The sequence below is a fragment of the Pseudomonas sp. S3_B11 genome, from assembly GCF_054667715.1.
This window is the reverse complement of sequence record NZ_CP162749.1, coordinates 4,524,664-4,580,415: the sequence shown is the minus strand read 5'-3', so window position 1 is coordinate 4,580,415 and position 55,752 is coordinate 4,524,664. Positions and strand designations below refer to the sequence as shown.

Sequence of the window (55,752 nt, the reverse complement as noted above, 5' to 3'; positions counted from 1 at the left end):
AGGCGCAGCATGAAACTCTCCTGGTTCAGTGACTGGTGGTTCGACCGATCACATGACTGTGCGTTCAGTGGCGGGGAATTATAGGGGAGCCCGGGCGGACGGTACAGGCTCGTGCGCTCTGGTAGACTGCCGGCCTTTATTGCCCTGCCGAGTGTTGTTCGTGTCGAGTTTTCCTGCCTGCCGGCGTTGCCCATGATGAATCACGCCCCTAACGCCGTAGCCCGCTTGCGCGACCAGCGCATCGATGAAGGGATCAGGCCGATCCAGGCCCGTGGCTGGCGCGCGCCCCGTTGCAGCGCCTGCCGAGTGATCGAGAGCCATTGCCTGTGCGCCTGGCGTCCGAGTGTCGAGACCCGCTCCGGGGTCTGCCTGATCATGACCAACAAGGAAGTGTTCAAGCCGAGCAACACCGGTTGGCTGATTGCCGATGTGGTGCGCGACAATCACGCGTTCATCTGGTCGCGCACCGACGTCGACGAGCAACTGCTGGCGCTGCTGAACGATCCGCAATGGCAACCGTACCTGGTGTTTCCGGGCGAATACGTCGAGCCATCGCGAGTTACCCACACGGTTGACCTCGATCATTCCAAGCGCCCGCTGTTCATTCTGCTGGATGCGACCTGGACCGAGGCGCGGAAGATTTTTCGTAAAAGCCCGTATTTCGACCGACTGCCGATCCTGAGCCTGCTGCCCGACAGACTGTCGCGTTACCGTCTGCGCCGTTCGACCCGCAGCGAGCACCTGTGCACCGCCGAAGTGGCGGCATTGTGTCTGGAGCTGGCGGGGGACAGCGATGCCGCTTCGGCCCTGGACGCCTATTTCGATGTGTTCAGCCAGCATTACCTGGGCGCCAAGGGCCAGCAGGAGGTGAACGTGTCTACCCCGGCCCACGCCGAGTTGCAACCCTTTATCCGTACCCCGCAAGCAGTATTGGCCCAATAGTGGCCCATACTGGACACTGTGGCGGCCGTGCTGCTTGACCACCCCGGCTTCGCTGGGCATGCTTGGCGCCGACCAGGGCGCCGCCAATGTTTGAAACGCCGTGTTTGGCGTTGAATGTGCCCCTGTGGATGCCGCTGAACGGCGGTGTCTTGAGTTGTCTTGGCGAGGTGCGAATGCTTCGGGCCTGCCATTAAAAACAGGATCATTTGAAAAATGGCCACATACGAAATCCTGATTGCCGATGACCACCCGCTCTTTCGCAGCGCGTTGCATCAGGCTGTGACCCTGGGCCTCGGCCCGGCTGTCCGGTTGACGGAGGTGGCCAGTATCGCGGAACTGGAGGTCCAGTTGACGGCGAAGGCCGATTGGGACCTGGTGCTGCTGGACCTGAACATGCCCGGCGCTTATGGCTTTTCAGGGCTGGTGCTGTTACGGGGCCAATACCCGCAGATCCCCGTGGTCATGGTCTCGGCCCAGGAAGAAGCTTCGGTGATGGTCAAGGCCCGCGAGTTCGGCGCCAGTGGATTCATACCCAAGTCCAGTTCCCTTGAGATGATTCAGAAGGCCGTGAAGGCCGTCCTGGACGGCGATGTCTGCTGGCCGCCCCAGGCGTTCGAAGCGGTGAGCGTGTCCGAGGAAGCCAAGGCCGCCAGCGAAGGGCTGGCCAGCCTCACGCCGCAGCAGTTCCGGGTGTTGACCATGGTCTGCGAAGGCTTGCTGAACAAGCAGATTGCCTACGAACTGAACGTGTCGGAGGCCACCATCAAGGCTCACGTCACGGCGATTTTTCGTAAACTGAACGTGCGTACCCGGACCCAGGCGGCCTTGCTGTTGCAACAACTTGAGTCAATTTCGCCGCAGGTTTAGTGTTCCGGTTCACGCTTTTTTGACCGGGTTTGCATTAGCTTCTCCACTCCTTTTCGATCAGTTGCCCACTCTATGTCACCTTTTAAAGGCCAGACCGGCCTGAAACGCATCCTCAACGCCTCCGGCTATTCCTTGGACGGGCTGCGTGCAGCTTTTGTCGGCGAAGCGGCTTTCCGTCAGTTGGTGCTGCTCAACGTCGTGCTGATTCCGTTGTCATTCTTCCTGAACGTCAGTCGCGTCGAGCAGGCACTGCTGATTGCCGTGTGCCTGTTGGCATTGATCGTGGAATTGCTCAACTCGGCGGTGGAGGCGGCTATCGACCGCATCTCCCTGGAGCTGCACCCATTGTCAAAAAACGCCAAGGACATGGGCAGCGCCGCCCAGTTCGTCGCCCTGACGATGATCGCGTTGGTGTGGGGCGTGGTGCTGTTGTAACGGCTCAGGCAATGGTCGGCAGCACGATTTCGTCGCTGCGCTGGGCCCCGGCGGTGAAAGCCCGGCACAGCTCGAGGAATTCGCGCATGGCCGAGGTCTGATACTTCTGTTTATGCCAGATGAAATAAAACTGCCGCGCCAGGTCCATGTCCGGTGTTTCCACTGCGACGAGGCTGCCGCGGCGGAAAGCGTCGCGCAGGGCCAGGCGTGAGATGCAGCCAATGCCCAAGCCGGATTCCACGGCGCGCTTGATCGCTTCGGTGTGTTCCAGCTCCAGGCGGATATTCAGCGCGCTGCGGTGGTGGCGCATGGCCTGGTCGAAGGTCAGGCGCGTGCCGGAACCCTGTTCCCGCAGGATCCACGCCTCATGGGTCAGCTCCTCCATGGTCGCCTGGCCGCGCTTGGCCAGCGGGTGTTGAGGGGCGCAGAACACCACCAGTTCGTCCTCGACCCAGCTCTGTACCTCGATGTCCGGATGGCTGCAGTCACCTTCGATTAGACCCAGATCAATTTCATAGTGGGCAACCTGGTGCACGATATTGGCAGTGTTCTGCACGTGCAGCTTCACCTGGCTTTCTGGATGGCGCTGCATGAAACCGCCAATCAACAAGGTCGCCAGGTAATTGCCGATGGTCAGGGTGGCACCGACCGCCAGTGAGCCGAAACCGGACTTGCCATTGAGCAGGTCTTCGATTTCCTTGGCCTGGTCCAGCAGCGCCACTGCCTGGGGCAGCAGTTGTTTGCCCAGGGCGTTGAGGCTCAGGCGCTTGCCGGCACGGTCGAACAATTGGCAGCTCGATTGCCGCTCCAGTTCGGTGATGGAGGTGCTGGCCGCCGACTGCGACAGATTGAGTTGGCCCGCAGCGCGAGACACGCTTTCCTGCTGGGCGACGGCGACAAAGACTTGAAGTTGACGGAGAGTAAATCGCATATCGATATAACCGATAACCCTTATCTTAATAATCCATTTAACAGATATTGTCGCCGCCATTAGAATGCGATGCAATTGCGCAGATTATCGGCGCAGGCATTATTCCCAGGAGTCCCCGTACATGAGCAACATGAACCACGAGCGTGTCCTCAGTGTTCATCACTGGAACGACACTCTGTTCAGCTTCAAGTGCACCCGCGATCCGGGCCTGCGCTTCGAGAACGGTCAGTTCGTGATGATCGGCCTGCAACAGCCCAATGGCCGCCCGCTTATGCGCGCTTACTCGATTGCCAGCCCGAACTGGGAAGAGCATCTCGAATTCTTCAGCATCAAGGTGCCTGATGGTCCGCTGACTTCCCAGCTGCAACACCTGAAGGAAGGCGACGAGATCATCATCAGCAAGAAACCCACCGGCACCCTCGTGCTGGACGATCTCAAGCCTGGCAAGCATTTGTACCTGCTCAGCACCGGTACTGGCCTGGCGCCGTTCATGAGCGTCATCCAGGATCCGGAAACCTATGAGCGTTTCGAAAAAGTGATCCTGTGCCACGGCGTGCGTTACGTCAATGAAGTCGCTTACCGCGAGTTCATCACCGAACACTTGCCGCAGAACGAGTTCTTCGGCGAAGCGCTGCGTGAAAAGCTGATCTACTACCCCACCGTGACGCGCGAGCCGTTCGAGAACGAAGGCCGCCTGACCGACCTGATGCGCAGCGGCAAGCTGTTCCGCGACATCGGCCTGCCACCGATCAACCCGCAGGACGACCGCGCCATGTTGTGCGGCAGCCCGAGCATGCTCGACGAGACCAGCGAGGTGCTCAACAGCTTCGGCCTGACCGTTTCGCCACGTATGCGCGAGCCGGGTGATTACCTGATCGAGCGGGCGTTTGTAGAGAAGTAAGCCTCGGTTTATGCGGTGGCTGACCGAAAGCTATCGCGAGCAGGCTCGCTCCCACAATGGAGCATGTGTGACCACACACTCTTGTAGTCACTGCAGATCAAATGTGGGAGCGAGCCTGCTCGCGATGGTAGCGACTCGGTCCAAATGACAGACTAAAAAAAGCCCGCGCCGCCTGATAAAGGCCGCGCGGGCTTTTTCGTTTCTGGTGTCTACGGTTTCGCCGGAATCACTTCCAACACCCGAATCAACCCCGCCTGCGGGTAATGCCAACGAACGTCCAGGTCCCAGAACTGCGCGCCATATTCCCGTTCGGCGGTAGGAACCTGGTACGCCGGGCGCGGGTCCTGGGCCAGGCATTGTTCAATCAGCTCCACCAGGGGCTCTCCCAGGCGCGTGGCGTGCTCGCGGGCTTGAAGCAGGGCAGTGTCCGCCCATTGCACCGGAATCAATTCAGGCGCTGCGCTGGCGATGCTGTTGGAAGCCGAGCCGATGATGTCGGCGTAGGGCACGTAGGGCTTGATGTCCAGCACCGGTGTGCCGTCCAGCAAGTCGATACCCGAGATCCACAGCCGCCCGGCTTCGATCCGCTCCAGCTTAACTACCGACTGGCCGATGCCGTTGGGGCGGTGGGTGGCGCGGGTGGCGAACACGCCCATGGACTTGTTGCCGCCCAGGCGCGGCGGGCGCACTTTCAACCGCGGCTTGTCTTCCAGCGCCTGGTGGAACAGGAACAGCAGCCAGACATGGCTGACCTGCTCCAACCCCTGCACTGCCTCGCCCTGATCAAACGGCGCCACCAGCTCCAGCACACCACGTGCGGCCGGCGCCAACTGCGGTTGGCGGGGGATGGCGAACTTCTCCTTGAAGCAGGAGCGGACGAAGCCGATGGGAGAGACGCTGTAAGTCATGGGTTGGGATCGATGCGGTAGTCGGGAAGATAGTAGATCGATCGTTCCCACGCTCTGCGTGGGAACGCCTCTAGTGACGCTCCGCGTTACGCTTTTGGGGACGCGGAGCGTTCCCGGGCTGCGTTCCCCACGCAGAGCGTGGGAACGATCAGGTTCAGCAGCCCTTCAAGGTCAGCCGCGCACGCGCAGCGTCAGGCCCTTGAGGAAATTGCGCAGCAACTGGTCGCCACACGGGCGGTAGTTGGTGTGGCCGAACTTGCGGAACAGCGCGCTCAGTTCCGGCTTGGACACCGGGAACTCGGCGGCCTTGAGGATGGCGTGCATGTCGTCTTCCTTCAGCTCGAAGGCCACTCGCAGTTTCTTGAGGATGATGTTGTTGGTCACCGGCACTTCGATCGGCTGCGGCGGACGGCTTTCGTCCTTGCCACGCTTGAAGATCACCAGGCCATCGAGAAAATGCGCCATGACCTCGTCAGGGCAGAACACGAAGCCTTCTTCCTCGTCTTTCTTGAGGTAGCCCGTCAGGTCCGCCAGGGAGACTTCCAGGCCGCCCAGCTTGATGATCTCGATGACTTTCTTGTCGCTGATGTCGAGCATGTAGCGCACGCTGCGCAGTACGTCGTTGTGAATCATGTGTGCAGTCCTGATCAATCGGCAGTGGGCGCCCCGGTTCGGTGCGGCGCCGGAAAATTAGAATTTCTCTTTGGCAGAGAGGTAGCGCCACTGGCCCAGCGGCACCTTGCCGATGGACACGCCGCCGATGCGAATTCGGCGAATGACGACGACCTTGAGCCCGACCGCCTGGCAAAACAGAGCGATCACGCCGGGCTGTGGGTTTTTCATGGCAAAGCGCAGGCGGTTCTCGTTCTGCCAGCTGGCCTTGACCGCCGGCAGCTCCTTGCCCTTGTAGGTCAAGCCATGGTTCAGGCGATTGAGGCCATGGGCGACCATCTCGCCTTCGACTTCAACCACGTATTCCTGCTCGATCTTGGCGGCGTCGGCGGTGAGCTTGCGCAAGATTTTCCAGTCCTGGGTGAACACCAGCAGCCCGCTGGCGTTGGCCTGCAGGTCGGCGCTGGCGGTCAGGCGCAGGAAGTGGCCCTTGAGCGGCCGTTTGCCGAAGCGATGTTCTTCGCTCAGGGTCTGCGGTCCGAGGGAGGCCATGGCAGTGTCCACATCCGTGCCGGCCGGGACGTTGAGCAGGAGGGTCACCGGTTCCGGCGCGGTGGCCTTGGCCTCGGGGTCGAGTTCGACCTTCTGGGTGGTGACCTTGAACTGCGGCTCATCGATCACTTCGCCATCCACGGTGACCCAGCCGCCCTCGATGAACAGCTCAGCCTCCCGACGGGAACAGCCGACGAGTTCGATGAGGCGTTTGGAGAGACGAATCGGGTCAGTCATGACGGGGGCCGTAACAAAAAGAGGGTGGGCATTGTACCTGCCTGGCGCCGGTTAATCGCGGGTCCATTTGCCTCATGCCGCTTTTAGCCGCGCCCAGCCTTCAGGTCGGGCTGCTTGTAGCGCATGTGCAGCAGCGGGTAGGGTTGGTTCATGCCATCTTTTGCCGAACGCCCGACCACTTCGAAGCCTTGCTTGAGGTAAAAGCCCAGGGCTTGCGGGTTCTGCTCGTTGACGTCCAGTTGATCGGCGTTCAGGTGTTCCATGGCGTAGCGCAGCAGTTGCTTGCCCAGGCCCTGGCCACGGTGCTGCGGGTCGATGAAGAGCATCTCGATCTTGCCGGCCGCGACGCCGGCGAAACCGGTGATCCGCTGGCGCGCGTCCCGGGTGCAGATGAGCATCACCGCATCCAGGTAACGGGTGAGCACCAGGTTTTTCAGCAGCTCGATGTAGCTGTCCGGCAGGAAGTCGTGAGTGGCTCGTACCGATGCCTCCCACACCTGGGTCAGTTCCTGGTAATCGCTCGGTTTCGGTGTGTGGATGACCGAATGCTGACGCATGCCCGCCTGTTCCTTGTGCTGGATATCTCCATACGATAGCTGCAAAAAAGCCCCGCATCTTGTGATGATGACGGGGCTTTTCAATTTTTCGGCTTGTGAAAACACCTGTGGGAGCCGAGCTTGCTCGCGATGGCGTCGTGTCAGCCAATGTTGATGTTGGCTGATGCACCGCTATCGCGAGCAAGCTCGGCTCCCACAGGTGTCACATTGAGTCTGTGAAGCCGCGGATCAACCGATCTGCTCAGCCCACAAATCGTACTCATCGGCGTCGGTCACCTTGCACCAGACTTTGTCGCCCGGCTTGAGGTTGCTGCCATTGTCGATGAAGACGTTGCCGTCGATTTCCGGAGCGTCGAAGAAGCAGCGGCCCACCGCGCCTTGCTCGTCCACTTCATCCACCAGCACTTCGATTTCACGGCCGATGCGCATTTGCAGGCGCGCCGAGCTGATGGCCTGCTGGTGCGCCATGAAACGCTCCCAACGGTCCTGCTTGACGTCGTCCGGCACCACGTCCAGGTCAAGGTCGTTGGCCGGTGCGCCTTCGACAGGGGAGTACTGGAAGCAGCCGACGCGGTCGAGCTGGGCTTCGGTCAGCCAGTCCAGCAGGTACTGGAAGTCTTCCTCGGTTTCACCGGGGAAGCCGACGATGAAGGTCGAACGGATAATCAGGTCCGGGCAGATCTCGCGCCAGTTCTTGATGCGGGCCAGGGTCTTGTCTTCGAACGCCGGGCGCTTCATGGCCTTGAGGACTTTCGGGCTGGCGTGCTGGAACGGGATGTCCAGGTACGGCAGGATCTTGCCGGCGGCCATCAGAGGGATCAGTTCGTCGACGTGCGGGTATGGGTAGACGTAATGCAGGCGAACCCAGACGCCGAGGGTGCTGAGGGCTTCGCACAGTTCGGTCATGCGGGTTTTCACCGGCGCGCCGTTCCAGAAACCGGTGCGGTATTTCACGTCGACGCCGTAGGCGCTGGTGTCCTGGGAGATTACCAGCAGTTCCTTGACGCCGGCCTTGACCAGGCGCTGGGCCTCGTCGAGCACATCGCCCACCGGGCGGCTCACCAGCTTGCCGCGCATCGACGGGATGATGCAGAAGCTGCAGCTGTGGTTGCAGCCTTCGGAAATCTTCAGGTAGGCATAGTGGCGCGGGGTCAGCTTGATGCCTTGTGGCGGCACCAGGTCGATCAGCGGGTTATGGTCCTGGCGTGGCGGCACCACGTCGTGCACGGCGTTGACCACCTGCTCGTACTGCTGCGGACCGGTCACGGACAACACGCTCGGGTGCACGTTGCGGATGTTGCCTTCTTCCACACCCATGCAGCCGGTGACGATGACCTTGCCGTTTTCCTTGATGGCTTCGCCGATCACCTCCAGGGATTCGGCCTTGGCCGAGTCGATGAAGCCGCAGGTGTTGACCACGACCACGTCGGCGTCCTGATAGGTGGACACAACGTCATAGCCTTCCATGCGCAACTGGGTCAGGATGCGCTCGGAGTCGACCAGAGCCTTCGGGCAACCCAGGGATACGAAGCCAACCTTCGGATTGGCTGGCGCGGTAGTGGTGGACATGTCTAACCTCGGTGTAGGGGGATCGTCTCTTGCCGAGACAGGGCGCCTGGCGCGCCTCTGATCAAAAAGTGCGCAATTCTATCTGTGGCCGGGCTGCTTGACCAGCTTTATACCGGGAAATGCGACGAGTGCTGCGCTATGCTTCGCGCCTTTGCGTTCTGACGATTGCTACAGTCAACAAAACGTCTGTAACAATACGTAAAACAGCGCATGCTGCCTCAACAAAGCATAGTGCTTCGTTCAAGAAGCCAGGTCTGGAATCAGGAGTGTTGGATGGGTCATGCAAGTAGTCAGGCGGTGGGTGCCGAGCATTCGGCAGCGAAACCGCTGAGCATGCTGGTCGCGGCGGTCGGAGTGGTTTATGGCGACATCGGCACGAGCCCGCTGTACACCCTCAAGGAAGTGTTTTCCGGTGCCTACGGCGTACCTGTCAACCACGATGGGGTGCTGGGGATCCTCTCGCTGATTTTCTGGTCGCTGATCTGGGTCGTGTCGATCAAGTACATGATGTTCGTCCTGCGCGCCGACAACCAGGGTGAGGGCGGGATCATGGCGCTCACCGCCCTGGCGCGGCGGGCAGCGGCGGGGCGGGCGCGGTTGCGCAAATTGCTGGTGGTCTGCGGCTTGATCGGGGCGGCGTTGTTCTATGGCGACAGCATGATCACCCCGGCGATTTCCGTGCTCTCGGCGATCGAAGGCGTTGGCCTGGCGTTCGAGGGCATCGATCATTGGGTCGTGCCACTGTCCTTGGTCGTGCTGGTAGGGCTCTTTATCATCCAGCGCCACGGTACCGCACGGATCGGCATCCTGTTCGGCCCGATCATGGTCACCTGGTTCCTGGTGCTCGGCGCGCTCGGTGTCTACGGCATCAGCCAACACCCGGAAGTGTTGCAGGCGTTGAACCCAGTCTGGGCCGTGCGTTTCTTCGTCGTCCATTCGGGCATGGGCGTGGCGATCCTCGGCGCCGTGGTGCTGGCGCTGACCGGTGCCGAAGCGCTGTACGCCGACATGGGCCACTTCGGGCGCAAACCCATTGCACGGGCCTGGTTCATCCTGGTGCTGCCGGCGCTGGTACTCAATTATTTCGGTCAGGGCGCGTTGTTGCTGGGTGACCCGGAAGCGGCGCGCAACCCGTTCTATCTGTTGGCACCGAGCTGGGCGCTGATTCCGCTGGTGGGTCTGTCGACCCTGGCCACGGTGATCGCTTCGCAAGCGGTGATTTCCGGCGCATTCTCCCTGACGCGCCAGGCGATCCAGCTCGGCTACATCCCGCGCATGTATATCCAGCACACCTCCAGCGCCGAGCAGGGCCAGATCTACATCGGTGCGGTGAACTGGTCACTGATGGTTGGCGTGGTGCTGCTGGTGCTGGGTTTCGAATCTTCCGGCGCATTGGCTTCGGCCTATGGCGTGGCCGTGACCGGTACCATGCTGATGACCACGATCCTGGTCTCGGCGGTCATGCTGTTGTTGTGGAAATGGCCGCCGCTGCTGGCGGTGCCGGTATTGATCGGTTTCCTGCTGGTCGATGGCCTGTACTTTGCCGCTAACGTGCCGAAAATCGTTCAGGGCGGCGCTTTCCCGGTGATCGCCGGTATCGCCTTGTTTGTGTTGATGACCACCTGGAAGCGCGGCAAGCAATTGCTGGTGGAGCGCCTGGACGAAGGCGCGCTGCCGCTGCCGATCTTCATCAGCAGTATTCGCGTGCAACCGCCCCATCGCGTACAGGGCACCGCCGTGTTCCTGACCGCACGTTCGGACGCCGTGCCCCATGCGCTGTTGCACAACCTGCTGCACAACCAGGTGCTGCATGAGCAAGTGGTGCTGCTGACGGTGGTGTACGAAGACATCCCCCGGGTACCGCCGCAGCGGCGCTTCGAGGTCGATGCCTATGGCGAAGGCTTCTTCCGGGTGATCCTGCATTTTGGCTTCACCGACGAGCCGGACGTCCCGCAGGCACTCAAGCTCTGCCATCTGGATGACCTGGACTTCAGCCCGATGCGCACCACCTACTTCCTCAGCCGCGAAACGGTCATCGCGTCGAAACTCGAAGGTATGGCGCGCTGGCGCGAGGCGTTGTTCGCCTTCATGTTGAAGAACGCCAACGGCAATCTGCGCTTCTTCAATCTTCCGTTGAACCGGGTGATTGAACTGGGGACGCAGGTGGAGATGTAGCGACCAGAAAACAAAAAGCCCTCGTTGCCTTGCGGCGGCGGGGGCTTTTCTCTGTTCTGCGTCAGATCACTGTTCGGTTGTCTTGTTCTGCCGCTTGTTGATCTCATCGATCAGGCGCTTGGCCAGGGCCGGGTAGTTTTCATCGAAGTGGTGGCCGCCAGGCAGCTTGATGGCCTCGCCCACGGCGGTCCTGTCGGTACAGCCGCTTTCGTCGGCTTCTTCACCGCCGTAGATGCACACCACTTTCTCGGCTGGCAGCTTGGCCATTTCCGGGCCGGTGGCGGCTTCCGTGCCGGCGTTACCGAGCCAGCCTTCGACTTCGATCTCGAAGCTGCCGGTGCGGGCGAAAGCCAGCAGGATGATCGCATCGACCCGCTGTTGTTCGGTGGCTGGCAGGCGATTGTAGATGGCTGGCAACACGTCGGCACCGAAGGAGTAGCCGGTCAGGACGAAGCGCTTGGTGCCCCAGACCTGACGGTAGTGCTGCATCAGTTCGGTCAGATCCGCCGCGCTTTGCTCCGGGCTCTTGTGTTGCCAGTAGTAGCGCAGGGTGTCGATGCCGACCACTGGGTAGCCAATCTTGGCCATTTCATCGGCCACGTCGCGGTCCAGGTCACGCCAGCCGCCGTCTCCGGAGAGAAACAGGGTCACGGTATCCCGCGTCTGGCTGGCTGGGACTTCCACCACCGGGATGCTCAGGCCACCCTTGGCCTTGTCTGTGCCGACCAGGATCTTGCGCAGCTCGTTGTTCAGTACTTGTGGCAGGTTGATGTCGTAGTCGCTGATGCTGGTCTCGGCATTCCGCTGATCGCGTACGAAGCCGGCGCTGGTGTCGTCGGGGTTATCGTTCCAGGCCACCAGCCAGTGGCCGTGGGCTGCGCTTTTGGGCAGCAAGTGTGTGCAGCCGGGTTTTTCCAGGGCCAGGTCCACCGACACGGCCTTGGCCTTGTCATCCTTCTGCTCGGCCAGCCAGCGCCAGGCCAGCACGGCGCCAGGGCCGATGCCGCTGACCAGCGTGGCTGGCCCTTGGAGCTGCCGCAGGCCCGTCTGCAGGGCGCGACCTTGCAACATGCAGTCCTTGGGCAGGATCACTTGGACGATCTGCGCCGAGCCGCTGCGGCTGAGGGTCGTCAACTGCGTGTCGCTGAGCTTCTGGTCTTCATTGACCGCCACCAGCACCTGGGCGCGCGGCTTGGTGCCGGGGATGACCCGCGTCATCGCCACGCCATCGGTGGGCGCCAGCTGTTCCAGGGTTGGTTGCGGGGCCGGGCGTTTCAAGTACCAGTAACCGCCACCGAGAATTACCGCCAGCACCAGCAGGGCGGCCACTACGTATCGCCAGGAGCGTTGCATCATCAGCGTTTCACCAATCCAGTCAGGCCGCCTGCAATCAGGGCGGCGGTATCAGCCAGCGCCACCAGCGGATCGAGTCCGGCGGGCACGGCCATGTAGCGAGGTTCCCAGTCAGGCTGGAATTTGTCTTTGAAGCGGCGCAGCCCCTGGAAGTTATAGAGCTGCTCGCCACGGCGGAACACCATCGAACCCAGGCGTTGGGTCAACGGTGCGCCGCGACGCGGTTGCAGGCCCGACAGCGGGACCATGCCGAGGCTGAAGCGGGCGTAGTCATGGTTTTTGTAATGCTGGATGAGGCCGACCATCATGAATTCCATGGTCAGTTTCGGGGCTTCGGGGTGGGCGCGCATCAGGTCGAGGCTGGCCAGTTCGTGACTGTGGGTTTCCAGCAGGTTGGCGAACGCCACCGGCCGGCCCTCGAAACGAATTACCGCGATGCGGAAATGCTTGAGGTAGTCATCGCTGAAACGGCCCAGGGAGAAACCTTTCTCACGCACGTTCTTGCCGGTCAGCCAGGCATCGGAAATGACCTTGAGCTCATCCATCGGCGCCTGGCCCGGTTCATGGATCTCCAGCGACAGGCCGTCACGTGTGCCGCGGTTCCAGGTGTAGCGCAGGTCCTTCATCTCCTTGCCCTTGGCTTCGAGATCGAAACGCTTGAGGTCGACCCGTGCTTCCTCGCCCAGCTTGATGGCTGTCAGGCCGATGTCCATGTAGTACGGCAGGTTCTCTGCACGTACCTGATAGAACACGGGGCGGGCATGGTGGATGTCACACAGGTCGCGGAACTGCCAGATCATTTCAGCCCGTTGCTGGGTAGGACCGATCGGGTCGTACAACGCCACCAGGCTGCGACCACGGCGGGCGTACATCAGGAACGCTTCGTCATTGGGGTGAAACAGCAACGCCTTGTCGCCGGTCAGGGCCAGGCCGCCGTCGGGTTGCGAAGACGTCATGAGAATCGTCTTGGCCCGCTCCAGTTCTTCTGCCGTCGGCAAATGGATCACCGGTCGCGCGGTGCGCAGCAACCAGGTCAGGGACACCACCACCAGCAGCACCGCGGCGCCCAGCAGGGAGCGCAGGCCGCGAGGGGCGTCGGCGTCGAGAGTGAACTGCCACCAGAGTTGATGGCTGTAGGGCACATCCTGGTAAGCAAACAGCAGCAGCCAGATCGACGCGCCGAGCACGCAGATACTGGCGATCAGGAACAGCGGGGAAAAGGGCAGTTCAGTCAGGCGACTCGGACGATAGAAGGAGCGCCGGAACACCGCCAGCAGGGTGGCCGTCAGCGTCAGTAGCGTGGCTTCTTCCCAGTCAAAACCCTTGAGCAGCGAGAGCAGGGCGCCGACCAGGAGCAAGACCGTGGTCAGCATCCAGGCGGCCGACAGGCGACGGCGCAGGCCTTGGGCGAGCAACAGGCACAACACGCCCACCAGGCTGGCGCCGAAGTGCGAAGCGTCGACCAGCCGATGAGGGATAAGGAAGCCGATGTGCTCCAGGCGGGTGTCGATTTCCGGCGTTACCCCGGAAAACAACAGCACGACACCTGAGAGGAACACCAGCACCGCCAGGATTGGCGCCGCGAAACCCGATGCCGCCCGCAGGGTCTGGCGCGTCTGGAACAGCCGTTGCGCCTCATTGATCAGCAACAGTACGCAGGCCACCAGCATCGGCAGCAGCACGTAGATCAAGCGATACAGCAACAGCGCGGCGGCCAGTGGCGCGGCCCCGAGTTTGTCGGCGAACGCGGCCAGCAGGATCGCTTCGAACACCCCGACACCGCCCGGTACGTGGCTGAGCACCCCGGCAGCCAGCGCCAGCAGGTACACCAGCAGGAAGGCGCCGAACGGCGGCGCTTCGGGCAGCAACAGATACAACACTGTGGCGGCGGCGGCGACATCCAGCGCGGTGATTACCAACTGCAGGAAGGTCAGGCGTCGGCCCGGCAGGCGCAGCGTGCGGCGCCCGGCTTTTACCAGCAGGCTGTCGCGATGAGGCTGTTCCGGCAGGCGTCGACGATAGATGCCGACGGCCAACACGCTGGTGAGCAGCAGCACCGCGACGGAAATGGTCCCCAGCAAAGCCGCAGGCAGGTGCAGCGCGGTGGACGCGGCGGGCAGGTTGCTGAGCGTCGCCAGGGCCGCCAGCGGCGGCAACGCGCAGCCCAGGGACAGGCTGGCGAACAGCGTCATGTGGGCGACATCCGAGGCCCCCAGGCCATGACGCGCATACAGACGGTAGCGAACCGAGCCGCCCGACAGCAGTGACAGGCCAATGGCATTGCCGATGGCGAACGCGGTGAATCCACCCAGGACCATGGTTTGTGGCGGCAGTGTCACCCCGGCATAACGGCTGGCGGACCACTCGTAGCCTAAAAGAATGATGAAGCCGGCTACCGTGGCGGCGATCGCGCCCAGCAGGGCCGGTCGTGGCACTTCCAGAATTGAATCATGCAGGGCGTAAAGATCGAGCTCGCTCAGCAAGTGGCGACAGGCAATCAAGGCAATCGCAAACAGCAGCAACGTTACCGCGAGACCAATAGGCTGGCGGTATTGACTGATCCGATCCAGCCAGCGCAATCGTTCGGCCTTGATCGGTTGTGTCGCAGTAACAGGGTCTTGCGGGTCAGACGAGTGGGCGCGCATCAATCACCTCTTGAGCTATGCGCGACAGGATGGGGGTATCCAGCCAAGTTACCAATCCCCGCGGAGGAAAATAATTACAAAATCTTTGTAATGTAGGGCTTTTTTCGCCAGACACAAAAAAGGCCACTCTTTCGAGCAGCCTTTCTTGATATTTGGTTGCGGGAGCCGGATTTGAACCGACGACCTTCGGGTTATGAGCCCGACGAGCTACCAGACTGCTCCATCCCGCGTCTGTGTGGCGGCATTCTACAGGCGAACGCCCGAGTGTCAACCGTTAAAAGGTAATGGGCTCAAATAAACCCTCGATCCGCCCCTTGTCTTCCTAAACGCTCGGAATTTAAAGGAAATTGTCCTACAACTGGTTGTGGGTAGGATGGCGTAGGCGGCGACTCTCTGATCAGGCAGTCAAAAACGGGCACGCACAAAAAAGGCCACTCTTTCGAGTAGCCTTTCTTGATGTTTGGTTGCGGGAGCCGGATTTGAACCGACGACCTTCGGGTTATGAGCCCGACGAGCTACCAGACTGCTCCATCCCGCGTCTGTGTGGTGGCATTCTACAGAGAATCGCGCGGCTGTCAACCCTGGCTATATAAAAAACTGTTCCGCTTCAAGTGCTTAGCCTTGGAGAAAGGCATTGTGACAGCGCTGTGACGCAAGCCTGGCAAGGGCTGAAGCTCTATTGGAGGCTTCATTGCGATTGAAGAAGTAAATTTGTGTAGGCACTTTCGGGTCTCGACGAAGGATCTTTTAAACTACTGGTGCTATATACAGGTGCCGGTGCGATACTGGTGGCCCCGATTCGTCGCACACTCTGCTGCTTTATTTATGACGCAACGTAAGATCATCCATGTCGACTGTGACTGTTTCTATGCCGCCATCGAGATGCGCGATGACCCGCGGCTGGCCGGCAAAGCCTTGGCGGTGGGAGGCTCGGCGGATCGGCGGGGCGTGATTGCCACCTGTAACTACGAAGCGCGGGCCTACGGAGTGCGCTCGGCCATGTCTTCCGGCCACGCCTTGAAGCTTTGCCCGGACCTCACCATCGTCAAGCCACGAATGGATGCCTATCGGGAAGCGTCGAAGGAAATTCATACGATTTTCAGCGATTACACTGACCTGATCGAGCCGCTGTCGCTGGACGAGGCCTACCTGGACGTCTCTGCCAGTGCCCATTTCGGTGGCAGCGCCACGCGCATCGCCCAGGATATTCGCCGGCGGGTTTCCAACCAGTTGCACATCACCGTGTCCGCAGGCGTCGCGCCGAACAAGTTCCTGGCCAAGATCGCCAGTGACTGGAAAAAGCCCAACGGGTTGTTCGTCATCACCCCCGACCAGGTCGATGACTTTGTTTCGGCCCTGCCGGTCAGCAAGCTCCACGGTGTTGGAAAGGTCACCGCCGATAAGCTGAACCGGCTCGGCATCGTCGATTGCCTGCAGTTGCGCCAATGGGACAAGTTGGCGCTGGTGCGCGAATTTGGCAGTTTCGGTGAGCGGCTCTGGAGCCTGGCTCGTGGGATCGATGAGCGGCTGGTGCACAACGACAGCCGACGTCAGTCCATCAGTGTGGAAAACACCTACGATGTCGACCTGCCCGACCTGGTGAGTTGCCTCGCCAAGCTGCCGGAATTGATGGAAACCCTCAACGGACGCATGGCGCGGATCGACAGCAGTTATCGACCGGGCAAACCATTCGTCAAAGTGAAATTCCACGACTTCACCCAAACCACACTGGAACAGGCCGGGGCAGGGCGGGACCTGGGCAGCTACCAGCTGCTGTTGACCCAGGCGTTCAACCGGGGCGGCAAGCCGGTGCGGTTATTGGGGATAGGGGTGCGGCTGGAGGATTTGCGCGGTGGGTTTGAGCAGTTGGAGTTGTTTGAGCGGTGAGGCTGACGATGAGCCCCTGCTTGGCGCGGTCCTGGTGGCAAGGGAATCCTGGGGAGCAAAGCTTGCTCGCGATGGCATCCTTGAGGCCGCCATCGCGGGCAAGCCTTGCTCCCACAGGTCTTGCCCTCACAAAACCCCTTGCCACAGGCGGATTTCAGTTAACGCCAGGATCCGCCACCAACCGCCCGCCATCCTTGGTCAGTGCTTTCATGAATTCGGCCTGCAACTCCGGATCATTGCGGGTCAGTTCGATCAGGCTCTGCTCCAGTTCGCTGGCCTCTTCTTCAAGTCCCAGCTCCGACAGGCGCTTGACTCGATGCACCCATTGGCTCACCTCGTCATCTTCCAGGTCGTCGTAGATCAACGCGTGGGCTTCCAGCAGCTTGCTGCGCAAGGTGCTGCTGATGCTCAGGGATGAGTCGGTGTGCACTTCGTCCTGGGCATCTGTCACGCTGATCTGCAATTTGCCGAACTGGCTCAGGTCCTGCTCGGCGAACGGGCTTTCCAGCAGGTTCAAGCGCAGCACGCCGTTACGGTCGGTGCTCAGCTCGAAGGTCTGTCGGGCGGCCTTGACCTCCACCGGGCGTTCGCTCCAAGGCAGACTCGAGTGTTCCGTACGCTTGTCGCGCTGGACTTCGTCGATGCCCGCCAGGTTCTGCTGGGCACGGCCATGGGAAGGGACGTTCATGAACGGGTTGAGCCCGGCGAAACCGTAGCTGATCCAGTCACGGGTCACGGTGTCCGGCAGATTGCCGAGGGCGAACACATTGACCACGTTTGCGCCGACACCCGCTACTACCGCCACCGCGCCCAGGGGGACCTCGTAAATTTCCCGCCAGGGTTGGTACGGCGTGTAGCGATCGTAATGGCGAGTGACCTCGAATTCAGTGACTTCGAAGGTCTTCTGCTCATTGATTCGCACCCGACGCTGCGGCAGGTCGAGCACCTTGGGTTCGCCCACGTCGATCTGCAGGCTGTGGTCGAGCAATTTGCGCTCGACCCGCTCTTCGTGCTCGCTGCGTTGTGACATTTGGTTGGCACAGCCGCTGACCAGCAGGGCGCCGCACAGGGCGGCGCCACCGAGGCCTAAGGTGTTTCGCTTGAACATGACGTCTCTATCTGGTGTCAGCGGCGGATACGGGCCTGGAGGAACGACAGCACGTCGGCGACCGGCAGCGCTTGCGGCTCGGCCTCGGTGCGGCTCTTGTATTCCAGGTTGCCTTCGGCCAGGCCACGATCACTGACGACGATCCGATGCGGGATGCCGATCAGTTCCATGTCCGCGAACTTGATGCCGGGGCTGGTTTTCTTGTCGCGGTCGTCGAGCAGCACTTCGAAGCCGGCGGCCGTCAGTTCGGCGTAGAGCTTGTCGGTGGCTTCACGCACCAGGTCGGTTTCATAGCGCAGCGGCACCAGGGCAATCTGGAAAGGCGCCAGCGTGTCGCTCCAGATGATGCCTTTCTCGTCGTTGTTCTGCTCGATGGCGGCAGCCACCACGCGGGAAACGCCGATGCCGTAGCAACCCATTTCCAGGGTGACCGGCTTGCCGTTTTCGCCCAGCACTTCGCACTTCATCGCCTTGCTGTACTTGTTGCCCAGCTGGAAGATGTGCCCGACTTCGATGCCTCGCTTGATTTCCAGGGTGCCCTTGCCGTCCGGGCTCGGGTCGCCGGCCACGACGTTGCGCAGGTCCGCGACGGTTGGAACCGGCAGGTCGCGTTCCCAGTTCACGCCGAAATAGTGCTTGTCGTCGACGTTGGCGCCGATGGCGAAGTCGCTCATCAGTTCCACCGAGCGGTCGATGATGATCGGCAGTGGCAGGTTCAACGGGCCGAGAGAACCGGCACCGGCACCGATGGCGTCGCGCAGGTCGGCTTCGGTAGCCATGACCAGCGGGCTGGCGACGCCTGGCTGGTTGGCGGCCTTGATTTCATTGAGCTCGTGGTCGCCACGGACGATCAGGGCAATCAGCTTGCCTTCCTCTTCGGCCCGCACGATCAGGGTCTTGATGGTGCGCTCGATTGGCAGGTTGTAGCCTTCCACCAGTTGGGCAATGGTCTTGGCGTTCGGCGTGTCCACCAGGCGCAACTCTTCGGTCGGCGCGGCGCGGGAGGTTTCCCGTGGCACGGCTTCGGCTTTCTCGATGTTGGCGGCGTAGTCGGAGCCATTGCTGAAGACGATGTCGTCTTCGCCGGACTCGGCCAGTACATGGAATTCGTGGGAGCCGGCGCCGCCGATGGAGCCGTTGTCGGCTTCAACCGGACGGAATTTCAGGCCCAGGCGGGTGAAAATGTTGCAGTACGCCTGGTGCATGCGGTCGTAGGTGATCTGTAGCGAAGCCAGGTCGGCGTGGAAGGAGTAGGAATCCTTCATGATGAATTCGCGACCGCGCATCAGGCCGAAGCGTGGACGGATTTCGTCACGGAATTTGGTCTGGATCTGATACAGGTTGATCGGCAGCTGCTTGTAGCTGCTCAACTCGTTGCGCATCAGGTCGGTGATCACTTCTTCGTGAGTCGGGCCTGCACAGAAGTCGCGACCGTGACGGTCTTTGATGCGCAGCAGCTCAGGGCCGTATTCTTCCCAGCGCCCCGATTCCTGCCACAGCTCGGCCGGTTGGGTGCCCGGCATCAACACTTCCAGAGAACCGGCAGCGTCCATCTCTTCGCGAACGATGGCTTCCACCTTGCGCATGACCCGCAGGCCCATCGGCAGCCAGGTGTACAGGCCCGAGGCGAGTTTGCGGATCATGCCGGCACGCAGCATCAACTGATGGCTGATCACGACGGCGTCGGAAGGCGTTTCTTTCTGTGTGGCGAGCAAATATTGACTGGTGCGCATGGTTGGCCGTTGTCGGTTGCTGATGACGAGAAGTGACGGAGCATTGTACGGGCGAGATGCCTTGGCGTACAGGCGCGTGGGCGGTCGCCCGATGCGAACGCCGGTTTCCCCGGCGTTTTCTGAAGTTTCCTACGACTCTTCCGCAGGCCGGGTGGGCGTCGGTTCCGCAGTGGGTGTCGAGCCCTGGCGACGGTTCTCCTGGAACCAGTGCAAGGCGATCAGCAACAGGGTCGGAACGCCCAGCAACGCGGTGATCAGGAAGAAGTTGTGATAGCCGAACTTCTCCACCATCACGCCTGAATAACCACCGATCAGGCGTGGCAGCAACAGCATGATCGAGCTGAGCAGGGCGTATTGGGTGGCGGAGAATTTCAGGTTGGTCAGGCTCGACAGGTAGGCGACGAACGCCGAAGTGGCCAGGCCGGAGCTGAAGTTGTCCAGGGAGATGGTGACAATCAACATCTTCAGGTCGGCGCCCATGTCGGTGAGCATCAGGAAGAGGATGTTGGTGCCGGCCGAGGCGACACCGCCGATGAACAGGATGGGCAGGATACCGAAACGTACGATCAGCAGGCCGCCCATGCCGGCACCGACGAGGGTCATGATCAACCCGAAAATCTTGCTGACGCTGGCGATCTGGTCCTTGGTGAACCCCTGGTCGATGTAGAACACGTTGGCCATGACGCCCATGACGGTGTCAGACATCCGATAGGTCGCGATCAGCCCGAGCAGCAGCAGGGCCTGCCAGCGGTAACGCAGGATGAAATCGTTGACCGGCGTCAGCACCGGTGCCAATCCGCGGCGGCCCACAGCCGAGAGGCATAGGGCGGTCAGGATGATATAGAGGATGGCTCGCAGGAATGCGCGGTCTTCGAGCAGCAGGTCGAGCAGGCTGACGCCCTCGAACAGCACGCTGGCGAAGTCGGTGTTGTAGAGCTGGGTGAACATCGCCGGGACAGACACCAGCAGCACGATCAGCACGAACACCGACGCCAGTTGATGGGCGAACGAGTAGCGTCCGGCCTGCAGTTGAGTGCGCAGCGGCACCGGCGGTTCGCGCATGAACAGCGAGGTGAGCAGCGCCGGGACCATCAATACGCCGAACAGCAGGTAGGTGCCGGCCCAGGCCGAGTGTTTGTAGCTGAAGCCGGTGGAGCCAAACCCTTCGGCGAAGAACAGGGCGCCGGCGGTGGCCAGCAGTGCCGCGATGCGGTAGCCGGACATGTAGCTGGCGGCGAGGGCGGCCTGGCGGGTGTCGTCGGCGATCTCCAGGCGATAGGCGTCGACGGCGATGTCCTGCGTCGCAGAGGCGAAAGCCACGATAACGGCGATGGCGATCAACCATGACAGGTGTTTCTGTGGGTCGCAGAAACCCATGCCGATCAGGCCGAGGATCACCAGGCCTTGGGAGAGCACCAGCCATGAACGCCGACGCCCGAGTTTACCCAGCAGCGGCAGGCGCCATTGGTCGAGCAGCGGCGACCAGACCCACTTAAAGGCGTATGCCAGGCCGATCAGGCTCGCGTAGCCAATGGTTTCGCGGGCCACACCGGCTTCGCGCAACCAGACCGAAAGCGTGGAAAACACCAGCATGTACGGCAAGCCGGCGGCGAAGCCAAGCAGCAACAGCACGAGCGTCGAGGGACTGGCATAGGCGGCGAGGGCGGCGCGCCAGGTTTTACGGGGCATGGGCTGGAGTCTGCCTCAAAAATTGCGAAAACAAAGCGCGCACTCTAACCGCTGTGCTCTACCGGGCGCCAGCCATGGCGCTGAATATCAACACGATTGTTCAGGACGCTGATCCCTTCCATGCGCAGGCGTGCGCGCTGTTCATCCCCTGAGGCGCTGCCCACCGGCAGGCTGATCCGACCGCCGGCACCCAATACCCGATGCCAGGGCAGTTTCGTGTCGTTCGGCAATTGGCTGAGGGTCCGCCCGACCCAACGCGCCGCGCGCCCCAGGCCGGCCATTTCAGCCAGTTGGCCATAGGTGACTACCTTGCCCGCTGGCACCTGTGCCAGGGTCAGGTAAAGGGTGGTGCGGCGGATTTGGGCGGCGTTCTCGGTGTCCGCTGGGGTATCGGTCACGTAAAGGGTTCCTGAAATGGGGATGTCCGTCTGTAGATTAATTCCTACTGGGCTGATTGAGAAATGAACTCATCACCCTTACGCGGGTCAGTCCTTGCTGAGGTGTCATCCTGGGGGATAATGCCGCCTTTTCACCGCAAACTTGAGCCCTTTATCGCTTATGTTGTCTAGAACCCTGCTTTGCCTGGCTGTTGCCAGTGCCTCCATGCCCTTGCTTGCCGACACAGTCTGGTTGAAGAATGGGGACAAACTCAGTGGCAAGATTACCGTTTTTGATGGCGGCAAGTTGCTGATCCAGACCGATTACGCCGGCGCGATTCCCATCGACTGGAAACAGGTCAAGACGCTGGAAAGTGATCAGCAACTCTTGGTCAAGCAGGATGCTTATACCGGCGAGAAAGCCAAGGCGCTGCATGCGGCCGAGGATGGCAAGGTCACCTTGGCCAACGGTGATGCGCCCAAGACTGTCGATCTGGCCAGTATCCAGCAGATCCTCAAGCCCAAGCCGGTGGTCGAGGATCTGGTGTGGAAGGGCAACATCGATGCCGCGCTGGATTACCAGCGTGCGGAAAAAGATACCGACGACTACGACATCGACTTCAAGACTTCGGCGCGCCACGGCAGATGGCGGCACACCGCCGAGGGTGAATACAACCGTGAGTTCCAGGACGATGTGGTTTCCGCCGATAACTGGCGCCTGGAATATTCCCTCGACCGGTTCCTGACGGACAAATGGTTCTGGCAAGGCCGCCTGAACTACAAGCGCGACAAAGTCGAAGACCTGGCGCGTCAGCGCGTGGTGGGTACCGGTCCGGGTTATCAGTTCTGGGATGACGAGCTGGGCGCGTTCTCGCTGGGCTCGCTGTTGAACCGCACCGACTATGAATACCGCGACGGCGGCAAGGACAACTTCTATTCCGTCGCCATGAAGTGGGACTACAACCGCTACCTGATTGGCAAGCGCGTCGAGTTCTTCACCAACGGCGAAGTGGGCAAGCCACTGTCCGACGTGGCGGATTACGCCTATGACGCTGAAGTGGGGCTGCGCTACAAGGTTACCGATTGGGCGTCGCTCAACCTCAAGGCTGAGAAGGATGTCATTGAAGGCACCGAAGACAGCGACTTGAGCAAGACGCGCTACACGGCTGGGTTTGGCGTGACCTGGTAAACCCAGGCGAGTAACAAATCCTGTGGGAGCGAGCTTGCTCGCGATAGCGGTATGTCAGCAATATGAATGTTGACTGAAGCGCCGCTATCGCGAGCAAGCTCGCTCCCACATTATTTTTTGTGCCTGCAAAACAGACAGGCACAAAAAAGCCCCGCTTTTGAGGGCGGGGCCTTTTACTAAAGCAAGGACAAGTTAGATAACTTGAACTTCTTCAGCTTGCATGCCTTTCTGACCGCGGGTAGCGATGAAAGAAACCTGTTGGCCTTCTTTCAGGCTTTTGAAGCCGTCGGATTGGATAGCTTTGAAGTGAACGAACAGGTCGTCACCGGATTGTGGGGTGATGAAGCCGAAGCCTTTTTCATCGTTGAACCACTTAACGGTACCGGTTTGGCGATTAGACATGGTGTAACTCCTTGAACAAAGATAACTGCGACTCAGGAAGAACCCTGGCCGAGACTGAGTGCAAAGAGCAGGAAAAATTCTTGTAGATGGTTGGATCGAAATTCAACATATCGTGTAGAGATTCTCAGTGACACAAGCAGCACAGTGGCGCCACCTTAACCCTTTTTCCAGAATGTGCCAATGGTCTTTGCGAAGGTTTCTCTTATTTGGTGACTGACGGCGCGGGCGATGGCCGGCAGGACCCGGAAATCAAGGCGGATCGGCGAGATTTGCGTACCGCGCTTTGAACTCGGACCCGCGCCCCAGTAAGATGCCGGACGTATTTTTTCCACCTCGCTATTTCAGGAAACCGCCATGAGCATCAAATCGGACAAGTGGATTCGCCGCATGGCGCAAGAGCACGGCATGATCGAGCCCTTCGTCGAACGCCAGATGCGTGGCGAAGGCGCCGACCGGCTGATCTCCTTCGGTGTCTCCAGCTACGGCTACGACGTGCGCTGCGCCGACGAATTCAAGGTGTTCACCAATATCAATTCGGCCACCGTCGACCCGAAGAACTTCGATGAGAAGAGCTTCGTCGACGTCAAGAGCGACGTTTGCATCATCCCGCCGAACTCCTTCGCCCTGGCGCGCACCGTCGAGTACTTCCGCATTCCGCGCAACGTGCTGACCATCTGCCTGGGCAAGAGTACCTACGCCCGTTGCGGCATCATCGTCAACGTCACGCCGCTGGAACCCGAGTGGGAAGGCCACGTGACCCTGGAATTCTCCAACACCACGACCCTGCCAGCGAAAATCTACGCCAACGAGGGTGTGGCGCAGATGCTGTTCCTGGAATCCGATGAAGAATGTGAAGTTTCCTACAAGGATCGTGGCGGCAAGTACCAGGGCCAGCGCGGTGTGACACTGCCGCGTACCTGAATCTGACGAGCTGTTGGAATTCCTGGGCGGGCAGACACTCTATTGCGTGTACTGCCCGTTTTTGTGCGTCAGCGCAGCGGGCCTTCGCTCAGGAGTTGCTCTATGAAGATCGATCCGCGAATCAGTGCCGAACTGGCAAGGCTTGAGCCCAATCAGATCGGCGTCATGGCCTGGTCATTGCTGGCCCATCCTGTCGAAGCGGCGGGCGGCATCCCTGGCCAGCCCGATCCCGATACCCCCAACGAACAACCTACCGAACCCGGCGAGCCTACCCTGCCGGACGAGCCGCCTCCTGCGCCTGTTGCCTGATGAGACGATGGCCCGCCAGCGATAGCACAGAGTGCTTCAGTTGACGGGCCATATTTCGTTATCGCCGATGACAAAAATTCTGCAATCGCTGTCTTGCTCGACTCGATAACCGCCCGTGAACGCACCGAAGGCCGGCAGCAGGCTGATTTCGCTGCCCAGCCGAAAGCAGGCCAGGCGCAGGCGTTGCCGGCCCTTGCCGCTCAGGTGGTGGACCGGGTGCACGTGACCGGCCAGCACGTGGCGGCTGGGGTGTGGGGCAGGCTCGTGTTGCACGGCGAAAGGGCCCAGAAGCAACGGCTCCGGTACGACGCGAATGTTCAGCGCTTGCGGCGGGTCACCGGCGCGTTTGTCGTGGTTGCCACGAATCAGCGTCATGGCCAGGTGCGGATGTCGCTCACGCCAGTCGGCAAGTGCCTTCAAGGTGCCGGGCGCATGAGAGCCGGGACCGTGGAGAAAATCCCCGAGAAAAATCAACTGTCGGCACGGCAGGCTGGCCAGCAATGCATCCAGTACTGCGATGTTGCTGGCGGTGGTGCCGTGGGGCACCGGTTGCCCGAGGCTGCGATAGGCGGCGGCCTTGCCGAAATGAACATCGGCCACCATCAGGGTTTCCTGGGCGGGCCAGTACACGGCTTTTTCCGGGAGCAACCAGAGTTCTTCGCCGGCCAGGCTGATGGGGTAAGGCGCTGGCATCAGGCGTCACCGCGATCGGCAGTCTTTTCCAGTTCGCTGACCATCCGCCGGATGCGGTCGGCGAGCTTTTCCGAACTCATGCTTTCCCGGAATCGCTCCACCTGCAGCGCAAACCCGAGCGGGGTGGGGCGCTTGATCACGTGCAGGTCCAGCTTCAAGGTATTGAGGCGTTGCAAGGTCTGCTCCAGTCGATGGATATCCAATTCTTCGCGCAAGACTTCCTCCCCAGCCTGGGCCAGCAAGAGATTGTTGGCGTCGTATTGCTTGAACACCTGGAAGAACAACCCGCTGGACGCCTGGACTTGCCGGGTGCTTTTCGGCGCACCGGGGTAACCGGCGAAGACCAGCCCGGCGATCCGGGCGATTTCGCGAAAGCGCCTGAGGGCCAATTCCCCGGCATTCAGGCTCGCGAGCACGTCGGTCAGCAGATGATCGACGCTCAGCAGGCCCGGGGTCAGGTATTGCGACCAATCCACTGCCGTGGCACTGAGCAGTTCCAGGCCGTAGTCGTTGACCGCAATGGAAAATGTCAGCGGCTGTTGCCGGCTGACACGCCAGGCCAGCAGGCTGGCCAGGCCCAGATGAACCTGGCGTCCGGCAAACGGGTAGAGGAATAGGTGCCAGCCTTCCCGGGACTTGAGGGCTTCGGCCAGCAATGTGCTTTGCGTGGGCAAACCGGACCAGCGTTGTTGGGTCAAGAGCAGGGGCTGTACGGCGTGCATCTCCGGGCCCTCGAAGCGGCCCGCGGCGGCTTCGCTCAGACGGGCCACGACGGCGGCGGCCAGTTCGCTGGAGAGCGGCATGCGCCCGCCGTTCCAGCGCGGCACAGCGGCCTTCCTGGCCTGGCTGCGTCGCACGTAGGCGGTCATGTCCTCGACCCGGACCAATTCCAGCAACCGCCCGGCGAACAGGAAACCGTCACCAGGGCGCAGGCGGGCGATGAAGCCTTCCTCTACGCTACCCAGGATCTTGCCGCCTCCGCCCTTGCTCCAGAACTTCAATTGCAGGCTGGCATCGCTGACGATGGTGCCGATGCTCATGCGGTGACGCCGGGCCAGGCGTGCGTCAGGCACTCGCCAGATCCCGTGTTCGTCCGGTTCGACGCGTCGGTAATCGGGGTAGGCGGTCAATGACAGGCCGCCATGGCGCACAAACGCCAGGGCCCAGGCCCATTCGGCCGGGTTGAGGTCGCGGTAGGCCCAGGCACCTCGCACTTCCTCGAACAATTCGTCGGGAACGAAGCCGCCACCCAGGGCCATGCTCACCAAGTGCTGCACCAGGACATCCAGCGGCTTGTGGGGCGATTCGCGCGGTTCGATGCGCCGTTGGGCCACGGCGTCCTGCGCGGCGGCGGCCTCGATCAATTCCAGGCTGTGGGTCGGCACCAGCGTCACCCGCGAGGTCCGGCCCGGTGCGTGGCCGGAGCGCCCGGCCCGTTGCATCAGTCGGGCTACGCCCTTGGCCGAGCCGATCTGCAGCACCCGTTCCACTGGCAGGAAGTCCACCCCCAGGTCCAGGCTGGACGTGCAGACCACCGCTTTGAGCTGGCCGTCCTTCAATGCCTGTTCCACCCAATCCCGGGTGTCACGCGACAGCGAGCCATGGTGCAGGGCGATCAGCCCGGCCCAATCGGGTCGCGCCTCAAGAAGCGCCTGATACCAGATTTCCGATTGTGCCCGGGTGTTGGTGAAGACCAGGCAACTGCTGCTGGCGTCGATTTCGGCTACGACCTGAGGCCGCATCTTCAGGCCGATATGCCCGGCCCACGGGAAGCGTTCGAGGGTCGGGGGTAACAGCGTGTCGACCCGCAGCGCCTTGCCATCGGCCCCCCGCACGCTGATCCCGTTGCCTTGCGGGATCAATACCTGTTCGGCGTGGGCCTGGTTGCCCAGGGTCGCGGAGACGCCCCAGACGATGAGTTCGGGGTGCCAGCGCCGCAAGCGCGCCAGGGCCAGTTGCAATTGCACACCACGTTTGTTGCCGAGCAACTCGTGCCATTCATCCACCACGACCATGCGCAGGGTCGAGACGGCGGCGTGCGCATCGGCCCGGGCGAGGATCAGGGTCAGGCTTTCGGGGGTGGTGATCAGCGTGGTGGGCAGGCGCCGGCCCTGGCGGGCGCGTTCGTTGGCGCTGGTATCGCCGGTGCGCAGGCCGACGCTCCATGGCAGGTGCAGGTCTGCCAGGGGGGCTTCGAGGGCTTTGCCGGTGTCGGCCGCCAATGCGCGCATCGGCGTGATCCACAGGACAGTCAGTGGTTCGGCCGGCGGTTTACGTTTGCGCGGTTTATCCAGCGGCGGTGCCGGCCGTGCGAAACGGTTGAGGGCGGCAAACCAGACGGCGTAGGTCTTGCCGGCACCGGTATTGGCATGCAGCAGCCCGGATTCCCCCCGCTTGACCGCGGCCCATACCTGCCTCTGAAAGGCGAACGGCTTCCAGCCGCGGGCATCGAACCACTGTTTCGCGAAATTGTTGGATGTCGCCATGCCTGCCGTGTGCGCCCTGAATGTCTTCTTTCAGTGACCACGGCGGGATGCGAAAGGTTTTATGCAGGATATCGTGGTGAGCGTCCCTGGCGACATTCCCACGCAGGAGCGTGGGAACGATCGAACCCGAGGTTTATTTCAGGTTGCCACTGAGAAACTGCTTGAGTCGTTCGCTGGTGGGATTGCCCAGCACGTCTTCCGGCCTGCCTTCTTCTTCCACCAGGCCCTGGTGCAGGAACAGCACCTGGTTCGAGACTTTGCGGGCGAAGCTCATTTCGTGGGTCACCATGATCATGGTCCGGCCTTCCTCAGCCAGGCCCTGGATCACCTTCAGTACTTCACCCACCAGCTCCGGGTCCAGGGCCGAGGTGGGTTCGTCGAACAGCATCACCTCCGGCTCCATCGCCAGGGCGCGGGCAATGGCCACGCGCTGTTGCTGGCCGCCGGAGAGGAACGCCGGGTATTGCTCGGCGACCCGTGCCGGCAGGCCGACCTTGTCGAGATAACGACGGGCGCGGTCGTCGGCTTCCTGCTTGCTGACCCCCAGCACCCGGCGTGGCGCCATGGTGATGTTTTCCAGCACGGTCATGTGGCTCCACAGGTTGAAGTGTTGGAACACCATGGCCAGGCGCGTGCGGATGCGTTGCAGTTCGTCGGCGTCGGCCACGTGCATGCCGTGGCGGTCCTTGATCATCTGGATCGGCTGGCCGTCCAGGCTCATGGCGCCGTCGTTGGGTTGTTCGAGGAAGTTGATGCAGCGCAAAAAGGTACTTTTGCCTGAGCCGCTGGCGCCAATGAGGCTGATGACGTCGCCGGTCTTGGCCTTGAGCGAAACGCCCTTGAGCACTTCATGTTCGCCATAGCTTTTATGCAGGCCTTCGATGGTCAGTTTGTACATGGAGCATGCATCCTCAAGGCGAAAGTAGGTAGCCGCTGCGGTAGGCTTCGGTGCCGGCGACATGGGCGATCACCATGCCGGCCGTGGCCATGCGGCGTAGCGAACGGGCGTATAGCAGCCCGGCGTTACGGCAATGAACGGGGGTGACGGTGTCGTTGACCGGGTCGATGACTTCCGCGATCAACTGTCCCGCCTCCAGGTATTCGCCAGGCAGGGCGCTGTAGACCAGCAATCCACCCACGGGCGTTGCCACTGGCTCGACAGCGGCCAGCGGCGTGGCCGGGTAAGGCAGCTCGGGCATGGGCATCGGTTCGCCGTCGATGGCGCCGAAACGGATCAGGTATTCGATCAAGGCCTGGCAGTCCAGGCTCGCCAGCCCGTGGTTGACGTCACCCTGGCCACGCAATTCCACGGTGACCGAAAAGCTGCCCAGGGGAATCTCGAAGCGTTCGCCGAAGCGTTCCTTGAGTTGCCACCAGAGCAGGGTGAAGCATTCGTCGAACGACTGGCCGCCCGAATCGGTCGCCAGCAGGCAGGCTTCGGCGCCGATGTAGCGGGCCAGCGGTTCGACCTGTGGCCAGGCTTCGGGTGTGGTGTAGAGGTGGGCCACGGCTTCGAAGTCGCAATGCAGGTCCAGCACCATGTCGGCGTCGCAGGCCAGCCGTTGCAGGGCCAGGCGCAGGGATTGTAATTGCGTGCCTGGGGTCTGCCGGGCGAGGGCGTCGCGCAGGCTGGTGCGGATCAGCATCAGGTTGTGCTGCGGATCGTCGGTGAGCAGGTCCTGGATTTCGTTGCCGATCTCTTCGCTCAGGTCGATGAAGCGGCGGTTGAAATTCTGCCCGCTCTCGATTTCGTAGCGGCCCAGGGGCACGTCCATCAGCACTTGTTCGAGGCCGATAGGGTTGGCGACGGGCACCAGCACGATCTCGTGCCGCAGGTGGCCCGACGCTTCGAGTTCGGCCAGGCGCTGCTTGAGGTGCCAGGCGACCAGCATGCCCGGCAGCTCATCGGCGTGCAGGGACGACTGGATATAGATTTTGCCGACGGCTTTTTCCGGGCCGAAGTGAAAGCTGTGGATCTTGCGTGCGGTCCCCGGTACCGGGGCCAGCAGGTCATGGATCTGGTGGCGCATTTGCGTGTGTGTCCTGGAACAAAAGCCCTAGTGGGTCGGCCCGAGAAAGGCCAGCCAGCGGCGTTCGGCGAGGCGGAAGAGGCCCACCAGTGCAAAGGTGACGGTCAGGTAGATCAACGCGGCGATCCCGAACGACTGGAACGTCAGGAACGTCGCCGAGTTGGCGTCCCGGGCCACTTTCAGCACGTCTGGAACGGTAGCGGTGAACGCCACGGTCGTCGAGTGCAGCATCAAGATGACTTCGTTGCTGTAATACGGCAGCGAGCGGCGCAACGCCGACGGCATGATCACGTAGGTGTACAGCTTCCAACCGGTCAGGCCGTAGGCCTTGGCCGCCTCGACTTCGCCATGGTTCATGCTGCGAATCGCCCCGGCGAAAATTTCCGTGGTGTAGGCGCAGGTGTTCAAGGCGAAGGCCAGGATCGTGCAGTTCATCGCGTCGCGAAAGAAACTGTCGAGCATGGGCTGGGCGCGCACCGCCGCGATGCTGTAGATGCCGGTGTAGCAGATCAGCAGTTGGATATAGAGCGGCGTACCACGGAACAGGTAGGTGTAGAACTGCACCGGCCAGCGGACGTAGAACTTGGGTGAAACCCGGGCGATGGACAGCGGTATCGACACCAGGAAACCGATCAGCAGCGAGGCGCTGAGCAGCCATAGGGTCATGGCCAGGCCCGTGACGTTGACGCCATCGCTGTAAAGGAATGGCCGCCAGTATTCTTGCAGAAGTTCGATCATCGCACCGCCTCCCGGGCTCCGGCGGCGTAGCGGCGTTCAAGCCAGCGCAGGATGAAGTTGGACGCGCTGGTGATCAGCAGATAGATCAATGCCGCCAGTACCAGGAAGTAGAACAGCTGGTAGGTGCTCTTGCCCGCATCCTGGGCGGCCTTGACCAGGTCGGCCAGGCCGATGATCGACACCAGCGCGGTGGCCTTGAGCATCACCATCCAGTTGTTGCCGATACCCGGCAGGGCAAAGCGCATCATTTGTGGAAACACCACGAAGCGAAAGCGCTGGCCACGTTTGAGGCCATACGCGGTGGCGGCTTCGACCTGGCCTCGGGGGACCGCGAGGATCGCGCCGCGAAAGGTTTCGGTGAAGTACGCGCCATAGATGAAGCCCAGGGTGATCACCCCGGCGCCGAATGGGTCGATCTCGATGTATTCCCATTCCATGAAGTCGGTAAGCGAGGTCAGCCAGGTTTGCAGGCTGTAGAAGATCAGCAGCATCAGCACCAGGTCCGGCACGCCGCGGATCAGCGTGGTGTAGAGCTGGGCAGGGATTCGCAGCAGTTTGACGCTGGACAGCTTGGCACTGGCGCCCAGGAGGCCGAGCAAGACGCTCAGCAACAGGGACAGGGCCGACAGCTTGATGGTCATCCAGGTGCCTTGCATCAGCAACGGGCCAAAGCCCTGCAGGCTGAAGGCGGAGAGCCCCAGATTTTGTAGGAGTTGTTCAAACATGGAAGAAAGCCTTTGGCAGGAGAAAAGCGCCCATCCGAGACCGGATGGGCGCAGCGCATTATTTGCCGCTGTACAGATTCAGATCGCCAAAGTGTTTTTTCTGGATCTCGGCGTATTTGCCGTCGTCGTGTAACGCTTTGATACCTTTATCCAAAAGTGCCTTCAGCTCACTGTTACCTTTCTTGATACCGATCGCGGTCTTGGCGGGCAACAGCTCGCTGTCCACCGGCTTGCTGATTTCATAGCCTTCGCCTTTTGGCGATTTCAGGAAGCCCAATTCGGCCTGCAGCATGTCCTGGATCGCTGCATCGAGGCGGCCGGAGGTCAGGTCGGAATAAACCTGGTCCTGGTTCTGGTAGGCCTGGGTCTTGACGCCGGCCTTGTCCAGCACGGCCTTGGCGTAGGCTTCCTGGATGGTGCCTTGCTCGTAGCCGACGGTCTTGCCTTTGAGCGAGGCAACGTCTTCGCTCAGGCCCGAGCCCTTCTTGAAGACATAGGCCGTTGGGCCGGAGAACAGCTCGCTGGAGAAGTCGATGGCTTTTTCGCGAGCCGGGGTAACGGTCATGGAGGAGATCACGCCGTCGAATTTATTGGCCTTGAGGCCTGGGATCATGCCGTCGAAATCGCTTTCGACCCATTTGCATTTGACCTTCAGCTCTGCGCAGATCGCGTTGCCCAGATCGATGTCGAAACCGACCAGGCTGCCGTCGGCGGCTTTGGACTCAAACGGGGCGTAGGAAGGATCGACACCAAAACGCAGTTCCTTGTATTCCTTGGCCGTGGCGACGCCAGCAGCCATGCACAACGCCAGTGCAGAAAGGGTCAGCAGTGCTTTTTTCATTATTCAATCCCTAAAACCAATATGAGCGCTTGTGGCGCGTAAGTATTGTTACCGGTGAAGGCGAGAACGGTATGACGGCATAAAGGTAGCAATTTCCGAACCAGAGTGCCGAACAAGTGTTTTAAAAGCTTCGACGGCTGGCAACGGAATGCGATGGTGCGCGGGGATGAGCGTACATCAAAAGATGCACCGGGATGGAGCGTGCGTTGTTTGGGAAACACTATGGGGTGAGCAATTATTTGTGGCGAGGGGATTTATCCCCGTTGGGCTGCGCAGCAGCCCCAACAGTCAGTCGCCTCGGAGTGTCAGGTTGTTCATCTCAGGCTTTTTGGGGGCCGCTTCGCAGCCCAGCGGGGATAAATCCCCTCGCCACAAAGAGCGTACCGCGCTATTTCAGCAGGTCCTGAAGCGTTGCCAAGGTATCTGCCTCTTCGACGGTTTTATCCTGGCGCCAGCGCAACATCCGTGGAAAACGCACCGCGATCCCGCTCTTGTGGCGATTGGACAGGGCGATGCCTTCGAAACCCAGTTCGAACACCAGGGTGGGCGTGACGCTGCTCACCGGGCCGAACTTCTCCACGGTGGTCTTGCGCACGATGCTGTCGACCTGGCGCATTTCTGCATCGGTCAGCCCTGAATAAGCCTTGGCAAACGGCACCAGCGTGCGCTCGCGACTGTCCGGCGGGTTGTCCCATACGGCGAAGGTGTAGTCGCTGTACAGGCTGGCGCGCCGGCCGTGGCCGCGCTGGGCGTAGATCAGCACCGCGTCGACGCTGAAGGGGTCGATCTTCCATTTCCACCACACGCCCATGTCCTTGGTGCGACCGACGCCGTATAGCGCGTTGCGAGCCTTGAGCATCATGCCCTCGACACCGAGGCAGCGAGAGGCTTCACGTTGCCGGGCGAGGTCGAACCAGTCCTGGCCGGTGACCGTCGGCGATGGCAACAACACCGGGCTGTGAACACGGGCGATCAGCGCTTCCAGCCGTTCGCGGCGCTCGGCCTGGGGGCGGCTGCGCCAGTCCTCGCCTTGCCATTCCAGCAGGTCGTAGGCCATCACCACTACCGGGGCATCCTCGAGGATTTTCTTGCCCAGGGTCTTGCGACCGATGCGCTGTTGCAACAGGGCGAAGGGTTGCACCGCCGGCTGCAACGGCGCGTCCGGGTCGAAGGCGTCCCCGGTCACCGGCCGGGCGGTTTTCCACACCACGATTTCGCCATCAATCACGGTACCGTCGGGCAGTACCTGCGCCAGGGCGTGCAGTTCGGGGAAGCGCTCGGTCACCAGTTCTTCGCCTCGAGACCAGACCCATAAATGGCCATCGCGCTTGATCACCTGGGAACGGATGCCGTCCCATTTCCATTCCACCTGCCAGTCGTTGGCCGGTCCCAGCAGGGTGTCGAAATGCTCCACCGGGGCAGACAGGGCATGGGCCAGGAAAAACGGATAAGGCTGGCCGCCGCGCTGGGCATGTTCATCGGCGGATTCGGCCGCGATCAGCTTGAGGTAACTGGCGGCCGTCGGACGATGGGACAGGTCGGTGTAGCCCACCAGGCGTTGGGCCACCCGCTTGCTGTCCAGGTTGGCCATGCCGGCCAGGGCCCGGGTTACCAGCAGTTTTGACACGCCGACGCGAAAGCTGCCGGTAATGAGCTTGATGCACAGCATCAGGCTCGGCCGATCGAGTTGCGCCCACAGCGCCGGGAGCTGTTCAGCCAGGATTTCGGGCGACTCACCGCGCAACGGCAGCAGTTTCTCTTCGATCCACAGCGCCAGGCCTTCATCGGAGCTGTGGGGCGATTCGGGTAATACCAGCGAAATGGTTTCGGCCAGGTCGCCCACGGCCTGATAACTTTCCTCGAACAGCCAGAGCGACAATCCGGATACCTGGACCGCCAACTCCCGCAGGATTTTTACCGGCACCAGTTGCCGTGGTCGCCCGCCGGACAGGAAGTACACGGCCCACGCCGCGTCCTGCGGCGAGGCCTTGGTGAAATAGGCTTGCATGGCGGCAAGCTTGGCATTGCTGGAGGTGGTGGCGTCCAGTTCGGCGTACAGCTCGGCGAAGGCTTTCATGACGCCTCCTCACCGCTGTCGGTGGCCGTGGCGAGGTCTTCTTCATCGTCACCGTATTCGGTGCTGAACCCCTGGGCGTCGAGACCTTGCTCGCAGAGATGGCGCACCAGCACGCTTACCGAGCCGTGGGTGACCATCACCCGCTCGGCGCCGGTCTGTTCGATGGCCCAGAGCAGGCCAGGCCAGTCGGCGTGGTCGGACAGCACAAAACCCCGGTCCACGCCGCGCCGCCGTCGCGTACCGCGCAGGCGCATCCAGCCGCTGGCGAAGGCGTCGCTGTAGTCGCCGAAGCGGCGCATCCAGCTGCTGCCACCGGCAGAGGGCGGGGCGATGACCAGCGCCCGGCCCATGATCGGGTCGTTCTTGTTGATGTCGCTGGCATAAATTGTCGGCGGCAGGTGAACACCGGCCTCGCGGTAGACCCGGTTCAGTGGCTCCACCGCCCCATGGGCCAGGATCGGGCCGAGGCTTTCATCGATGGCGTGAAGAATCCGCTGGGCCTTGCCGAAGGAATAGCAGAACAACACGCTGGCTCGGCCGGCGGCGATGTTCCCGCGCCACCACTGGTTGATCTCTTCGAAGATCTGCGCCTGGGGCTGCCAGCGGTAGATTGGCAGGCCGAAGGTCGATTCAGTGATGAAGGTATGGCATTTCACCGGCTCGAACGGGGTGCAGGTGCCGTCAGGCTCGACTTTGTAATCCCCCGACGCCACCCAGACCTCGCCTTGATATTCCAGCCGCACCTGGGCCGAGCCCAGCACATGGCCGGCGGGGTGAAAGCTCAAGGTCACGCCATGATGCGACAGGCGTTCGCCGTAGGGCAGGGTTTGCAGGTTGATGTCCTGGCCCAGGCGTGAACGCAGAATGCCTTCGCCGGGTGCCGCTGCCAGGTAGTGTTGGTTGCCGCTGCGGGCATGGTCGCCGTGGGCGTGGGTGATGACCGAACGTTCCACCGCACGCCACGGGTCGATGTAGAAATCCCCGGGCGGACAGTACAAGCCTTCGGGGCGGGCAATGACAAGATCCATGCGGTCACCGGAGCGATGGGCTTGTCAGGTAGAGGCGAGGGTAAGGGGAGAAGTTCTATCGGATTTTCGGGGGGCAGGATCGGGTGATGGGATGGACAAATGTGGCGAGGAAATCTAGCAAAACGTCGCCCCGCCCCGCTGGCCTGTGGGACTGTAGGAGCTGACGAGTGCAACGAGGCTGCGATCTTTCCCCTGATGCTTGAATCTCAAGCGAAAGATCAAAAGATCGTCCGAACGCGGCCCGAGCCTTCGGCAGCTCCTACAGGGCAATGAACAGCCTGCTGTTATTTGCCAGGCACCAGGGTCAACCGCGACTTGCCATAGCCCCGATCGAAATTCTGCGATTGCAACGGCAGGCTCTGGTACTGCCCCTTGATCCATGGATCGATGCCATTGGCGTAGTTCGGGCTGACCGGGTTGCCGGACTGTCCGGCACCATCCTGGATCATCAACGGTTCAGGCTGGCCGAAGTCGATGATAAAGCGCATGGCTGGCGCCAGGGTGGTGTTGAAGTCCTGCCCCTCAGCGAACGCTGCGGTGTTGAGCGTGCTGGCGTCGCCACCGGCCGGCAGCGGGCCGCGTACGATCTGGCTGTTGCTGTTCTTCCACGCGTAGCGATGCAACTGGCCCCACTGCCAAGCCTTGCGATCACCGCCCAACTGGCTTTCACCGGCGCTGATGGTGGCGGCCAGGCTGCGGGCGAGGATGACGGCCTTGTCTTCTTTCTGAGGTGTGCGCACATCGTCCCAGAACGGGCTGTCTTCACGCCCCAGCAGATGATCGGCCTGGGCCGAGTAGGACAATTGGCCGTTGGCGACCAGCGCCTTCCACGCCGGGCTGCTGTCCGGGCCCAGTTCGTCGAGGAAAATCTGCTTCATGCTTTCCTGCAGGAACAGCTCATAGATCGCCGCGTCGGCGGAGGTCGGGCTGAGCCGGCCATCAAATGCCATCAAGCGAGTGTAGGCCTCGCGGGCCTTGGCCCGGTCAGCCACCGGCAGGGCTTCGATCGCCTGTTTGAGCGGCTGGGCCATGCCCGGTGCTTCGAAGACTTTCTTGAGCTTGGCCGCGAACGTCGTGCCTTGGTCATATTGCATGGCGGTCAGGCTGCGAGTGTCGTGCTTGCCCGCGCCGGCCAGCTCGGCCATGCGTTCGCCACGCTCCGGTGCGGCCCACGAGTTGGACAGCTGCATGCCATAGCCGTGTGGGATGACCCGTTGGTTGGCCGTGCCAAGCCAGCCCTGGGCCGGGTCCTGATCATAAGGGTGCAGCATCGGGTCGGCGTAACCGTCCCAATCGTAGCGACCGTCCCAACCCGGCGACGGCAACAGACCTTCGCCTTCACGGCGGTTTGGATAGCGACCGGTGACTTGCCAGCCGATATGGCTGGCGTCGGCAAATACCAGGTTCACCGCCATGGCGCGGATTTCCCGGCTGGCGTCGGAGGCTTTCTCGACGGTCTGCGCCCGGGACAGGTCGAAGAAGGCATCCAAAGTCTTGTCGTCGCTCAAGCTCGGCGTCTGCAAGGCCAGGCCAAAGCCGTTGGCCATGGCCGGGCCCTGGGCGCTGTTGAGCAGCGGGCCGTGACGGGTCTCGAACACCGCTTCACGAATCGGCCGCTGGCCTTTGATGAAATAGGTTTCGTTGCGCACGATCGCTGGCTGCCATTTGCCGTTGACCTCATAGGACAGGCTGTTGCCCTGGCGGCGGATTTTTTCCAGGAACAGATCCTGGTTGTCCCCCAGTACGCTGGTCATGCTCCAGGCCACTTTGCCGTTGAACCCGGCCAGGATCATCGGGATCCCCGCCACGGAAATCCCGGCCGCCTGGTACTTGGGTGCGCGGATCTGTACGGGGCTCCACAGCCCCGGCATGCCCAGCGGCCCATGGCTGTCGCTGGCCAACAGGCTCTTGCCGCTGCGGCTGCGTTGCGGTGCGATGGCCCAGTTACTCGAAGACGCAGCGCTCAAAAGGTTCAGCTCGGCCAACTGGCTGGTGGCCTTGCTGATCTCGTTCAGGCCCGGAATCTGGCCATTGAGTCGCAAGCCCTGGAGTTTGTCGGCCTCGGCCATGGGCAGTGGTTCGTCTGGATAGGACGGGCTCAGCCAGGCGAGTTTGTCATTGGTGACGGTCTGGGCCAGTACCAGGCTGGCGATTTCTTCCGGCAGGTTGGCTGACTGGCTGAAATTCAGCAGGCAGAACATCAGCGCCGAGTCTTCCGGTTTCCAGTATTCGGGTTTGTAGCCGGTGGCGGCCAGGTCCGACGGCAACTTGTCGCGGTAGCGGAACAGGTAGGCGTTGACGCCGCGGGCATAGACTTCGAAGAAGCGCTTGAGCCGTGGCGAAGATGCCTTGTACAGCTCGTCGGCGTTTTTCTTCAGGTTGACGGCGCGCATGTAGCGGTCGACGTCCAGCCGTTCGGCGCCGGACATCTCTGCCAGCCGCCCCTGGGCCAGTAGGCGCAGGGTCACCATCTGGGTGATGCGATCGCTGGCGTGGACGTAGCCGAGGGTGAACAGGGCGTCATGGAAGCTGTTGCTTTCGATCAGCGGCATGCCCGTGGCATTGCGCCGGACCGAGACGTTCTGCGCCAGCCCCTTGAGCGGTTGCACACCGGAAGTCGGTGGGACAGTGTCCTGGGCATTCCAGGTCTGGCATCCGCTCAAGCCGAGCACACTGGCCACTGCGGCGGCAACGCCGAGCCGGGGGATAAGGGAAATAGAGGCTGGCGAGGCCATGGCAAAGCTCCTGCGGGAGGGGGGTGGCACCAATAAAGGCGCTACGTTAGTGAGCAGGAGGGGGCCGCGCAAGCGGGGCGAGGGTTATTTGTTGGTTTGGCGATGAAACTCCGGGGCTGGGGCATCGCTTTTGCTCGAAGGCTTGCCTGTAGGAAGAGGTGATGCTCAAGTGTGGAAGATTCAGTGATCGAGAAGAGAAAACCGGCATGGAGCTACAACACAACGCAGCGCTGATCCTCATCGATCAACAAAAAGGCATCCTTCATCCCAGGCTCGGCCCTCGCAACAATCCCGAGGCAGAGCTGCGCATGCTCGAGCTACTGGCTTTATGGCGACACACGGCACGACCGGTGATTCACGTCCACCACTTGTCCCGCTCGCCGGACTCGGTGTTCTGGCCGGGGCAGTCGGGCGTGGAGGTCCAGCCACGGTTCGAACCGCTGGCGGGGGAAGGGCTGGTGCAGAAACAAGTACCGGATGCGTTCAGTGGCACGCGCCTGGAGGAAGACCTGCGCAGGGCGGGCATCGGGCAACTGGTGATCGTCGGCGTGGCGACGCACAACTCGGTGGAGTCCACGGCGCGTACGGCCGGCAACCTGGGATTCGACACGTGGGTGGTCGAGGATGCCTGCTTTACCTTCGACAAGAGCGATTACCTCGGCAACGCCCGTTCGGCGGCCGACGTGCATGCCATGTCCCTGGGCAACTTGCATGGCGAGTATGCGACGGTGGTTGCTGTGAAGCGGATTTTGCAGGCGGTCTGACAGACAGGTGCTGAATGTGCCGGCCTCATCGCGAGCAGGCTCGCTCCCACATTGATTCTTCGCAAATCTCCTGTGGGAGCGAGCTTGCTCGCGATGACGGTCTAGCAGGCGAAAAGGTTTTTCGCCCGGACCCTCAAGCCCCGTGGCACTTCTTGAATTTCTTGCCATTGCCGCACGGGCAAGGGTCGTTGCGGCCGACATCCTTCAGGGCGTTGCGCACCGGTTCCTGGTGGGCGTGGCCGCAGTTCGGACCGTGGACATGGCCGTGGTCATGATCGTGATGATGGTCATGATCGTGGTTGCAATCAGGGCCATGGACGTGGGGTTGTTGGGTCATCGGGGTTACTCCGCAATAAAATCGGCGGCGATTATCACGCCATTGCGTTCCAGGTGCACGTAGTGAGCGATGAATAATCCGGTTTCCAGCTCACCTTCCAGACGATAGGGGATCTGTTCCCGGGGTTTCTCCAGCAACTTCACCACCTGCCGCACCTGCGGCCACAGGTTGGTGCGGATCGGCACCTTGAAGTAGGCGCTGTGCCGGGGGCTCACGGTGAACCAGTGTTCATGCTCACCTTCGGTCAGCAACAGGTCGCCCAGGTGGATGCGGTATGTCAGGCCGCGAACGGTCAGGTCGCTGTCGCTGGGGTTATCGACGCGAAAGTGCAGCATGAACTTCTGTTCCAGCAGCCGGGCCCGCACCACCTCGACCTTGACCAGGTGCACCTGTGGTTCAGGGGCTTCTTCACCTTGCCAGGACGCGCAACCGCCGAGCCCGACGAACAGCAGCAGGCAGGTGATGCGCAGCAGGAGTGATGTGGCGGTCATGTCCGAGCCTCTGGTTTACCCCCAGTCTAGCCCCATGGGCCGATGGATGAGTGCCGGACATTTGCGAGATCAACGATTGAAGTAGCCGGCGCAGCACTTTTTGAATTTATGCCCGCTACCGCAAGGGCAGCCGTCGTTGCGGCCGGTCTTGACCGGTACGGTCGGGTCGATGAAGTACCAGCGCCCGCTGTTCTGTACGAAGGAGGACTGCTCGCGGTGGCTGTGCTCGCCCTGGCCGTCGTGCCAGCGTGCCGTGAACGTGACAAAGGCGTGTTCCGGTTGACCACCGAGCACTTCGCTGCTTTCCACTTCCAGCCCCAACCAGGTGCTGTTGGCGCTCCACTCGCTGATCGACTGGCGATCGAGGCCAGGCTGCTGGGCGGGCAGGGTGGTGGCGACCAGGTAATCAACCAGCCCCAGCACATAGGCGCTGTAGCGCGAGCGCATCAAGGCTTCGGCGCAGGGCGCCGGGTGACCGTCGTGGTAGTGGCCGCAGCAGGCGTCCAGTGGGTTTCCACTGCCGCAGGGGCAAATGGGTGTGTGCGGGCTTGTGTTCACGGTTACCACCAGTATTTTCCAAAATTTTCCGGGTTGGCCCAAAAGCGCGAGTTGAGCCAGTCGGGGACCTGTTTGTATTCAAGCAGATCGTAGGTAAACAGGGTCAGGACCTGATCTTCGCGCTGGAATCGCTCGCTGGCTTGCAGGGCCAGGGAAAAAAAGTCCGTCTCTTGCCAGCCGCAGGCGTTGAGGTCTGCCAGCACGGCGATGCGGCTGGCATTGAGATTGCGGATGCCACCCAACAGGTTCAGACCCTCGCGCTTGGGCAAATGCTCCAGGCAATCGAGCGCCAGGGCCAGGTCAAAACGCCGCGCCGCCACCTCCGCCGGCAGTGCGCCGGGGCTGGCGTGGACCACTTCGGTGTCGGGATGGGCCTGCTGGAATGCTTCGAGCGCGGGAAAGCCGCTGGCACCGATCAATAGCAGTTTTTGCGGGGCATAACGGTCAAGCACGGCCGCCAAGGCTTGCTGGGGCGTACGCGCAGAAATGGCAACGGTCATCGAAGTTCCTCAGTCAGAACCACCACGATAGCCTGCCCGGACATCGTGGCCTAGAGCGGTTTGTCCCTGAACGTGCGGAATCTTCGCAAACACGGGGCGAAAACCCGCGATTACTCAGGCTGGCGCAGATTCGAAGACGGGTCTTTACTCCCCTGAATCGGCGACAAGCCGATCCCTCAAGGAGAAAACCGATGAGCATAGTTCGGACAGCGTTACCCCTGGTTCTGCTAACCAGTGTGTTGACTGGTTGCGCAGGTTTGCAGAAAACCGACTGGCCGACCTGTGCCGCCGTCGGCGGTGTGATCGGCGCAGGCTTGGGCGCCACCGAAAGTAGTTCCTGGGCTGGCGGCGGCGCGTTGTTCGTCGGTGGCATGGCGGCGGCTTATTGCTGGGTACACGGCGATGGCGATGAAGACGGCGATGGCGTGCCGGACAGCCGCGACAAGTGCCCGGGCACACCGAAGGGCGTGCAGGTCGATGCCGACGGTTGCCCACCTCCCGCACCACCGCCAATGGCTGAAGAGCCTCCAGTGGTCAAGGAAGAAACCATCGTGATCCGCGACGTGCACTTTGAGTTCAACAAAGCCACGCTGACCCCGGCCGACAAAGATGTCCTGAGCGGCGTTGCGACCCGGCTGAAACAGGAAACGTCCACCACGCAACTGCGGGTCACCGGCCATACCGACAGTGTCGGCAGCGATGCCTACAACCAACGGTTGTCGGAGAAACGGGCCAACTCGGTGGTGCAGTACCTGGTCGACAACGGCGTACCGCGTGCCAGTTTTGTCTCGGTGTCCGGCGCCGGTGAGAGCCAGCCGGTGGCCGATAACAAGACCGCCGACGGCCGCGCAATGAACCGTCGCACGGAAATCAAGATAAACCGTTGAAACCCTTGCCATCCGCGGCTTGTGGAGTTGCGGATGCGGGTCTTTACTCCTGTGTGACCGGTATGGGCCGGTGACACAGGAGCCTTCATCATGAACGTTCTAATCAGGGCCGCCTTACCGGTACTGCTGGCGAGCAGTCTGTTGTCCGGTTGCGCCACTCACAGCGACGGCAGCGCACCTCTCAATCAACGCACCTGGCCAATCTGTAGCCTGATCGGCGGCCTGGTCGGTGGCGGGTTGGGGGCCATTGAAAGCAGCGGTTGGGCCGCCGGTGGCGCCGCGTTGGGGCTGCTGGGCGGTGGTTTGATCTGCTACGCCCAGGATGGCGATGAAGACGACGACGGGGTGTTCGACCGCCGCGACCGTTGCCCTGATACACCGGCCAGTACCCCTGTCGAACATCACGGTTGCCCGGTGCCGCAATACCCGGCCAGTGCCCCACCTGTGGAGCCTGAAGCACCGGCTAGCGAGGTCATCACCCTCAACGATGCCGGCAAGGTACTGTTCGATTTCGACAAATCCGACCTCACCGCAGAAGCTCGAAGCCAGCTCGATGGGCTGATGGGCAAGCTCAGCCATGCCAATGTCGCTAGCATCCGGGTCGTGGGTCACACCGACAGTGTCGGCAGTGATGCCTATAACCAGGGGCTGTCTGAACGTCGGGCCAGCAGCGTCGTGGAGTATTTGCTGACCCAGGGGCTGGCCCCCGACAAACTCACCAGCGAAGGCAAAGGCGAAAGCGAGCCGGTGGCCGACAATGAGACCGACGAAGGACGGGCGCAGAACCGTCGGGTCGAGCTGCATATCCAGCGTTGAAGCGCGGGCCAGGGCTACCGGGTCGTCGGGAAGGCGAGCCGGGGCTCAGGTTAGATTAAATTTGCCTGACCCTCTGGCTTATCCTGCGCGCAAGCCGTTACTGTGCGCGCAAAGAATAATTCCCGATCAGGGGGGCATATGAAGGTGTTTTGGGGGCTGGGGCGCTTGCTGACCCTGTTGTTCTGGCTGGTGGTGCTGGTCAATCTGGTCGTGCCGTTCGTCCATCCGCTGCATCTGCTGGTCAACGTCGCCGGCGCGTTTTTGCTGGTGCTCCATGTGCTGGAACTGCTGTTGTTCAGGGCCAGTTTCCGTGGCCGCCCCGCGCCAGGTCGTGATCGCCTCAGAGTGCTGCTGTTCGGTATCTTCCATTTGCAAACCCTCCCGACCGCGCCAGAGGCTTCCCATGCGTAAATTGTGTCTGCTCGCCGCACTCGTATGCCCGTGGGCTTCGGCCCAGGTGGTCCAGGTCGAAAGCCATTCGTTGATGCGCCTGCCCAACACCACCAGCACCCTGGCCCTCGAGCGACTGGACGTGGCCGACTACGGCACGCTGCTGGTGCCTTCCAATGTCACTGAACTGACCATCGATCAATTGCACCTGGGACGTGAGGCGCGGATCGCCATCGTGCCGGCGCAGCAGGTATTGGAAATGAAAGTGGCCCAGGCTGAGCTGGCCGAGGGCAGCCAGATCACTTCACGCGGCGCACCGGGTACCTATACCAAGGCCGCGCGGCCTGGGCGCGATCTCAACCTGCGTTTCAATGCCTTGAATGCGCCGCTGTTGTCGGTGGATGCCCGCGGTGGTACCGGTGCGCCGGGTTTCGTCGGTCTTGACGGCGCCAATGGCCAGGCGCCGGGTTGCACCTGGGGTTCGGCCGGTCGCGGGGCCGACGGCAGCAATGGCAGCGATGGCCAGCCGGGTGCGGCCGGTGCGCTGGTACGCCTTGAACTGCCCCGCGCCTATCCTGCCGAGCAGATCAAAGTGACGGTGGACGGCGGTGCCGGTGGCGCGGCGGGGCACGGCGGCAAACCCGGGGCGGGAGGCAAGGCCAAGGGCTGCCTGGTCTATACCGCTGACGGCGGCAAAAGCGGTCGTCCTGGCGCTGACGGTCAGCCTGGGCCTGCCGGAGCGGCTGGGGTGGTAACGGTGCAGCGGTTCTGAAGAAAAACCTGATCTGAACCTGTGGGAGCGAGCTTGCTCGCGATAGTGGTATGTCCAGTCACATAAGGCTGACTGATCCACCGCTATCGCGAGCAAGCTCGCTCCCACAGGGTCTTGTACAATCTTTTCAGAACATCGGTCGCGCCGCGCCAATCGCCACCACCAGCAAGCCGATCAACAGGTTGATCCCCACCAACCGCCGAATCTTCCCCAGCACCGCCGCACCCGCCGGCCAGTCCTGCGCCGTCACGGCGCTACGCAATGCCGGCAGCTGCAGGCCTTGGATGCGGATAAACAGCGCTGTCATCACCACGTACAACCCCATCATCACCTGCACGTACCGCGGCGCGGTTTCGAAACCGGCGAAGCGCACATGGATCAGGCCTACACCGCTGATCGGCAAAAGCACCACCGCCACCCAGACCCAGACGAAAAAACGCTGAAACACTTCTACCCACAGCTTGAGCCGGGCAGGGCCCTCAAGCGCCGTCATTGCGGCGGGGCGCAGGATCATCCAGGCGAAAAACATGCCGCCGACCCAGACCAGGGCCGCCAGTAAATGCAGGGTGTAGACGAGGGCAAAGGGTGTCATTGGGTTACTCCGTTCTGCGCAGGATTCATTAGCGGGGTATGATAGCCGCCGATCCGAACCACTGAAAATTTATCCAGCGTTTTTAGCGTCCGACCATACATGATCAGCACCGAACTCAAAACCACGATCCAGGGCGCCTATTCGCGTTTTCTCGAAGCCAAGAGCCTCAAGCCGCGATATGGTCAGCGCCTGATGATTGCCGAAGTGGCAAAAGTCCTGGGTGACATCGACACCGACGACGAAGGCCGGCGCAGTGGCGAGCCCGCTATCGTGGCGGTGGAGGCCGGCACCGGTACCGGCAAGACCGTGGCCTACAGCCTGGCGGCGATTCCCACTGCCAAGGCCGCCGGCAAACGCCTGGTGATCGCCACGGCCACCGTCGCCCTGCAGGAGCAGATCGTCTACAAGGACCTGCCCGACCTGATGCGCAACAGCGGGCTGAACTTCACGTTCGCGCTGGCCAAGGGCCGTGGGCGCTACATGTGCCTGTCCAAGCTCGACATGTTGCTCCAGGAAGGCCACGCGCAGACCGCCACGGCCCAGTTGTTCGAAGAAGAAGGCTTCAAGATCGAAGTCGATGAGGCCAGCCAGAAGCTGTTCACCAGCATGATCGAGAAGCTGGCCGGCAATAAATGGGACGGCGACCGCGACAGCTGGTCCACGGCCCTGGAAGACGCCGACTGGTCCCGCCTGACCACCGATCATAGCCAGTGCACCAACCGGCATTGCCCGAACTTCGGCCAGTGCGCCTTCTACAAGGCTCGCGAAGGCATGGGCAAGGTCGACGTCATCGTCACCAACCACGACATGGTGCTGGCCGACCTGGCCCTGGGCGGTGGTGCGGTGCTGCCGGACCCGCGCGACACGATCTACGTGTTCGACGAAGGTCACCACCTGCCGGACAAGGCCATCGGCCATTTCGCCCATTACACCCGGCTGCGCTCCACCGCCGACTGGCTGGAAACCACTGCCAAGAACCTCACCAAACTGTTGGCCCAGCATCCATTGCCGGGCGACCTGGGCAAGTTCATCGAGCAAGTGCCGGAGCTGGCGCGGGAAATCAAGACGAACCAGCAGTTCATGTTCACCGCTTGCGAGCAGGTGGCCGACTTCAAGCCCGGCGAAGACGTCGAGGGCCGCGAGCGGCCACGCCATCGGTTTGTCGGCGGGGTGATCCCCGAGCACATGCGCGAAATGGGCATCGAGCTCAAGAAAGGTTTCGCACGCCTGACCGACCTGTTCACGCGCCTGACCGACCTGCTCAAGGAAGGCATGGATGGCGAGGTCAACATCGGAATCGCCAGCAACCAGGCCGAGGAGTGGTACCCGCTGTTTGGCAGCCTGTTGTCCCGCTCACAAGGCAACTGGGAACTGTGGACGGCCTTCACCGCCGAAGACCCGGAAGACAACCCGCCAATGGCGCGGTGGCTGACCCTGGCCGAAAGCGGTTCGCTGTTCGATATCGAGGTCAATGCCAGCCCGATCCTGGCGGCGGAAATGCTGCGTCGCAACCTGTGGAACGTGGCCTACGGCGCGCTGGTAACCTCCGCCACGCTGACCGCCCTGGGCACGTTCGACCGCTTCCGCATGCGCGCCGGCCTGCCGAAGAAAGCCGTGACCGCCGTGGTCCCGAGCCCCTTCCACCACGCCGACGCCGGCGTGCTGCGGGTGCCGGACCTCAAGGCCGATCCGCGGGATGCCGCTGCCCACACGGCGGCGATCATCCGCGACCTGCCGGAACTGGTGGAAGGCTCGCGGGGCACCCTGGTGCTGTTTTCCTCGCGCAAACAGATGCAGGACGTGTTCGATGGCCTTGACCGTGACTGGCGCAAGCAGGTGTTCATCCAGGGCAACCTGTCGAAGCAGGAAACCCTGAACAAGCACAAGGCGCGGGTCGATGGTGGGGATTCCAGCGTGCTGTTCGGCCTGGCGAGTTTTGCCGAAGGCGTGGACTTGCCCGGTGCCTATTGCGAGCACGTGGTGATTGCCAAGATTCCGTTCTCGGTCCCCGATGACCCGGTGGAAGCCGCGCTGGCCGAGTGGATCGAAGCCCGAGGCGGCAACCCGTTCATGGAAATTTCCGTACCGGACGCTTCGCTGAAGCTGGTCCAGGCGTGTGGCCGCCTGCTGCGCACCGAGGAAGACCGCGGCACCATCACCTTGCTCGACCGCAGGCTGGTAACCCAGCGCTATGGCAAGGCGATCCTCAACGCGCTGCCGCCGTTTCGGCGGGAGATTTCCTGAGGCTGCTGCGATTTCACGGTGAAGCAATGTATTTGTGGGAGCAAGGCTGCCCGCGATGAAGGCACCTGAGTTTCAGAAAGACCTCGCAGGCCTCATCGCGGGCAAGCCTTGCTCCCACAGGTTCTTCTTGCCACGGTGGGCATGCTTAGCCAGCCGTCTTGCGACGGTTCCCAAAAACCCTAATGGCTGAAACAATGCCTGCCACCTTAAAAGTGTTTGTTTCAAGGGAGTTACGGGTGCAGATTCAAGGCCATTATGAACTTCAGTTCGAGGCGGTGCGTGAAGCGTTCGCGGCGCTGTTCGATAATCCCCAGGAGCGCGGCGCGGCGTTGTGCATCCAGGTGGGTGGTCGCACGGTGATCGATCTGTGGGCCGGTACCGCCGACAAGGATGGCCATGAAGCCTGGCACAGCGACACCATCGCCAACCTGTTTTCCTGCACCAAGACCTTCACCGCCGTCACCGCCCTGCAGCTGGTGGCCGAAGGCAAGTTGCAGCTGGATGCCCCGGTAGCCCGCTATTGGCCCGAGTTTGCCGCCGCCGGCAAGCAATCCATTACCCTGCGTCAGTTGCTCTGCCATCAGGCCGGGCTGCCGGCGCTGCGTGAATTGCTGCCGCCCGAAGCGCTTTATGACTGGCAAGCCATGGTCGATGCCCTGGCCGCCGAAGCACCCTGGTGGACGCCGGGCGAGGGCCACGGTTATGCCGCGATCACCTATGGCTGGCTGATCGGCGAGCTGCTGCGAAGGGCTGATGGGCGTGGTCCGGGTGAGTCCATCGTGGCCCGTGTGGCCGAGCCGTTGGGCCTGGATTTTCATGTTGGCCTGGCCGACGAGGAGTTTCATCGCGTGGCCCACATCGCCCGTGGCAAAGGCAACGTCGGCGATGCCGCGGCCCAACGCCTGCTGCAGGTGACGATGCGCGAGCCCACGGCCATGACCACCCGGGCCTTCACCAATCCGCCGTCGATCATGACCAGTACCAACAAACCGGAGTGGCGGCGCATGCAGCAACCGGCGGCCAACGGCCACGGTAACGCCCGCAGCCTGGCCGGGTTCTATGCGGGGCTGCTGGATGGCAGCCTGCTGGAAGGTGAAATGCTCGATGAACTGACTCGCCAGCACAGCTTCGGCGAGGACAAGACTTTGTTGACCCAGACCCGTTTCGGCCTGGGTTGCATGCTCGACCAACCGGATGTGCCGAATGCGACCTACGGCCTCGGCCCACGGGCGTTCGGTCATCCGGGGGCCGGGGGCTCCTTGGGTTTTGCCGACCCGGAACATGATGTGGCTTTTGGCTTCGTGACCAACACGCTCGGGCCTTACGTATTGATGGACCCGCGCGCGCAGAATCTTGCGAAGGTACTTGCCACTTGTCTATAAAACGCCATTGAAGGCGGCGGGCACCGGAACCTCGGGGCCTTTTCAGTTTCCAAGCGACTGTTTATGCGGCCAAAACATGGCCTTTATTTTCCATTTACATCATTTTGTGGATATCCAATGTCATCGAATAAAACCCTCGCTCTGGCGCTGTGCTTCGCTATCACCGGTTGCGCACAAACCCCACAAAATGATGCCGAAGGCGGCAGTAGCTGGTGGTCGTTCGGCTCTTCCGACAAGGTCGTGGCCAAGGACACGGCGCCAGCGGCGCCCTTGAAACCGACCGCCGTCGCACCGCAAGCCAAGGCCGAGAGCGTCACCCACTGGTGGTGGCCGTTCTCTTCCGATGATGCTGCCGACGTTGCAAAGAAAGATGACGTCAAGCCCCAGGACAAGCCTGAAGCCAAGGCGCCGGCCGTTGCCAAGGCCGAAGCCGAAAGCAACGGCAAGTGGTGGTGGCCGTTTGGCGGCAAGGATCAGGAAACCGCCAAGGCGGTGCCGATGCCCGATCCGAAAGTCACCCAGGCCTGGCTCGACGACTACGAGCCGAAGCTGCGCACGGCTATCCAGGACAGCAAGCTCCAACTCGAGCGCCGCGACAACGTGCTGGTGGTCACCGCGCCCGTGGACGGCTCCTTCAACCCGGACCGTCCGGCCATGCTGCTGCCCGTGACCCTAGGGCCGTTCACCCGCGTGGCGAAGATCCTTGAAGCCGACCCCAAGACAGCCGTGCTGATCCTCGGCCACGCCGACACCTCGGGCGCCGCACCAGCGAACCTGAAGCTCAGCCAGGAGCGTGCCCAGTCCGTGGCGGCGATTTTCCGTCTCAGCGGCCTGCAACGTGATCGCCTGATGCTGCGCGGCATGGGCGCAGTCGCGCCACGTGCGGCCAACGACAGTGTGGAAGGGCGAGCCTTGAACCGTCGCGTGGAACTGCTGGTCACGCCGGCCAACACCATGGTTGCGCTGCTGAGCAAATACAACATGCCGGCCCCGGCACCAGTGACGCTGGTGGCGGCCCAGGACGTGAAGGCCGTGGCCCCGGCCCCAGCGCCTGCGGCGAAAAAAGCCGTGACCCCGACCAGCAAAAAAGCACCGGCCAAAAAAGCCGTGGCCAAGGCACCTGTCAAGAAAGCCCCTGCCAAGGCCACTACCCCGGCGAAGAAAACCCAACCGGCCAAAGCCGCCACCGATACCAAGAAAGTCGCGGCCGCCGATACCCCCAAGCAGTGATGGGCTAACCACAAGGAACGCGCCATGACCCAACCGCTGGCTGATATGCGCCGCGACTACACCCGCGATGGCTTGACCGAGGCGCAAGCTCCGGCCGAGCCGTTTGCACTGTTCCACCAATGGTTCGCCGACGCGGTGAAAACCGAACAGGCCCCGGTGGAGGCCAACGCCATGACCTTGGCGACGGTGGATGCAGAAGGGCGCCCGCATTGCCGGATCCTGCTGCTCAAGGGCCTGGATGCCCTGGGTTTCACGTTCTTCACCAACTACGACAGCGCCAAGGGCCAGCAATTGGCCGCGAATCCATTCGCGGCCATGACGTTTTTCTGGCCGGCCCTGGAGCGCCAGGTGCGCATCGAGGGCAAAGTGGTGAAGGTCACCGCGCAGGAGTCGGACGCGTATTATCAGGTTCGCCCGCTAGGCAGCCGCCTCGGCGCCTGGGCTTCACCCCAGAGCCGAGTGATTTCAGGGCGCGCTGAGCTGGACGACTTGCTCAAGGCCACCGAACAACGCTTCAGCGACAGCCAACCGCACTGCCCGGAACATTGGGGCGGTTATCGTTTGCTGCCCGAGCGCATCGAGTTCTGGCAGGGGCGTCCGAGCCGCCTGCACGATCGCCTCAACTACCGCCTGCAAGGGGCGAACTGGACGCGCGAGCGTCTGGCGCCTTAACTTTCGGGGTAACCTGCCGCAGCGGTTTTAAGCCATTGCGGCAAGTCCCGGCGCTTGACCCCTTGCTCCCGGGCGCGGGCCAATTGTTGCAGCATGTAGGTCTTTTTCTGCTCATCCTGCCCCGCCAGGGACAGCGCCAGGTCGCGGTCCATCCAGCGTTTGATTCGTACGTACAGCCACCAGTGGAAGTACAAACCGGCCACGGTGACCGCGACGATGATGAAATAATCCATGAAAATCCCCGGGTTGATGACGCAGGTTTCGGAAATTGGCGCTACTGTTTGGTGAATTTTTCGGGTGCGCCTGTATCCCACCTGAATGAAAACAATTTTATCCCGGCGAGGCCGTGACAGGCGTCAAGCTGCGGAGTTTAATGAATCCCTGTCTTTTGGAGTTGATGCTATGCGTAAGTCTGTTTTGCTGGTTGCTTCCTTTTCCACGATGGCGATGTTGCTCACTGGCTGTCAGTCGAGCCTGACCGGTGACTCCTACTCCCGTGACGAAGCGCGTCGCGTGCAGACGATTCGCATGGGGACCATCGAGTCCTTGCGCCCTGTGAAGATCGAAGGCACCAAGACCCCAATCGGCGGTGCGGCCGGTGCGGTGGTCGGTGGTGTCGGTGGCAGCGCCATCGGTGGTGGCCGTGGCAGCATCGTCGCCGCTGTGATTGGCGCGGTGGCTGGTGGCCTGATTGGTTCTGCGACTGAGGAAGGCCTGACCCGTACCCAGGGTGTGGAAATCACCGTTCGTGAAGATGACGGTAGCATGCGCGCCTATGTGCAGCAGGTTCAGGAGAACGAGGTGTTCCGTGTGGGTGAGCGGGTTCGTATTTCCACTGTGGATGGTACGAGTCGCGTATCGCACTAAGCTTGAGTCGGTAAGAGAAAACGGCGCTTATTCCGGGAATGGAAAGCGCCGTTTTTTTATGGGGTTGGATTGGATTGGGTACATATCCGTTGCTGTGGTAACGGCCACTTAGGGTTCCGCCCTGACGGCGGCTCACTTTTGAAAAGCGCAAAAGTAACCAAAACGCTCTTGCCCCACCACTCGGTGCCTCGCCTAGGCTCGGCATGCCTGAACGAAGGCCTTGCTCCGTGGGCCCGCCGCGAAGGGCCATCCATGGCCCAGCGCGGCTACCTCGGCATCCATGCCGAGGTGCCCACTGCGCAAGGCCTTCGTTCAGCCATCGTGGTTAACGGGGCGCCCCAGATCAAAAACAGAACCGAGGCGGCCTGATAGCCGACCTGGTTCTGGGTGGGACCGTGTTTCTCCTGTGGGAGCGGGCTCCGGGTGCACACGAATAGGGCGCCTGCTGAAGATCCAATGTGGGAGCGAGCCTGCTCGCGATGGCGGTGGTTCAGTTACATGGATGCTGGGCTTGCTGGCCTCATCGCGAGCAAGCTCGCTCCCACAGGAAAAACGCGGTCCCACCCAGAACCAGGTCGGCTACTAGGCACGCCTCGTGGCGGACGTTGATCTCGGCGCCCCGTTAACCACGCTGGCCGAACGCAGGCATTGCGCAGTGGGTATCCCGGCATGGATGCCGGGATAGCCGCGCTGGGCCATGGATGGCCCTTCGCGGCGGGCCCACGGAGCAATGCCGGAGTGAGGGCACACCGAGCCTAAGCGAGGTGCCAAGTGGTGGGGCAGAAGCGCTTTGCTTACTTTCGCGCTTTTCGAAAGTGAGCCGCCGTCAGGGCGGAACCCTAAGTGGCCGTTACCGCAGAAACGGATATACACACCATTCCTTAACCTCCCATGGCTCTCAAGACGCTAACGCAGAAGCAAGGATCAACCAGGCAATGCAGGCTGCTTGCGACTGGCCGCCGCCGTCACCGCATAACCCAACAACGCCGCCAGTATCGAACCAGTGAGAATCCCCATCCGGTCCATGCCCGCATAGTCGCTGACACCCGGCTCAAACGCGAGGGAGCCAACGAACAGGCTCATAGTGAACCCGATACCGCACAGGATCGCCACCCCCAATACCTGGCCCCAGTTGGCGCCAAGGGGCAGGCTGGCGATGCCGACTTTCACGGCCAGCCAGGTCAGGCCGAAGACGCCGACGGTCTTGCCCAGCAACAGGCCGATGGCAATGCCCATTGGCACATGATGGGTGAAGCTTTCGACGGTGACGCCGCTCAGGGACAAGCCGGCGTTGGCGAAGGCGAACAGCGGCAGGATGCCATAGGCCACCCAGGGATGCAGGGCATGTTCCAGGGTGAGCAGGGGCGAAGTCTCGGCGTTTTTCGTGCGCAGCGGGATGCAGAACGCGAGGGTTACCCCGGCCAGGGTGGCATGGACACCGCTCTTGAGCACGCAGACCCACAGAATCAGGCCCACAACCATGTAGGGCCCGAGCTTGACCACGCCCATCCGGTTCATCGCCACCAGTGCGGCGATGCAGGTTGCCGCCAGTATGAGCGACAGGCTGGACAGGGCGCCGGAGTAAAAGATCGCGATGATGATAATGGCGCCCAGGTCGTCGATGATCGCCAGGGTCATCAGGAACAGCTTGAGCGACACCGGCACCCGCTTGCCCAGCAAGGCCAGCACGCCGAGGGCGAACGCGATGTCGGTGGCCGTCGGAATTGCCCAGCCGGCGAGGGCGGGAGGATTGTCGCGGTTGAGGAACCAGTAGATCAGCGCCGGCACTACCATGCCGCCAATCGCTGCTGCACCGGGCAAGACGATTTGCGACGGTTTCGACAGTTGCCCGCCGAGGACCTCTCGCTTGACTTCGAGGCCGATGAGCAGGAAGAACATCGCCATCAAGCCGTCGTTGATCCACAGCAACAAGGGTTTGGCGATCTTCAACGCGCCGACCTGGGCGACCACCGGCGTGTCCAGCAGACCGTTATACAGCCAGGACAGCGGTGAATTATTGATGGCCAGGGCCAGCAGGGCGGCGGCGATCAGCAGCAGGCCGCTGGCAGCCTCCAGTTGGAAAAAACGTGTCAGAGAATTACGTAGAGCCACGATCGCTCTCCATTCATTGAATCAAAAAGATGGCACACCCTAACCCGTACTGTTAGTTGTTAAAACAAAAGTTATATTCTTTTTTGTTATATGTCGTTACAACGCTTGCTCCACGCAGTCAGGCAGTTATGGGCCATATTGGACCTTAGCTGTACCTGTGCGCGATGTCGGTTTTTTCCTAAGCTTGCGACTGGTTTTTCCGAGACCACGTTGCGCCTGCATGACCATCAGCTTTCCCCGCGTCGAACCGAGCCAGTGAGAAAACAACATGAACGACCATCGCCAGTGGGCGCGCGAAGCGATCCGCATCATCGAGGCTGACTTCCAGCGCAGCGCCGATACTCACCTGATTCCGCTGCCGCTGCCTGGCCTGCCGGGCATCGAACTGTATTTCAAGGATGAGTCCAGCCATCCCACCGGCAGCCTCAAGCACAGACTGGCTCGTTCGCTGTTTCTCTACGCGTTGTGTAACGGCTGGCTCAAGCCCGGAGCGCCGGTGATCGAGGCCTCCAGCGGCTCGACGGCGATTTCCGAGGCTTACTTCGCCAGGTTGCTGGGCCTGCCGTTCATTGCGGTAATGCCGGCGACCACCTCCCGGGAAAAAATCGCACAGATCGCTTTTTATGGCGGCCAGAGCCACCTGGTGGACGATCCTACGCAGATCTACGCCGAATCCGAACGTTTGGCTCACGAGCATGATGGACACTTCATCGACCAATTCACTTATGCCGAGCGCGCCACGGACTGGCGGGCCAATAACAACATTGCCGAATCGATCTTCCAGCAGATGCGCTTCGAGCGGCACCCGGAGCCGAGCTGGTTGATTTCAAGCCCCGGCACTGGCGGCACCACGGCCACTCTGGGGCGCTACGTCCGTTATCGCCAGCACGGTACCCGCGTGCTGTGTGCCGACGCCGAGCGTTCAGTGTTCTTCGACTACTACCGCAGCGGCGATGCCAGCCTGCGCCTGGATTGCGGTTCACGCATCGAGGGTATCGGCCGGCCACGGGTCGAGGCGTCGTTCTTGCCGAAAGTCATCGATGCGATGGTCAAGGTCCCGGACGCCTTGTCATTGGCGGCCATGCATTACCTGGCCCAGCGCTTGGGACGACGGGTCGGCGGGTCCAGCGGCACCAACCTGATCGGCGCACTCATGGCGGCCCGGCAGATGGTGGATGCGGGTGAGTCGGGGTCGATCGTGGCGATTTTGTGTGACGGTGGCGAGCGCTACGCCACGACCTATTACGACCCGGTGTGGCTCAAGGCCCAGGGGTATGAGTTGAGCGGGCTGATGGACATCGTGGCGGCGTGTGTGGAACGGGGCGAGGCGCTGCCGGAGAGCGTGTTGCGGGCCAATATCTGAATCACTGAGGTCCCTTGTGGGAGCGAGCTTGCTCGCGATAGCGGTGGATCAGTCAACATCTGTGTTGATGACAGGCCGCCATCGCGAGCAAGCTCGCTCCCACAGGGTCATGCTGTTCACTCAGGCAAATTCTGCCTTGAGTGAACAGCATCGGCCCCTCAGGCCTCGAGCCCGAGGATATCCCGCGCCACCGCCTCGGCAATCCGGATCCCGTCCACGCCCGCCGACAGGATCCCGCCGGCATAACCGGCGCCTTCACCGGCCGGGAACAGGCCCTTGACGTTCAGGCTCTGCAGCGATTCGTTGCGGGTGATGCGCAGGGGCGATGAGGTGCGGGTTTCGATGCCAGTCAGCACGGCGTCGTGCAGCGAGTAACCGCGAATCTGTTTCTCGAACGCCGGCAGGGCCTCGCGGATCGCTTCGATGGCGAAATCCGGCAGGGCCAGGGCCAAATCGCCCAGGGACACCCCGGGCTTGTAGGACGGTTCGACGCTGCCCAGTGCCGTAGACGGTTTGCCGGCGATAAAGTCACCCACCAGTTGCGCCGGGGCCTCGTAGTTGCTGCCACCGAGTACGTACGCGTGGGATTCCAGGCGTTCCTGCAACTCGATCCCGGCCAGCGGGCCACCGGGATAATCCACTTCCGGGGTAATCCCGACGACGATGCCGGAGTTGGCGTTGCGCTCGTTGCGCGAATACTGGCTCATGCCGTTGGTCACGACGCGGTTCGGCTCGGACGTCGCGGCTACCACGGTGCCGCCCGGGCACATGCAGAAGCTGTACACCGAGCGACCATTCTTGGCGTGGTGCACCAGTTTGTAGTCGGCGGCGCCAAGTTTCGGGTGGCCGGCGTACTTGCCCAGGCGCGCGCTGTCGATCAGCGATTGCGGGTGTTCGATACGGAAACCCACCGAGAACGGCTTGGCTTCCATGTACACGCCGCGGCTGTGGAGCATGCGGAAGGTGTCCCGGGCGCTGTGACCCAGGGCCAGGATCACATGTTTCGAATGAATCTGTTCGCCGCTGGCCAGTTCGACGCCGACCAGTTGGCCGTCTTCGATCAGCACATCGGTGACCCGCTGCTGGAAGCGTACTTCGCCGCCCAGGGCGCGAATCTGCTCACGCATGGTTTCCACCACACCTGTCAGACGGAACGTGCCGATGTGCGGCTTGCTGACGTAGAGGATTTCTTCCGGCGCTCCGGCCTTGACGAATTCGTGCAAAACCTTGCGGCCAAGGAATTTCGGATCCTTGATCTGGCTGTAGAGCTTGCCGTCGGAAAACGTCCCCGCGCCGCCTTCACCGAATTGCACGTTGGATTCGGGGTTAAGCACGCTTTTGCGCCACAGGCCCCAGGTGTCCTTGGTGCGCTGGCGCACTTCCGGGCCACGCTCGAGGATGATCGGCTTGAAGCCCATCTGTGCCAGCAGCAGGGCGGCGAAGATCCCGCACGGACCGAAGCCGACCACGATCGGCCGTTCGCTCAAGTCGGCCGGTGCCTGGCCCACCACTTTGTAGCTGACATCCGGCGCCTCGTTGACGTTACGGTCATCGGCGAACTTGCGCAGCAGGCTGGCTTCGTCGCGCACCGTCAGGTCGATGGTGTAGATGAAGCACAGTTCGGAGGATTTCTTGCGCGCGTCGTAGCTGCGCTTGAACAAGGTGAAGTCGAGCAGGTCATCGCTGGCGATACCCAGGCGCTGCACGATGGCGGGGCGCAGGTCTTCTTCGGGGTGGTCGATCGGCAGCTTGAGTTCGGTGATTCGTAACATGGTGGGATCCGGTTCGCGGGATGCACAACTGCACCAGGGCGTGAACCGGCGATTATAAGCCAAAACCGGCGAATCAGTCGTTGCGCGCACCACCGAAGTAGGCGCAGCCACGCTGGACCTGGCCGTTGACCCGCAGTTCGGCGCTCATGTGTTGCACACTGCCGCTGACGCTGTCGACGCAACGCGCAGGTGTGACCCAGAGCTCGACTTTCTGACCGTTGGCCTCGGTGCCCAAATTGAAGCGGCCATCGCCCAATTGCTCCTCGACGTAAGGCACCGCCAACGACGGCTGGCCTTCGCGGTCCAGCACCAGGCCCTTGCCACTGGCCTTGAGCATCCATTCAGGGCTGT

General features: G+C 61.8%; 53 protein-coding genes and 2 tRNA genes (2 of these 55 cut by a window edge). 20 read left to right on the top strand and 35 right to left on the bottom strand.

The window, feature by feature from the left end:
* Positions 1 to 11 carry the 5' portion of a quorum-sensing-regulated virulence factor family protein gene (locus AB4O22_RS20615; protein WP_003198359.1) on the bottom strand. It extends 412 nt beyond the left edge of the window, so only the first 11 of its 423 coding nucleotides appear in the window; the start codon lies at positions 9 to 11; its stop codon lies off the left edge, out of view.
* A gap of 184 nt (positions 12 to 195) precedes the next feature.
* On the opposite strand from AB4O22_RS20615, the gene AB4O22_RS20610 reads away from it, so the two are divergent.
* The 3 genes from AB4O22_RS20610 to AB4O22_RS20600 all read left to right on the top strand — a co-directional run bounded on the left by AB4O22_RS20610 (position 196) and on the right by AB4O22_RS20600 (position 2,244).
* Complete coding sequence (locus AB4O22_RS20610; RefSeq protein ID WP_003198361.1) at positions 196 to 942, top strand: tRNA-uridine aminocarboxypropyltransferase; 747 nt, start codon at positions 196 to 198, stop codon at positions 940 to 942.
* Positions 943 to 1,155: 213 nt separating this feature from the next.
* Positions 1,156 to 1,809, top strand: coding sequence for a response regulator transcription factor ErdR (gene erdR / locus AB4O22_RS20605; RefSeq protein ID WP_223470199.1), 654 nt, complete (start codon positions 1,156 to 1,158; stop codon positions 1,807 to 1,809).
* A 72-nt stretch (positions 1,810 to 1,881) separates the two neighbouring features.
* Entirely contained in the window at positions 1,882 to 2,244 is a 363-nt protein-coding gene (locus AB4O22_RS20600) for a diacylglycerol kinase (RefSeq protein WP_003184792.1), read from the top strand.
* Between the two features lie 4 nt (positions 2,245 to 2,248).
* Here the strand turns inward: AB4O22_RS20600 and AB4O22_RS20595 are convergent, their stop codons facing one another.
* Positions 2,249 to 3,175, bottom strand: a complete 927-nt coding sequence (locus AB4O22_RS20595) for a LysR family transcriptional regulator (RefSeq protein ID WP_063322709.1) — start codon at positions 3,173 to 3,175, stop codon at positions 2,249 to 2,251.
* Positions 3,176 to 3,296: 121 nt separating this feature from the next.
* Here AB4O22_RS20595 and fpr point away from each other — a divergent pair, with 121 nt between their 5' ends.
* Complete coding sequence (fpr, locus tag AB4O22_RS20590) at positions 3,297 to 4,076, top strand: ferredoxin-NADP reductase (protein ID WP_003198368.1); 780 nt, start codon at positions 3,297 to 3,299, stop codon at positions 4,074 to 4,076.
* 209 nt (positions 4,077 to 4,285) lie between these two features.
* Here fpr and tsaA read toward each other — a convergent pair whose 3' ends face one another.
* The 5 genes from tsaA to rimO form a co-directional block, all read right to left on the bottom strand.
* Complete coding sequence (gene tsaA / locus AB4O22_RS20585; protein ID WP_460097043.1) at positions 4,286 to 4,984, bottom strand: tRNA (N6-threonylcarbamoyladenosine(37)-N6)-methyltransferase TrmO; 699 nt, start codon at positions 4,982 to 4,984, stop codon at positions 4,286 to 4,288.
* 171 nt (positions 4,985 to 5,155) lie between these two features.
* Positions 5,156 to 5,617, bottom strand: a complete 462-nt coding sequence (locus tag AB4O22_RS20580) for a YehS family protein (protein WP_003198373.1) — start codon at positions 5,615 to 5,617, stop codon at positions 5,156 to 5,158.
* 57 nt (positions 5,618 to 5,674) lie between these two features.
* Positions 5,675 to 6,385, bottom strand: a complete 711-nt coding sequence (locus AB4O22_RS20575) for an rRNA pseudouridine synthase (protein WP_460097042.1) — start codon at positions 6,383 to 6,385, stop codon at positions 5,675 to 5,677.
* Between the two features lie 83 nt (positions 6,386 to 6,468).
* Positions 6,469 to 6,942 carry a GNAT family N-acetyltransferase gene (locus AB4O22_RS20570; RefSeq protein WP_003198377.1) on the bottom strand — a complete coding sequence of 158 codons (474 nt, stop codon included), beginning with the start codon at positions 6,940 to 6,942 and terminating at the stop codon, positions 6,469 to 6,471.
* Positions 6,943 to 7,170: 228 nt separating this feature from the next.
* Positions 7,171 to 8,511, bottom strand: coding sequence for a 30S ribosomal protein S12 methylthiotransferase RimO (rimO, locus tag AB4O22_RS20565; RefSeq protein ID WP_003198379.1), 1,341 nt, complete (start codon positions 8,509 to 8,511; stop codon positions 7,171 to 7,173).
* Positions 8,512 to 8,844: 333 nt separating this feature from the next.
* On the opposite strand from rimO, the gene AB4O22_RS20560 reads away from it, so the two are divergent.
* Positions 8,845 to 10,686, top strand: coding sequence for a potassium transporter Kup (locus AB4O22_RS20560; RefSeq protein WP_373557702.1), 1,842 nt, complete (start codon positions 8,845 to 8,847; stop codon positions 10,684 to 10,686).
* A gap of 66 nt (positions 10,687 to 10,752) precedes the next feature.
* On the opposite strand, the gene AB4O22_RS20555 is transcribed toward AB4O22_RS20560, so the two are convergent.
* The 4 genes from AB4O22_RS20555 to AB4O22_RS20540 form a co-directional block, all read right to left on the bottom strand.
* Entirely contained in the window at positions 10,753 to 12,042 is a 1,290-nt protein-coding gene (locus tag AB4O22_RS20555) for a virulence factor family protein (RefSeq protein WP_460097040.1), read from the bottom strand.
* On the bottom strand, positions 12,042 to 14,684 hold the full coding sequence (mprF, locus tag AB4O22_RS20550) for a bifunctional lysylphosphatidylglycerol flippase/synthetase MprF (protein ID WP_003198384.1): 2,643 nt from the start codon (positions 14,682 to 14,684) through the stop codon (positions 12,042 to 12,044). The genes AB4O22_RS20555 and mprF overlap by 1 nt, the downstream gene beginning before the upstream one ends.
* Before the next feature lie 153 nt (positions 14,685 to 14,837).
* Positions 14,838 to 14,914 (bottom strand) — tRNA-Met (locus tag AB4O22_RS20545).
* Between the two features lie 231 nt (positions 14,915 to 15,145).
* Positions 15,146 to 15,222: transfer RNA gene (locus tag AB4O22_RS20540), tRNA-Met, on the bottom strand.
* A 287-nt stretch (positions 15,223 to 15,509) separates the two neighbouring features.
* Between AB4O22_RS20540 and dinB the strand changes: the two genes are divergently transcribed.
* Positions 15,510 to 16,571: a DNA polymerase IV gene (gene dinB, locus AB4O22_RS20535; RefSeq protein WP_460097039.1), complete on the top strand. Its 1,062-nt coding sequence runs from the start codon at positions 15,510 to 15,512 to the stop codon at positions 16,569 to 16,571.
* Between the two features lie 154 nt (positions 16,572 to 16,725).
* Here the strand turns inward: dinB and AB4O22_RS20530 are convergent, their stop codons facing one another.
* The 4 genes from AB4O22_RS20530 to AB4O22_RS20515 form a co-directional block, all read right to left on the bottom strand.
* On the bottom strand, positions 16,726 to 17,679 hold the full coding sequence (locus tag AB4O22_RS20530; RefSeq protein ID WP_223470196.1) for a hypothetical protein: 954 nt from the start codon (positions 17,677 to 17,679) through the stop codon (positions 16,726 to 16,728).
* A 17-nt stretch (positions 17,680 to 17,696) separates the two neighbouring features.
* Positions 17,697 to 19,412, bottom strand: a complete 1,716-nt coding sequence (locus tag AB4O22_RS20525; RefSeq protein WP_003198389.1) for a proline--tRNA ligase — start codon at positions 19,410 to 19,412, stop codon at positions 17,697 to 17,699.
* Positions 19,413 to 19,541: 129 nt separating this feature from the next.
* Positions 19,542 to 21,101, bottom strand: coding sequence for an AmpG family muropeptide MFS transporter (locus AB4O22_RS20520; RefSeq protein WP_003198391.1), 1,560 nt, complete (start codon positions 21,099 to 21,101; stop codon positions 19,542 to 19,544).
* A 44-nt stretch (positions 21,102 to 21,145) separates the two neighbouring features.
* Positions 21,146 to 21,523: an MGMT family protein gene (locus tag AB4O22_RS20515; protein ID WP_411740633.1), complete on the bottom strand. Its 378-nt coding sequence runs from the start codon at positions 21,521 to 21,523 to the stop codon at positions 21,146 to 21,148.
* A gap of 136 nt (positions 21,524 to 21,659) precedes the next feature.
* Here AB4O22_RS20515 and AB4O22_RS20510 point away from each other — a divergent pair, with 136 nt between their 5' ends.
* Positions 21,660 to 22,667 (top strand): DUF481 domain-containing protein, encoded by a 1,008-nt coding sequence (locus AB4O22_RS20510; protein ID WP_223470194.1) that lies wholly within the window; start codon positions 21,660 to 21,662, stop codon positions 22,665 to 22,667.
* Between the two features lie 192 nt (positions 22,668 to 22,859).
* On the opposite strand, the gene AB4O22_RS20505 is transcribed toward AB4O22_RS20510, so the two are convergent.
* Positions 22,860 to 23,069, bottom strand: a complete 210-nt coding sequence (locus AB4O22_RS20505; protein ID WP_002554837.1) for a cold-shock protein — start codon at positions 23,067 to 23,069, stop codon at positions 22,860 to 22,862.
* 354 nt (positions 23,070 to 23,423) lie between these two features.
* Here AB4O22_RS20505 and dcd point away from each other — a divergent pair, with 354 nt between their 5' ends.
* Positions 23,424 to 23,990, top strand: coding sequence for a dCTP deaminase (gene dcd, locus AB4O22_RS20500; protein ID WP_003184751.1), 567 nt, complete (start codon positions 23,424 to 23,426; stop codon positions 23,988 to 23,990).
* A gap of 102 nt (positions 23,991 to 24,092) precedes the next feature.
* The gene (locus tag AB4O22_RS20495) at positions 24,093 to 24,299 is read left to right on the top strand and encodes a hypothetical protein (RefSeq protein ID WP_003184748.1); all 207 of its coding nucleotides are present in this window, start codon (positions 24,093 to 24,095) and stop codon (positions 24,297 to 24,299) included.
* Between the two features lie 36 nt (positions 24,300 to 24,335).
* Here the strand turns inward: AB4O22_RS20495 and pdeM are convergent, their stop codons facing one another.
* From pdeM to AB4O22_RS20445, 10 genes are all read right to left on the bottom strand, one after another.
* On the bottom strand, positions 24,336 to 24,992 hold the full coding sequence (pdeM, locus tag AB4O22_RS20490; RefSeq protein WP_460097038.1) for a ligase-associated DNA damage response endonuclease PdeM: 657 nt from the start codon (positions 24,990 to 24,992) through the stop codon (positions 24,336 to 24,338).
* Complete coding sequence (locus AB4O22_RS20485; protein ID WP_460097037.1) at positions 24,992 to 27,478, bottom strand: ligase-associated DNA damage response DEXH box helicase; 2,487 nt, start codon at positions 27,476 to 27,478, stop codon at positions 24,992 to 24,994. The genes pdeM and AB4O22_RS20485 overlap by 1 nt, the downstream gene beginning before the upstream one ends.
* Before the next feature lie 133 nt (positions 27,479 to 27,611).
* Positions 27,612 to 28,376 carry an ABC transporter ATP-binding protein gene (locus tag AB4O22_RS20480; protein WP_003198401.1) on the bottom strand — a complete coding sequence of 255 codons (765 nt, stop codon included), beginning with the start codon at positions 28,374 to 28,376 and terminating at the stop codon, positions 27,612 to 27,614.
* A 13-nt stretch (positions 28,377 to 28,389) separates the two neighbouring features.
* On the bottom strand, positions 28,390 to 29,508 hold the full coding sequence (locus tag AB4O22_RS20475; protein WP_460097036.1) for a succinylglutamate desuccinylase/aspartoacylase family protein: 1,119 nt from the start codon (positions 29,506 to 29,508) through the stop codon (positions 28,390 to 28,392).
* 27 nt (positions 29,509 to 29,535) lie between these two features.
* Positions 29,536 to 30,246 carry an ABC transporter permease gene (locus AB4O22_RS20470; protein ID WP_003198404.1) on the bottom strand — a complete coding sequence of 237 codons (711 nt, stop codon included), beginning with the start codon at positions 30,244 to 30,246 and terminating at the stop codon, positions 29,536 to 29,538.
* Complete coding sequence (locus AB4O22_RS20465; RefSeq protein ID WP_003198406.1) at positions 30,243 to 30,971, bottom strand: ABC transporter permease; 729 nt, start codon at positions 30,969 to 30,971, stop codon at positions 30,243 to 30,245. Before AB4O22_RS20465 ends, AB4O22_RS20470 begins: the two co-directional genes overlap by 4 nt.
* Before the next feature lie 58 nt (positions 30,972 to 31,029).
* Entirely contained in the window at positions 31,030 to 31,812 is a 783-nt protein-coding gene (locus tag AB4O22_RS20460) for a transporter substrate-binding domain-containing protein (RefSeq protein WP_003198409.1), read from the bottom strand.
* 388 nt (positions 31,813 to 32,200) lie between these two features.
* Positions 32,201 to 33,889, bottom strand: coding sequence for an ATP-dependent DNA ligase (locus tag AB4O22_RS20455; RefSeq protein WP_460105994.1), 1,689 nt, complete (start codon positions 33,887 to 33,889; stop codon positions 32,201 to 32,203).
* The gene (locus AB4O22_RS20450) at positions 33,886 to 34,917 is read right to left on the bottom strand and encodes a ligase-associated DNA damage response exonuclease (protein WP_223470191.1); all 1,032 of its coding nucleotides are present in this window, start codon (positions 34,915 to 34,917) and stop codon (positions 33,886 to 33,888) included. Before AB4O22_RS20450 ends, AB4O22_RS20455 begins: the two co-directional genes overlap by 4 nt.
* 284 nt (positions 34,918 to 35,201) lie before the next feature.
* The gene (locus tag AB4O22_RS20445) at positions 35,202 to 37,652 is read right to left on the bottom strand and encodes a penicillin acylase family protein (protein WP_460097035.1); all 2,451 of its coding nucleotides are present in this window, start codon (positions 37,650 to 37,652) and stop codon (positions 35,202 to 35,204) included.
* A 206-nt stretch (positions 37,653 to 37,858) separates the two neighbouring features.
* On the opposite strand from AB4O22_RS20445, the gene AB4O22_RS20440 reads away from it, so the two are divergent.
* Positions 37,859 to 38,416: a cysteine hydrolase family protein gene (locus tag AB4O22_RS20440; protein ID WP_460097033.1), complete on the top strand. Its 558-nt coding sequence runs from the start codon at positions 37,859 to 37,861 to the stop codon at positions 38,414 to 38,416.
* A 133-nt stretch (positions 38,417 to 38,549) separates the two neighbouring features.
* On the opposite strand, the gene AB4O22_RS20435 is transcribed toward AB4O22_RS20440, so the two are convergent.
* The 4 genes from AB4O22_RS20435 to AB4O22_RS20420 form a co-directional block, all read right to left on the bottom strand.
* A complete protein-coding gene (locus AB4O22_RS20435) occupies positions 38,550 to 38,753 on the bottom strand; it encodes an SEC-C metal-binding domain-containing protein (protein ID WP_003198420.1) in 204 nt (67 codons plus the stop codon).
* A 5-nt stretch (positions 38,754 to 38,758) separates the two neighbouring features.
* Positions 38,759 to 39,244, bottom strand: coding sequence for an LEA/WHy family protein (locus tag AB4O22_RS20430; RefSeq protein WP_460097031.1), 486 nt, complete (start codon positions 39,242 to 39,244; stop codon positions 38,759 to 38,761).
* Between the two features lie 69 nt (positions 39,245 to 39,313).
* Complete coding sequence (locus AB4O22_RS20425) at positions 39,314 to 39,802, bottom strand: YchJ family protein (protein ID WP_003198424.1); 489 nt, start codon at positions 39,800 to 39,802, stop codon at positions 39,314 to 39,316.
* 2 nt (positions 39,803 to 39,804) lie between these two features.
* Positions 39,805 to 40,302 (bottom strand): DUF6231 family protein, encoded by a 498-nt coding sequence (locus AB4O22_RS20420; protein ID WP_027912089.1) that lies wholly within the window; start codon positions 40,300 to 40,302, stop codon positions 39,805 to 39,807.
* Between the two features lie 191 nt (positions 40,303 to 40,493).
* On the opposite strand from AB4O22_RS20420, the gene AB4O22_RS20415 reads away from it, so the two are divergent.
* From AB4O22_RS20415 to AB4O22_RS20400, 4 genes are all read left to right on the top strand, one after another.
* Positions 40,494 to 41,189, top strand: coding sequence for an OmpA family protein (locus AB4O22_RS20415; RefSeq protein WP_003198428.1), 696 nt, complete (start codon positions 40,494 to 40,496; stop codon positions 41,187 to 41,189).
* A 90-nt stretch (positions 41,190 to 41,279) separates the two neighbouring features.
* Entirely contained in the window at positions 41,280 to 42,005 is a 726-nt protein-coding gene (locus AB4O22_RS20410; protein ID WP_363807051.1) for an OmpA family protein, read from the top strand.
* Between the two features lie 138 nt (positions 42,006 to 42,143).
* The gene (locus AB4O22_RS20405; protein WP_003198434.1) at positions 42,144 to 42,416 is read left to right on the top strand and encodes a DUF1145 domain-containing protein; all 273 of its coding nucleotides are present in this window, start codon (positions 42,144 to 42,146) and stop codon (positions 42,414 to 42,416) included.
* Positions 42,409 to 43,167 carry a hypothetical protein gene (locus AB4O22_RS20400; RefSeq protein WP_003198436.1) on the top strand — a complete coding sequence of 253 codons (759 nt, stop codon included), beginning with the start codon at positions 42,409 to 42,411 and terminating at the stop codon, positions 43,165 to 43,167. The genes AB4O22_RS20405 and AB4O22_RS20400 overlap by 8 nt, the downstream gene beginning before the upstream one ends.
* Before the next feature lie 127 nt (positions 43,168 to 43,294).
* On the opposite strand, the gene AB4O22_RS20395 is transcribed toward AB4O22_RS20400, so the two are convergent.
* Positions 43,295 to 43,759 (bottom strand): CopD family protein, encoded by a 465-nt coding sequence (locus AB4O22_RS20395; protein ID WP_003198438.1) that lies wholly within the window; start codon positions 43,757 to 43,759, stop codon positions 43,295 to 43,297.
* A 99-nt stretch (positions 43,760 to 43,858) separates the two neighbouring features.
* Here AB4O22_RS20395 and dinG point away from each other — a divergent pair, with 99 nt between their 5' ends.
* The 4 genes from dinG to pdxH all read left to right on the top strand — a co-directional run bounded on the left by dinG (position 43,859) and on the right by pdxH (position 49,287).
* Entirely contained in the window at positions 43,859 to 46,003 is a 2,145-nt protein-coding gene (gene dinG / locus AB4O22_RS20390) for an ATP-dependent DNA helicase DinG (RefSeq protein ID WP_003198440.1), read from the top strand.
* A 236-nt stretch (positions 46,004 to 46,239) separates the two neighbouring features.
* On the top strand, positions 46,240 to 47,385 hold the full coding sequence (locus AB4O22_RS20385; RefSeq protein WP_460097029.1) for a serine hydrolase domain-containing protein: 1,146 nt from the start codon (positions 46,240 to 46,242) through the stop codon (positions 47,383 to 47,385).
* A gap of 117 nt (positions 47,386 to 47,502) precedes the next feature.
* A complete protein-coding gene (locus AB4O22_RS20380; protein ID WP_460097028.1) occupies positions 47,503 to 48,615 on the top strand; it encodes an OmpA family protein in 1,113 nt (370 codons plus the stop codon).
* Positions 48,616 to 48,639: 24 nt separating this feature from the next.
* Positions 48,640 to 49,287, top strand: coding sequence for a pyridoxamine 5'-phosphate oxidase (pdxH, locus tag AB4O22_RS20375; RefSeq protein ID WP_003198446.1), 648 nt, complete (start codon positions 48,640 to 48,642; stop codon positions 49,285 to 49,287).
* On the opposite strand, the gene AB4O22_RS20370 is transcribed toward pdxH, so the two are convergent.
* Positions 49,284 to 49,520: a hypothetical protein gene (locus AB4O22_RS20370; RefSeq protein WP_003198448.1), complete on the bottom strand. Its 237-nt coding sequence runs from the start codon at positions 49,518 to 49,520 to the stop codon at positions 49,284 to 49,286. The two genes, pdxH and AB4O22_RS20370, sit on opposite strands and share 4 nt — an antisense overlap.
* 169 nt (positions 49,521 to 49,689) lie before the next feature.
* Here AB4O22_RS20370 and AB4O22_RS20365 point away from each other — a divergent pair, with 169 nt between their 5' ends.
* Positions 49,690 to 50,154: an outer membrane lipoprotein gene (locus AB4O22_RS20365; protein WP_003184697.1), complete on the top strand. Its 465-nt coding sequence runs from the start codon at positions 49,690 to 49,692 to the stop codon at positions 50,152 to 50,154.
* Between the two features lie 924 nt (positions 50,155 to 51,078).
* On the opposite strand, the gene nhaA is transcribed toward AB4O22_RS20365, so the two are convergent.
* Positions 51,079 to 52,266 (bottom strand): Na+/H+ antiporter NhaA, encoded by a 1,188-nt coding sequence (gene nhaA / locus AB4O22_RS20360; RefSeq protein ID WP_223470187.1) that lies wholly within the window; start codon positions 52,264 to 52,266, stop codon positions 51,079 to 51,081.
* A gap of 268 nt (positions 52,267 to 52,534) precedes the next feature.
* On the opposite strand from nhaA, the gene AB4O22_RS20355 reads away from it, so the two are divergent.
* Positions 52,535 to 53,629: a PLP-dependent cysteine synthase family protein gene (locus AB4O22_RS20355; protein ID WP_003198456.1), complete on the top strand. Its 1,095-nt coding sequence runs from the start codon at positions 52,535 to 52,537 to the stop codon at positions 53,627 to 53,629.
* A 158-nt stretch (positions 53,630 to 53,787) separates the two neighbouring features.
* Here the strand turns inward: AB4O22_RS20355 and AB4O22_RS20350 are convergent, their stop codons facing one another.
* The gene (locus AB4O22_RS20350; protein WP_003198458.1) at positions 53,788 to 55,401 is read right to left on the bottom strand and encodes an NAD(P)/FAD-dependent oxidoreductase; all 1,614 of its coding nucleotides are present in this window, start codon (positions 55,399 to 55,401) and stop codon (positions 53,788 to 53,790) included.
* A gap of 73 nt (positions 55,402 to 55,474) precedes the next feature.
* Positions 55,475 to 55,752, bottom strand: partial view of a COG3650 family protein gene (locus AB4O22_RS20345; RefSeq protein WP_223470185.1) — the 3' end only. The gene runs 397 nt beyond the window's last position; the window shows 278 of its 675 coding nt (coding positions 398-675); its start codon lies beyond the right edge, outside the window; the stop codon is at positions 55,475 to 55,477.

Coding starts and splice junctions, on each gene's coding strand:
- AB4O22_RS20510 (WP_223470194.1), top strand. CDS start 21,660: ATGTTGTCTAGAACCCTGCTTTGCCTGGCTGTTGCCAGTGCCTCCATG.
- AB4O22_RS20470 (WP_003198404.1), bottom strand. CDS start 30,246: ATGATCGAACTTCTGCAAGAATACTGGCGGCCATTCCTTTACAGCGAT.
- AB4O22_RS20405 (WP_003198434.1), top strand. CDS start 42,144: ATGAAGGTGTTTTGGGGGCTGGGGCGCTTGCTGACCCTGTTGTTCTGG.
- AB4O22_RS20445 (WP_460097035.1), bottom strand. CDS start 37,652: ATGGCCTCGCCAGCCTCTATTTCCCTTATCCCCCGGCTCGGCGTTGCC.
- AB4O22_RS20355 (WP_003198456.1), top strand. CDS start 52,535: ATGAACGACCATCGCCAGTGGGCGCGCGAAGCGATCCGCATCATCGAG.
- AB4O22_RS20575 (WP_460097042.1), bottom strand. CDS start 6,385: ATGACTGACCCGATTCGTCTCTCCAAACGCCTCATCGAACTCGTCGGC.
- AB4O22_RS20525 (WP_003198389.1), bottom strand. CDS start 19,412: ATGCGCACCAGTCAATATTTGCTCGCCACACAGAAAGAAACGCCTTCC.
- AB4O22_RS20460 (WP_003198409.1), bottom strand. CDS start 31,812: ATGAAAAAAGCACTGCTGACCCTTTCTGCACTGGCGTTGTGCATGGCT.
- AB4O22_RS20440 (WP_460097033.1), top strand. CDS start 37,859: ATGGAGCTACAACACAACGCAGCGCTGATCCTCATCGATCAACAAAAA.
- AB4O22_RS20370 (WP_003198448.1), bottom strand. CDS start 49,520: ATGGATTATTTCATCATCGTCGCGGTCACCGTGGCCGGTTTGTACTTC.
- AB4O22_RS20430 (WP_460097031.1), bottom strand. CDS start 39,244: ATGACCGCCACATCACTCCTGCTGCGCATCACCTGCCTGCTGCTGTTC.
- AB4O22_RS20485 (WP_460097037.1), bottom strand. CDS start 27,478: ATGGCGACATCCAACAATTTCGCGAAACAGTGGTTCGATGCCCGCGGC.
- AB4O22_RS20495 (WP_003184748.1), top strand. CDS start 24,093: ATGAAGATCGATCCGCGAATCAGTGCCGAACTGGCAAGGCTTGAGCCC.
- rimO (WP_003198379.1), bottom strand. CDS start 8,511: ATGTCCACCACTACCGCGCCAGCCAATCCGAAGGTTGGCTTCGTATCC.
- AB4O22_RS20580 (WP_003198373.1), bottom strand. CDS start 5,617: ATGATTCACAACGACGTACTGCGCAGCGTGCGCTACATGCTCGACATC.
- AB4O22_RS20595 (WP_063322709.1), bottom strand. CDS start 3,175: ATGCGATTTACTCTCCGTCAACTTCAAGTCTTTGTCGCCGTCGCCCAG.
- pdxH (WP_003198446.1), top strand. CDS start 48,640: ATGACCCAACCGCTGGCTGATATGCGCCGCGACTACACCCGCGATGGC.
- AB4O22_RS20520 (WP_003198391.1), bottom strand. CDS start 21,101: ATGCCCCGTAAAACCTGGCGCGCCGCCCTCGCCGCCTATGCCAGTCCC.
- AB4O22_RS20400 (WP_003198436.1), top strand. CDS start 42,409: ATGCGTAAATTGTGTCTGCTCGCCGCACTCGTATGCCCGTGGGCTTCG.
- AB4O22_RS20350 (WP_003198458.1), bottom strand. CDS start 55,401: ATGTTACGAATCACCGAACTCAAGCTGCCGATCGACCACCCCGAAGAA.
- AB4O22_RS20560 (WP_373557702.1), top strand. CDS start 8,845: ATGCTGGTCGCGGCGGTCGGAGTGGTTTATGGCGACATCGGCACGAGC.
- AB4O22_RS20600 (WP_003184792.1), top strand. CDS start 1,882: ATGTCACCTTTTAAAGGCCAGACCGGCCTGAAACGCATCCTCAACGCC.
- AB4O22_RS20455 (WP_460105994.1), bottom strand. CDS start 33,889: ATGAAAGCCTTCGCCGAGCTGTACGCCGAACTGGACGCCACCACCTCC.
- dinG (WP_003198440.1), top strand. CDS start 43,859: ATGATCAGCACCGAACTCAAAACCACGATCCAGGGCGCCTATTCGCGT.
- AB4O22_RS20435 (WP_003198420.1), bottom strand. CDS start 38,753: ATGACCCAACAACCCCACGTCCATGGCCCTGATTGCAACCACGATCAT.
- tsaA (WP_460097043.1), bottom strand. CDS start 4,984: ATGACTTACAGCGTCTCTCCCATCGGCTTCGTCCGCTCCTGCTTCAAG.
- AB4O22_RS20555 (WP_460097040.1), bottom strand. CDS start 12,042: ATGATGCAACGCTCCTGGCGATACGTAGTGGCCGCCCTGCTGGTGCTG.
- AB4O22_RS20380 (WP_460097028.1), top strand. CDS start 47,503: ATGTCATCGAATAAAACCCTCGCTCTGGCGCTGTGCTTCGCTATCACC.
- AB4O22_RS20480 (WP_003198401.1), bottom strand. CDS start 28,376: ATGTACAAACTGACCATCGAAGGCCTGCATAAAAGCTATGGCGAACAT.
- AB4O22_RS20410 (WP_363807051.1), top strand. CDS start 41,280: ATGAACGTTCTAATCAGGGCCGCCTTACCGGTACTGCTGGCGAGCAGT.
- AB4O22_RS20475 (WP_460097036.1), bottom strand. CDS start 29,508: ATGCGCCACCAGATCCATGACCTGCTGGCCCCGGTACCGGGGACCGCA.
- dcd (WP_003184751.1), top strand. CDS start 23,424: ATGAGCATCAAATCGGACAAGTGGATTCGCCGCATGGCGCAAGAGCAC.
- mprF (WP_003198384.1), bottom strand. CDS start 14,684: ATGCGCGCCCACTCGTCTGACCCGCAAGACCCTGTTACTGCGACACAA.
- AB4O22_RS20530 (WP_223470196.1), bottom strand. CDS start 17,679: ATGTTCAAGCGAAACACCTTAGGCCTCGGTGGCGCCGCCCTGTGCGGC.
- AB4O22_RS20395 (WP_003198438.1), bottom strand. CDS start 43,759: ATGACACCCTTTGCCCTCGTCTACACCCTGCATTTACTGGCGGCCCTG.
- fpr (WP_003198368.1), top strand. CDS start 3,297: ATGAGCAACATGAACCACGAGCGTGTCCTCAGTGTTCATCACTGGAAC.
- pdeM (WP_460097038.1), bottom strand. CDS start 24,992: ATGCCAGCGCCTTACCCCATCAGCCTGGCCGGCGAAGAACTCTGGTTG.
- dinB (WP_460097039.1), top strand. CDS start 15,510: ATGACGCAACGTAAGATCATCCATGTCGACTGTGACTGTTTCTATGCC.
- AB4O22_RS20570 (WP_003198377.1), bottom strand. CDS start 6,942: ATGCGTCAGCATTCGGTCATCCACACACCGAAACCGAGCGATTACCAG.
- AB4O22_RS20505 (WP_002554837.1), bottom strand. CDS start 23,069: ATGTCTAATCGCCAAACCGGTACCGTTAAGTGGTTCAACGATGAAAAA.
- AB4O22_RS20610 (WP_003198361.1), top strand. CDS start 196: ATGAATCACGCCCCTAACGCCGTAGCCCGCTTGCGCGACCAGCGCATC.
- AB4O22_RS20415 (WP_003198428.1), top strand. CDS start 40,494: ATGAGCATAGTTCGGACAGCGTTACCCCTGGTTCTGCTAACCAGTGTG.
- AB4O22_RS20450 (WP_223470191.1), bottom strand. CDS start 34,917: ATGGATCTTGTCATTGCCCGCCCCGAAGGCTTGTACTGTCCGCCCGGG.
- erdR (WP_223470199.1), top strand. CDS start 1,156: ATGGCCACATACGAAATCCTGATTGCCGATGACCACCCGCTCTTTCGC.
- AB4O22_RS20365 (WP_003184697.1), top strand. CDS start 49,690: ATGCGTAAGTCTGTTTTGCTGGTTGCTTCCTTTTCCACGATGGCGATG.
- AB4O22_RS20420 (WP_027912089.1), bottom strand. CDS start 40,302: ATGACCGTTGCCATTTCTGCGCGTACGCCCCAGCAAGCCTTGGCGGCC.
- AB4O22_RS20465 (WP_003198406.1), bottom strand. CDS start 30,971: ATGTTTGAACAACTCCTACAAAATCTGGGGCTCTCCGCCTTCAGCCTG.